Here is a 56,737-nt window from a genome sequence, read left to right as displayed (position 1 = left end):
CACCAACCACCAGCACACCGGCACGGCGAAAATCAGGCAGTGTAACTTTCATCCGATAACTCCAAACAAGTCATAAAAATAAATTCGGCAGATATTACCATAGCGGCCAGTAATACCCGTAATAACCCGGTTAACTTAACCATTTCTGCCAGCTGGCCCGCACCTGCTCGCGTTCCGTCATAAACAGCTGGTTGCTGACCTTGCTGGAATGTTCCTGCAAGGCCAGATGGTGAATTTCATCACGCATGGTGACGTAGGCCTGGGTCAGCGCCCGCGCTTCCTCTTCCGGCATAATGTCGTAGTTGGCCATCAGCTCGAAGATGCGCACGTTATCGGACCAACGCGTCAGGCGTGGTTCCGCACTCGCATAACGTAATACCAGATATTGGGCGATAAATTCGATGTCGGTGATGCCATCTTCGTCTGCTTTGATATCAAACAGATCGCGCTGTTTATTGCCCAGATGGTTGCGCATTTTCTCGCGCATTTCACGCACTTCCTGCTGCAGCTTTTCTGCTTCACGCGCTTTGCACAGGATCTCGTGGCGGATGGCGTCAAACTGCTGATGCAACGCCGGATCACCATATACAATACGCGCACGCACCAGAGCCTGATGCTCCCAGGTCCAGGCCTCGTTATGCTGATAATCGGCGAACGCCTCGACGGTGCTGACCAGCATCCCGGCGGCCCCGGAAGGGCGCAGGCGTGCATCCACTTCATAAAGAATGCCAGAAGAAGTACGGGTGCTGAACAGATGCATCACGCGCTGGGCCAGGCGCAGGTAGAACTGACGGCCATCGATACAGCGTGCGCCATCGGTCATCACCTCCGGCGGGCAGTCGAGCAGGAATACGAGATCGAGATCGGAACTGTAACCCAACTCCCAACCCCCCAGCTTGCCGTAGCCAATCACCGCAAAACCGCGCCCTTCCCGTTCATGCAGGTGAGTTGGCTGGCCGTAGCGCGCCACCATGTCTTTCCACGCCTGTTGCACCACCGCATCAATGATCGCTTCTGCCAGATAGGTTAAGTGATCGCTCACTTTCATTACCGGCAGCGCTTCGGCGATGTCCGCTGCGGCAATACGCAACTGCTGCGCCTGCTTGAACTGCCGCAGCGCTTCCAGTTGCTGTTCTTCGTCGTCTTCCGGCACGCGCAGGCGGTACTGGCGCAGTTCACTACGATAGGCATCCAGCGCCACCGGCTGGTATAGCGTGGCAGGATCCAGCAGTTCATCCAGCAACAGTGGATAGCGCGCCAGTTGGCTGGCCACCATCGGCGAGGCCGCACACAGGCGGATCAGATGGCTGAGAGCGGCCTGATACTCCACCAGCAGCTCCAGATAGGTGGTGCGGGTGACAATGCTCAGTAACAGTTGGGTCAAACGCACCAGCGCGGTGGGCGCGTCGCCGCGCGGGCAGACCTCCGCCAGCAGGCGCGGCATCAGTTGATCCAGCACATCGCGGCCACGCGGGCCGATGGTGCGTTTGTCCACGTCACGACGGAATTCAGCGATCGTACGCAACATCTGGCGGCGGGGTTCTTCGGTCAGATGCGGCGTCAGCGGCGTGAGTTCGTTTTCGTCCAGATCGTCCTGCCACAGGCTATGATAGTGCTGATAGTTGGGATCTTCGCCTACATCGGGGCTATCGTCGCCGATCAGGTCATCAAACACGGCGCGCACATTCTGCATCTGTGCCTCCAGTGCCGCCAGCAGTGCTGGCCAATCGGGCTGATCCATCCCCCAGGCGAGGCGCGCCTGATCCAGCGCATCCTGCGGCAATGTTTGCGTTTGCTGATCGGCAATCGCCTGGAGCAGGTTTTCCAACCGCCGTAGGAACAGATAACTGGCGCTCAACTCGGCCACCTGCTGCGGCGTCAGCAGCCCCAGTTCCCCCACCGCCTGCAAGGTGGGCAGTAGCGCACGCCCCTGCAGGCTGGGTTCGCGCCCGCCGCGGATCAGTTGGAATACCTGGGTGATAAATTCAATTTCGCGGATGCCACCGGCACCCAGTTTGATATTGTCCTTCAGCCCGCGCCGCCGCACTTCACGGGCAATCATGCCTTTCATATTGCGCAACGACTGGATCACGCTGAAATCGATATAGCGGCGGAACACGAATGGCCGCAGCGTGTTACGCAGTTCCTGGCTGTAGGGATCTTCAGAGCCGCCCATCAGGCGTGCTTTCACCATGGCATAACGTTCCCAATCGCGCCCCTGCTCCTGGTAGTAATCCTCCAGCGCGGCAAAGCTCATCACCAGCGGGCCACTGTCACCAAACGGCCGCAGGCGCATATCCACCCGGTAGACAAAGCCGTCGATAGTTTGCTGATCCAGCGCCTTGATCAGCCGCTGCCCCAAACGGGTGAAGAACTGGGCGTTGTCCAGCTCACGCCTGCCGCCTTGCGTCTGGCCATTTTCCGGGTAAACAAAGATCAGGTCGATATCCGAAGAGAAATTCAGCTCACCGCCCCCCAGCTTGCCCATCCCCAGGATCAGCAGCGGTTGCGGCACGCCTGCGGCATTGCAAGGGGTGCCCCACTCACGGCAACAGGTCTGGTAGAGCCAATCCCGGGCGCTGACGATCAGCGTTTCTGCTAACGCGCTCAACTGCTGCAAGGTTTGCTCTGTGGTGCAAAGCTGTTGGGCCTGCGCCCAGGCAATACGCACCAGGCTCTCGCGGCGAAACAGGCGCAGAACCTGCATCAACCGTGTTTCGTCGCGCACCTCTTCCAACTCGTCCTGCAACCAGGCCGCATAGTGCTGCCACTCTTCCGGAACCGGTGGCTGCTGGCGCAGCCTTTCCAGCCACTCGGGGTGGCCAAGCAACATGTCTCTGACAAAATCGCTCGACGCCAAAACAGCCTGTTCCGCAGCACTGAGCAGCACCTCAGCGCCTTGAGTTTCCTGAAATCGCTGCACGATATCCTGTGCCTGAACCTGTAACGCAGCAGAGAGTGGCAACATAAGTGAGTGACCTATTCTGCGGCCTGCAAGCGAGCAGGCCCGCGATGGTAGTTAACGAACGGCACCATTCAACCAAAATGGCGCATGGGATAAAGCCTGCTTGCGGCAGCCTTCATACCAACCCTGACGGCGCTCCGCGACCGCCAGTTGCAGCTCGCGCCAGCTGTCAATATAGGGCGCGGATTCGCTGTCCGGGTAGGCACCGGAAAGCAGCATGAAAGCCAGCACCTGACGCGTCAAACGCGGCAACTGCTCCTGATATTCATCTTCATTCAGAGTGCGCGTAAAGGCTTCTTTCAGATCGGCAGCGCAGCGCCCCAGCATGATATCGCTGAAACGCTTGAATGAGCCGTCCAGCTTAGCCTGTGACTTGGCATCAATAAATGGCCGCCATGCGCCGGTCATCAGCCATGATGTGAGCGCCAACTTACATTGCAGGTACTCTGCGCTGTAGCACAGCACCTGGGGCTCGGTGGTTTTATCCTCCAGCAACGGCTCCAGCGCCGTCAGGCGGGCGCGCAGATCGGCACTGGCCTTGCGCGGCACCAGGCCGCCAAAAATCACCAATGCCTGCCGAATCAAGGCGATCGCTTCCATGACCGCACGGCGTGCCTGTTTATCGCCGCGCAGCCACAGTTCTTCGTGATACTGCCAATGGCTCAGCGCCAGCTCAAAGGCCGCCACCATGCCCTGTTCAACCGTGGATTTGGCGGCCGGTTTCAGCACCGCCAACGGGCGACGCTCACGTTCGGCATTGCCCTGCGCCAGATGATAGCCCCGCGCGGCTTTACTTAGGCTGCCTTGGCGCAGCCCACCCTGTTCCGCTAAGGCCGTTGCCAAAGCCAGCAGATCGCGGGCTTCGCCCTGCTTCAGTTCCAGTTCAACTTCACACAGCGTTTCCCTCAGTTCCCCTGCGCTAACCTCACCCTGATCAAACGCAATCTCAATCTCGCTCTCACCGTAAGTGACCACCCACTTCTCACGCACAAAGTCGGTACGGAACAGCGGCTGCAGCGCCTTTTGCAATGGGGCCAGCTTGCAGCCTTCCGGCCAGATGTCTGCCGGGAACTTTTTCAAGGCCAACACCGGCTTGCTGATGGCAACGTTGTACTCTGGCCGCTGGTGCAGGCCACCCACCACCGAACCTGCAGTTTTGATGGTCATTTCATAGCTGTCGTCGAAACCACGGATACGCAGGCCCATATCATGGCTACGCAGGAAATTGTCGGCGGTTTCGAAGTAAATATTGGTCAACTTCTGCGGTGCAGAATGCTGATGCGGCCAAGCGGCCAGCCGTGCGGGAAGGCCAGCGATCGCTTCAGGGGAAACAATAAACTTCAGTTCTATTTCAACGCTCATCATTCTTTTACACCAATAGGTTAGGCACTACCGTGAGGCTTCACGGTGGCGGAGTCAGCCGGCCACGAACACACAATGGTGAGTATCTTACCGCGATTCCCACCGGCTTGACTCTGCCGACTGTAGAAAAAACCTGTTAGGCTATAAAATGCCACGCAACGCACGGAATCCGTGATACTAAGAGTGTTCTCATTCCGGTTTTGGCGTTGCGCCATCAGACTGAACGCTCTACTATCGTTCCATTAATTCACCTAGAAACGATTAACTCATGCAGAAATTACGCCTGATTTGCCTTGCCGTGCTGAGCTTCAGCATCACTTGGGGCGCACATGCCGAAGATAAGCGCTATATCTCCGATGAATTAAACACTTATGTCCACAGCGGCCCTGGTACGCAATATCGTATTGTAGGGACTTTGAACGCCGGTGAAGAAGTGACGCTGCTGAGCGTGAACGAAAACAACAGCTATGGTCAGATCCGTGACTCGAAAGGGCGCACCGTGTGGATCCAACTGGATCAGTTGAGCCAGACGCCAAGCCTGCGAACTCAGGTGCCGGAACTGGAGCAGCAGGTGAAAACCCTGACCGATAAATTAGCCAATATCGATAACAGCTGGAATCAGCGCACCGCCGAAATGCAGCAAAAAGTGGCCGCCAGCGACAGCACCATCAATGGTCTGCGGCAGGAAAACCAGGATCTGAAAAATCAGCTGGTTGTCGCCCAGAAGAAGGTGAACGCGGTTAATCTGCAACTCGACGACAAACAGCGCACGATTATTCTGCAATGGTTCCTGTACGGCGGCGGCGTTGCCGGTGCTGGCCTGTTGCTTGGTCTGCTGCTTCCGCGCCTGGTTCCGCGCCGTAAAAATAATCGCTGGATGAACTGATCTCATTCTCAGCCAGCTCAGGCGCCTGCGGGCGCCATTTTTATTGGCCTCAGCATCTGCCCGCCAATTGATGTAATCTGATAAAACCAGCCATCCAATATATTCAGGAGTTAAACCGTGAAGATTTACCTGGTCGGCGGTGCCGTCCGCGACAATCTGCTCAATATACCGGTGGTCGATCGCGACTGGGTGGTGGTCGGCGCAACGCCTGACGATCTACTGGCACGCGGCTACCAGCAGGTGGGTAAAGACTTCCCGGTATTTCTCAACCCAGAAACCCATGAAGAGTATGCATTGGCGCGCACAGAGCGCAAATCCGGCCAGGGCTATACCGGTTTTACCTGCTATGCCGCGCCGGACGTGACGCTGGAAGACGATCTGCTGCGACGCGATCTCACCATCAACGCCATAGCGCAGGCTGCCGATGGCGCATTGATCGACCCTTACCACGGCCAGGCCGATCTTACAGCACGGGTGTTACGCCACGTTTCCGCGGCCTTTGGCGAAGACCCTCTGCGCGTACTGCGCGTGGCGCGCTTCGCCGCCCGCTTTGCCCATTTGGGCTTTAGCGTGGCACCAGAAACCAGCGCACTGATGCGGCAGATGGCAGAGAGCGGCGAGTTGGCGGCACTGACGGCCGAGCGCGTGTGGAAAGAAACCGAGAAAGCGCTGCAAAGCCAAAGCCCACAGGTTTACTTCCAGGTACTGCGTGACTGTGGTGCACTGCAGGTGCTGTTCCCAGAAATCGACGCGCTGTTTGGCGTGCCTGCGCCTGAGAAATGGCACCCGGAGATCGATACCGGTGTGCATACGCTGATGACGCTGGCCATTGCCACGCAGCTCAGCCCTGAAGTGGATATCCGCTTTGCTGCCCTGTGCCACGATCTCGGTAAGGGCAAGACGCCGCCAGAACTGTGGCCTCATCACTATGGCCACGGGCCAGCCGGGGTGAAACTGGTCGAAGCACTGTGCAAGCGGCTGCGCGTGCCCAATCCCGTGCGCGAGTTGGCCAAGCTGGTGGCTGAATACCACGATCTGATCCACACGGTGAATAAACTGCGCCCAGAAACCCTGCTAAAGCTGTTTGATGCCATTGACGTGTGGCGCAAGCCGCAGCGGCTGGAACAGATGATCCTCTCCAGTGAGGCCGATGCCCGTGGCCGTGCCGGTTTTGAAAACAACCCTTATCCACAAGGGGATTATCTGCGCCAGGCGTATCAGATAGCCAACACTGTCTCGGTTAAAGAGGTGGTTGACAGCGGCCTGCAAGGCTTGGCGATCCGCGATGAGGTCAAACGCCGCCGCCAGCAGGCACTGGCAGAATGGAAAAAAACGCAGGAACCCCAGGCCTAAGCCGGTTAGTCCCTTCCTCTTTCCTATTTTCGGGCAAGAGGAAGGGGGTGACTCAGAAGCCTTCCTGCACCAATAAGTCACGGCTGATTTCCGCGATACTTTTCGCCCCGGTCAGCGTCATCGCTACACACATCTCTTTTCTGATCAGATCGAGCAGGTTTTCCACCCCCGCCTGGCCTGCGGTCGCCAACGCATAAAGATACGCGCGCCCTAACAGCACGCTGTCGGCCCCGAGCGCAATCATCCGCACCACGTCCAACCCGCTGCGCACCCCGCTGTCTGCCAGGATCGTGATATCCCCCTTTACCGCGTCGGCAATACTCGGCAGCGCACGGGCAGAAGAGAGCACGCCATCCAGTTGGCGGCCACCGTGGTTGGAAACCACGATGCCATCGGCACCAAAACGCACGGCATCCCGCGCATCATCAGCGTCGAGAATGCCCTTAATCACCATCGGCCCCTGCCAGAAGTCGCGGATCCACTCCAGATCGCTCCACGAAATCGAAGGATCAAAGTTGGCCCCCAGCCAGCCGATATAATCCTCCAAGCCGGTGGGTTTACCGAGATACGCTGAGATATTCCCCAAGTCGTGCGGGCGCCCGTTCAGGCCAACGTCCCATGCCCAGGCGGGATGGGTTACCGCTTGCCAATAGCGCCGCAGTGCGGCGTGCGGGCCGCTCATGCCGGAATGCGCATCGCGGTAGCGAGCGCCGGGTGTCGGCATATCCACGGTAAAGACCAACGTGGTACAGCCGGCGGCTTTCGCGCGCTCCAAGGCATTGCGCATGAATCCGCGATCTTTCAGCACATACAGTTGAAACCACATCGGGCGCTTGATCGCCGACGTCACTTCTTCGATGGGGCACACCGAGACGGTAGAAAGCGTAAAAGGAATGCCGTTTCGCTCTGCGGCCCGCGCGGCCTGCACCTCGCCACGGCGCGCATACATGCCGCACAACCCAACCGGGCCAAGGGCCACGGGCATCGATAGCGTTTCGTTAAACAGTTTGGTTTCCAGGCTGAGTGCCGACATGTTTTTCAACACCCGCTGCCTCAACGCGACCTGAGCCAGATCTTCCACGTTGCGCCGCAGAGTGTGCTCGGCGTAAGCGCCGCCATCAATATAGTGAAACAGAAAAGGTGGCAGTTTACGTTGTGCCGCAGCGCGGTAGTCGCTGGCTGCTGAGATAATCATGGAGCGATCTCCCTTATTTATTACAGTGAATTTTCGTCCGGCAGGCGGGTAATGCGCGCCAACCTTGCCTCATCTTCATGCAGGCCTTTAATGGTGGAATGCACAAACCCTAGGTGGGATTTTGCCGCTCTGCCAGCCCGTTCAGGATCCCCAGCCAGAATAGCCTGCAACATTTCCTCATGCTGTTGTGTAAGCCGCGCAAAGATGGTCGGCACGGTATACATGCGCTGGCGGCTATGCATGACGGAAGACTGCATTAAATCGAAAAAACCACGCATGGTTTGCAGCAACACCACGTTATGGGAAGCTTCGGCAATCGCCAGGTGGAAACGTACATCTGCCTGTGCCGCCAGATCAGGGTTATCGCTCTCTTTAAACTCTAACGTGGCGTCAAAACAAGCCTGCAGCTTCTCTTTATCTGCCGCGGTGGCACGCATCGCCGCGTGCCAGGCGGTGCTGGCCTCAATCGCGTGGCGGGCCTCCAGAATGTCGTAGCGATAATCAGGGTCGTCGGCGACCAAGGTTTTCAGTGGTTCTACGATGCATTGTTCCGACCAGGGGGAAAGTTCGTCGCAAACATAGGTGCCACCGCCGCGTCGGCTAATCAGCACCTTTTCGCTAATCAGTTTCTGGATCGCTTCACGCAACGAGGAGCGCGAAACGCCCAACTCGTTGGCCAACTGGCGTTCGGCGGGCAAACGCATGCCCGCTTGCAGTTTACGCTCGTGAATCATTGCCTTAACGTGCTCGACCAGACGATCGGCTAGGCGCGGTGACTGAGATGCGCTCATGGGATCATCCACGTCAGCCAGTAGGCCTGAAGCGTGGTGATCACCCCCACCATACAGGTGAAGATCAGGCTGTGTTTCACCGTAAAGCGGAACAAGTCTGACTCTTTCCCCACCAGGCCAACGGCTGCGCAGGCAATGGCAATAGACTGCGGCGAAATCATTTTCCCGGTGACGCCGCCGGTGGTGTTAGCCGCCACCAATAACACATCCGAAACGCCAATCTGCTGCGCGGTGGTCGCTTGCAGGGCGGCGAACAGTGCGTTGGACGAAGTATCGGAGCCGGTTAGAAAAACGCCCAGCCAGCCAAGGAACGGCGAGAAAAAGGTGAAGGCCTTGCCAGTATGCGCCAATGCCAACGCCAGCGTTGCCGACAGGCCGGAATAGTTAGAAATAAAAGCAAACGCCAGCACCATGCCAATGGAATAGATCGGCAGCATCAAGGCGGTTAACGTTTCGGCAAATGTGATGATTGCATCTTTGGGCTTCATCCGCAGATAAATCACCGAGGCAACTGCCGCAACCATAATCGCGGTACCGGTGGCCGAGAACCAGTCAAGCTTGAACACCGCGGCATAAGGCGTGATCTCTGCCACCACCGGCGGCATTTTCGCTACCAGCTTATCCAAGAATGGCACCGGGAAATTGAATACCCAGTCTTGCAATGCTCCGCCTTTAGCAAACAACGCTTTAAACGGCGGGATGCTCCACAGGGTGACGGTGGCGGTCAGGAAAATAAACGGCATCCAGGCGCGAACAATCTGCCCTAGCGTGTAGCTGTGCTGCGTCAGCGTTGGCTCAGTAACCGGACCTTCAGCGTTCTCAAAACGGAAGATGCGTTTAGGCTGCCAGACACGCAGAAACAGCGTCAGGCACACCAGTGAAACCAGCGAAGAGATGATGTCCGGCAGTTCCGGCCCCAGAAAGTTGGAGCTGAGATACTGCGCCATGGCAAAGCTGCCCCCAGCCACCACCACTGCTGGCCAGGTTTCCTTGATGCCACGCCAGCCGTCCATTATCGCCATGATCCAGAACAACACGATGATCGTCAAAAAGGGCAATTGACGCCCAACCATCTGGCCGATTTCGAAGCTGTCTAACCCGGTGACCTGACCCGCCACGATAATCGGGATCCCCATCGCGCCGAAAGCCACCGGCGCAGTGTTGACGATCAGGCAAAGCCCCGCCGCATACAGCGGGTTGAACCCCAACCCAACCAGCAGCGCAGCGGTGATCGCAACCGGCGCGCCAAACCCGGCCGCCCCTTCCAGAAAGGCGCCAAAGCAGAAACCCACGATCAGCATCTGTAAACGTTGATCGGGCGTGATCGAAAGAATCGAAGAACGAATGATGTCAAACTGCCCGGTCTTGACCGAGATTTTGTAGACAAACACCGCCGCAATAATGATCCAGGCAATCGGCCATAAACCATAGAAAAAGCCATACACCACTGCGGCGATCGCACGTTCTGCCGGCATCTGGTAAAGAAACAGCGCCACCAGCAGGGCAATCCCCACGGTGAATGTGGCAGCAATGTGCCCCTTAAGTTTGAGTTTTATCAGAGCAAAAAAGAAAAACAGAATAGGCAGCGCCGCGATCAGGCTCGACAGCCAGATATTACTCATAGGATCATAAACTTGTTGCCAGGCTTGCATGCAAATATCTCCAGCGATTGTTCGCATTTCTTCCCCACCGAATTGGTCCTACCAATAAGGTGGGGTAATCTATTTGATATGCGATAGTTAATTCACTGTTAAAAATATGCAATGACTCTGTTTTTATTTTTGGCTGTTCTGTGTGAGAGATTCACATTTTTTATCGATTGGTAGGACCAAATAGCGAGGGGAGGGAGAAATTTGTGAATAGTGGGCAAAGCCCACTATTGAAGAAGAGAATGAATTGCTGGTGTTTACATAAACACCATGTACACCACCGCCGCAACGATAAAACGATAAATGGCGAACGGCACAAACGAAATACGTTTGATAAGCTGCAGGAAGGTTTTAATCGCGATCAACGCAACAACGAAGGCGGTAATAAAACCGACGGCGAACATCGGCAGATCGCCCAGCGTCAGGAAATGCAGGCTCTTGTAGAGATCCAGCGCGCTGGCCCCCATCATCATCGGCACCGCCAGGATGAAGGAAAACTCGGACGCCGCATAACGGCTCACGCCCACCAGCATACCGCCGGAAATGGTGGCTCCCGAACGGGAGAAACCTGGCCACAGCGCCAGACACTGGAAGCAGCCGATGGCAAATGCCTGGCGGTAAGTGATGTCATCCAGCCCCACTGCCGGAGGATTCTTCGGTTTCAACCATTCAGCCACCAGCAGCAGCACGCCGCCGACGATCAACGCATACATCACGTTTTTCGGTGCAAACAGCGATTTAATCACGTCGTGGAACACCAGCCCCAGCACTACCGCCGGGATCATCGCCAACAGAATATGGCCCAGCTTCAAACGCCCGGCCGTTTTCCCCTCATGCTCCACCGGCTTACCGCCGAAATGAATGCCGATCAGGCCAAACAGGCGGCGCCAGAACACCACCACCACCGCCAGAATCGACCCCAGTTGAATGATCACTTCAAAAGTTTTGGCCGTGTCACCGGTAAACCCCAACCATTCACCGACGATGATCATATGCCCGGTGGAGGAAACCGGCAAAAATTCGGTTAACCCTTCAACCACCCCAAGAATAAACGCAACAAACAGTGAATGCATGTCAGCCATGATCCTGCCTTACCCCATGTCAAATTTAAGGCTATATCCCCCATCGCCTGCAAGCTGCACAGCCAGCCATTGCAAAATCAAGGGGATAAACGTAAAAAAGCGGCAATGCTCAAATACAGTGCCGCTCAAACCCATATTCATTATTGCCCAGAATAACCCTTCTGAGTTGCATCTGAATGACAATCAGGCACCGCGCGTGCCACGCTCGATGATCACGCCAACCCGGCTGGCCTGTGCAACCGCTCCCGGCTTGCTGACCTTAATACGGACCCACGGGGATTTAAAGCGTTGCAGTAAAATTTCGGATACCTCCTCTGCCACGCGCTCCACCAGCGCAAAACGCTGCGACTGCACGTGCTGAATGATCGCATCGCTGACATCGGCATAGCTCAGGCAGTGGTCCACATCGTCACTGGTTGCAGCCTGGCGGTTATCCCAGCCCATTTCGATATCGAACACCAGTTTCTGCTGAATGGTTTGTTCCCAGTCATAAACGCCAATGGTGGTGATTACGGTAAGCTCTTCGATAAATACGATATCCATCACGTCATTCTCAGTTTTTGGCCCTGCTGGATACCACTTCCAGCGGAATATGCGTATTATCCATGGATGTTGCGAGTAAAACGACCATTATTAAACGGAACCGCGTTATGAGTGCTACCGCGCTTGGCATGATTATCTTCGCGTATCTGTGTGGCTCAATTTCCAGCGCGATCCTGGTTTGCCGGATCGCCAGGCTACCGGATCCGCGTGAACATGGATCAGGGAATCCCGGGGCGACCAACGTCTTGCGCATTGGCGGCCGCTTGGCTGCCGCAACGGTACTGGTCTTTGATATTCTGAAAGGAATGTTACCCGTCTGGCTGGCTTATGCGCTCAATGTTCCGCCGCTGTACCTTGGCCTGACGGCGATCGCCGCCTGCCTCGGCCACATTTATCCGGTGTTCTTCCACTTCCGCGGCGGTAAAGGTGTTGCCACTGCGTTCGGGGCTATCGCCCCGATCGGCTGGGATCTCACCGGCCTGATGACCGGTACCTGGCTGTTGACGGTGCTGCTGAGCGGTTACTCCTCGCTGGGGGCAATTGTCAGCGCGCTAATCGCACCATTCTACGTCTGGTGGTTCAAACCGCAGTTTACCTTCCCGGTGGCGATGCTTTCATGCCTGATCCTGATGCGCCATCACGACAACATCCAGCGCCTGTGGCGCGGGCAGGAAGGCAAAATTTGGGGTAAATTCCGCAAGAAGAAACAAGATGCTGCAGAGCAGGAAGAGCATAAAGAAGAATAATTGGGGCCGGAGATTGCCGGCCCTCAGCGTTTATACCGCCGGCAATTCTGCCAACGGCCAACGCGGGCGCACAGAAACGCTCAGCTCTGGATTGGCACCGCTTTTCAGCCGTATCAGCCCCGCATAGGCGATCATCGCACCGTTATCGGTACAAAACTCTGGGCGAGCGTAGAACACCTCCCCAGCGCGTTTTTTCATCATTTCCGCCAATTTAGCGCGCAAGGTACGGTTGGCGCTAACGCCACCGGCCATCACCAGACGTTTAAACCCGGTCTGCTCCAGCGCACGCTTGCATTTAATCGCCAGCGTATCCACCACCGCATCCTCAAACGCGCGCGCGATGTCGGCACGCGTCTGATCGTCGTTACCGTTGGCGCGGATAGTATTGGCGGCAAAGGTCTTCAGCCCGGAGAAACTGAAATCCAGGCCAGGGCGATCGGTCATCGGGCGCGGGAAGGTAAAACGCCCTGCGCTGCCCTGCTGTGCCATGTTAGACAGCATCGGGCCACCGGGATAATCCAGCCCCAGCAGTTTGGCGGTTTTATCGAAAGCCTCACCGGCGGCATCATCAATAGATTCGCCCAATAATTCGTATTCGCCAATGCCGGTAACGCTGATGAGTTGGGTATGCCCACCGGATACCAGCAGCGCCACAAACGGGAACGCCGGAGGATTATCTTCCAGCATCGGGGCCAACAAGTGGCCTTCCATATGGTGCACCGGCACGGCGGGCACGTTCCAGGCAAACGCCAGCGCGCGGCCAATGGTTGCCCCCACCAGCAATGCGCCCACCAGGCCTGGGCCTGCGGTATAGGCCACACCGTCGATATCTGCAGCGCACAGGTTTGCTTCTTTCAGCGCCGCCTGAATCAGCGGCACGGTTTTACGCACGTGATCGCGGGACGCCAGCTCAGGCACCACACCGCCGTAATCGGCGTGCAGCTTCACCTGGCTGTACAGTTGGTTGGCTAATAAACCGGCTTGATCGTCATACACTGCAATTCCGGTTTCATCGCAGGAGGTTTCTATACCCAGTACTCGCATTACATTTCCCATCATTCACGTGCGGCCGCCAGTTTAGCATAATCACAGCCATTTACCGCCATTGTACGCTAGGTTGATGATTCGCCACGGGTGATTAAAAACGAGCAATTCTCCCCGATTCGTCTATAATCGGCGGCCGATGCATAATTGCGCGAGTTTGCCGGAACGCGGCGTGTTTCAATTTGCTATGGTGCTTTACAAAGCAGCATCCATTGAAGTAAAATTCCGCACCATTTTGAAAAGGCTGGCGCTTGGCCAGCAGCAAACCGAATTCTATTGAGGTGAGAGGCACATGCCGGTAATTAAAGTACGTGAAAACGAGCCATTTGACGTTGCTCTGCGTCGTTTCAAGCGTTCCTGCGAAAAAGCAGGTGTTTTAGCTGAAGTTCGTCGTCGTGAGTTCTATGAAAAACCGACTACCGAACGCAAACGCGCTAAAGCTTCTGCTGTAAAACGTCACGCCAAGAAACTGGCTCGCGAAAACGCACGCCGCACTCGTCTGTATTAATCCTTCGGGGGTAACCCCACCGCGTGATTTTTTCTTTTCCAAGAACACGCAGACTGAGTAGTTGCATACGAAGGCCGTGCTTTCCGTAAGGAATGCGCGGCTTGTTCTCGTTTATAAGCAATCGAACAGGGGCTTATGGCTGGACGAATTCCGCGTGTATTTATCAATGACTTGCTGGCGCGTACCGACATCGTCGATCTGATCGACGCCCGGGTCAAGCTCAAGAAGCAAGGTAAGAATTATCACGCGTGCTGTCCGTTCCACCACGAAAAAACGCCTTCATTCACCGTTAATGGCGATAAACAGTTTTATCACTGTTTTGGTTGTGGTGCGCACGGCAACGCCGTCGATTTCCTGATGAATTACGACAGGCTCGAGTTTGTCGAAACCATTGAGGAACTGGCCACCATGCACGGGCTGGAAGTGCCTTACGAAGCAGGCACCGGGCCGACGCAGATTGAACGCCATCAGCGCCAAAGTCTCTACCAACTGATGGAACAGCTTAGCGCGTTCTATCAACAATCACTGCAGCAATCCAGCGGTGCACAGGCGCGTAATTACCTGCAACAGCGCGGGTTGAGTGAGCAGGTTATCCAGCATTTTGCCATCGGTTTTGCACCAGCCGGTTGGGATAATGCGTTAAAACGCTTTGGCCGCGACGCCGACAGCCGCGCCGCATTGAACGATGCCGGAATGTTGGTGACTAACGATCAAGGGCGTACGTACGATCGTTTCCGTGAACGTGTCATGTTCCCAATCCGCGACAAACGCGGGCGGGTGATCGCCTTTGGCGGCCGCGTGTTGGGCGATGGTATGCCGAAATACCTGAACTCGCCGGAAACCGAAGTATTCCACAAGGGCCGCCAGCTGTACGGCCTGTATGAAGCACAGCAGAGCCACCCTACCCTGCAGCGTTTGCTGGTAGTTGAAGGCTATATGGATGTGGTGGCACTGGCGCAATACGGCATCGACTATGCCGTCGCCTCACTGGGAACTTCGACCACGGCTGAACATATTCAGCTTCTGTTCCGTGCCACCGATCACGTTGTCTGCTGTTATGACGGCGACAGAGCCGGTCGCGAAGCGGCCTGGCGTGCGCTGGAAACCGCACTGCCCTATCTCAACGACGGGCGTCAGTTGCGGTTTATGTTTTTGCCTGATGGCGAAGACCCGGACACATTAGTGCGTAAAGAGGGCAAAGAGGCATTCGAACAACGGATGGAGCTGGCACAGCCACTGTCCACTTTCCTGTTCGAAACTTTGATGCCACAGGTTGACCTGAGCAGCCCGGACGGCCGCGCCAAGCTGAGCACGCTGGCGCTACCGCTGATTACTCAAGTACCGGGCGAGACTTTGCGCCTGTATCTGCGCCAGCAGCTCGGCAGCAAGTTGGGCCTGTTGGACGACAGCCAGCTCGACAAATTGATGCCCAAACAGGCTGAAAATGCGAATAATTATCAGGTGCCCCAGCTAAAACGCACAACCATGCGTATACTGATAGGGTTACTGGTACAAAATCCGCGTTTGGCTACACTTATCCCTTCACTGGAAGGATTAGAGCAGACCAAGCAGGCGGGATTACCGCTGTTTATTGAACTGGTACAAACCTGCCTGGCGCAACCCGGCCTGACAACCGGCCAACTGCTTGAGCTGTATCGCGACAACAAATTCAGCCAGCAGCTTGAAACCTTGGCGACCTGGAACCATATGATCGTTGAGGATATGGTCGAGCAGACCTTTTTAGATACGTTGGCCAGCTTGTATGACTCGGTGCTAGAGCAACGGCTGGAAACACTGATCGCCCAAGCCAGAACACACGGCCTGAGCCCTGAAGAACGTGAAGAAGTTCGCTCACTGAATCAGGTGTTAGCGAAAAAAAACTGAATACCAACGGCTTAAGTGCCGATAAATGCGAGGGTTCAACCCTGCAATATGCCGCCATAGTGGGCCGCGGCAACAACTAAAACGCCCCAAATGCTATTGTTGGCGGTTTCGCCGACCGACACCAACCCAAATACTCTGAAGTGTGGATACCGTCTTATGGAGCAAAACCCGCAGTCACAGCTGAAGCTACTTGTCACCCGTGGTAAAGAGCAAGGCTACTTGACCTATGCTGAGGTCAATGACCATCTGCCGGAAGATATCGTCGACTCCGATCAGATCGAAGATATCATCCAGATGATTAATGACATGGGCATCCAGGTGATGGAAGAGGCACCGGACGCCGATGACCTGTTACTTGCTGAAAACTCAAACAACACAGACGAAGACGCCGAAGAAGCCGCTGCTCAGGTGCTCTCTAGCGTTGAATCCGAGATTGGCCGTACCACCGACCCGGTGCGCATGTACATGCGTGAAATGGGTACCGTTGAACTGCTGACGCGCGAAGGCGAAATCGACATCGCCAAACGTATCGAAGACGGTATTAACCAGGTGCAATGCTCCGTGGCCGAGTACCCGGAAGCCATTACCTATCTGCTGGAACAGTACGATCGCGTCGAAGCGGGTGAAGCGCGCCTGTCCGATCTGATCACCGGCTTCGTCGATCCCAACGCGGAAGAGGACATCGCCCCAACCGCGACGCATATCGGTTCCGAATTAACGACCGAAGAGCAGAATGACGACGATGAAGACGAAGACGAGGAAGACGATGCTGAAGACGATAACAGCATCGATCCGGAGCTTGCTCGTCAGAAGTTCGCCGATCTGCGCGATCAGTACGAAGCCACCCGTCTGATGATCAAAAAGAACGGTCGCAGCCACGCCAGCGCAGCAGAAGAGATCCTGAAGCTGTCTGAAGTGTTCAAGCAGTTCCGTCTGGTGCCAAAACAGTTCGACTTCCTGGTCAACAGCATGCGTGCCATGATGGATCGCGTTCGTACCCAAGAACGTCTCATCATGAAGCTGTGCGTTGAACAGTGCAAAATGCCGAAGAAAAACTTCGTCACTCTGTTTGCCGGTAACGAAACCAGCACCACTTGGTTCGAAGCGGCACTGGCAATGGCTAAGCCATGGTCAGAAAAGCTGAAAGATGTCGGTGACGACGTGCAGCGCAGCCTGCAGAAGCTGCGTCAGATCGAAGAAGAGACCGGCCTGACCATTGAGCAGGTGAAAGACATCAACCGCCGTATGTCGATCGGTGAAGCGAAAGCCCGCCGCGCGAAGAAAGAGATGGTTGAAGCTAACCTGCGTCTGGTTATCTCGATCGCCAAGAAGTACACCAACCGTGGTCTGCAGTTCCTGGATCTGATTCAGGAAGGCAACATCGGCCTGATGAAAGCGGTAGATAAATTCGAATACCGTCGTGGTTATAAGTTCTCGACTTATGCCACCTGGTGGATCCGTCAGGCGATCACCCGTTCTATCGCCGATCAGGCACGTACCATCCGTATTCCGGTGCATATGATTGAGACCATCAACAAACTCAACCGTATTTCGCGCCAGATGCTGCAAGAGATGGGCCGTGAACCAACGCCGGAAGAGCTGGCTGAACGTATGCTGATGCCTGAAGACAAAATCCGCAAAGTGCTGAAGATCGCCAAAGAGCCGATCTCCATGGAAACGCCGATCGGTGATGATGAAGATTCACATCTGGGCGATTTCATCGAGGATACCACCCTCGAGCTGCCACTGGATTCTGCCACCTCTGAAAGCCTGCGTTCTGCAACGCACGACGTTCTGGCTGGCCTGACCGCACGTGAAGCGAAAGTGCTGCGTATGCGTTTCGGTATCGATATGAACACTGACCACACGTTGGAAGAAGTGGGCAAACAGTTCGACGTTACCCGTGAACGTATCCGTCAGATCGAAGCCAAAGCGTTGCGTAAACTGCGCCACCCAAGCCGTTCAGAAGTGCTGCGCAGCTTCCTGGATGACTAAGGCTAGCTGACACACATTGAAACCCCGGCCTGCCCGGGGTTTTTTATTGCCTTTATTTCAGCGCCAGAAACAGTTCACGATAACTCACCACCAGTTGCTCCAGCGTGGCACGGTTCAGCCCGCTCGGATTAGGCAGCACCCACACCTGCGTTTTACCGATCATCATCTCCTGACGTCCCCAGGGCACCTGGCGGATACCCAGTGCGCTGCTGAATGCCTGCTTTCCGAGGATCGCCAGCGCCTGCGGCTGGCATTGCAGGATCTTTTCTTTTAATGCCTCCCCCCCGCACGCAACTCATTGCGCGCCAACTCGCTGGCCTCAACCGTTGGACGTTCAACCAGCATGGTTATGCCGCACCCCGTATCCAGAAGATGCCGCTCTTCTTCCGGAGCCAAGAGACGCTCAGTAAAGCCCGCCTGATGGATAACCTTCCAGAAGCGATTGTTGGCATTAGCAAAATGATAGCCATAATGCGCAGTAGAAAGGCCGGGATTGATGCCACAAAAGACAACCCGCAAAGCAGGAGCCAGAATATCCGTGATCATAATATGTTCCGTTAAAGCATTTGGAGTGGTTATCGCAAAATCTGCCTGCAATTACAACAGGCTATAACTGAACATAAAAGCGACATATGATTTGAAGGCAGTAGACCTTCATCATGCGATTACCGTATAATCACGCCGCTTGGCCCCTTAGCTCAGTGGTTAGAGCAGGCGACTCATAATCGCTTGGTCGCTGGTTCAAACCCAGCAGGGGCCACCAAATAAAACAAGGGGTTACGTTAACAGCGTAACCCCTTTAGTTTTTCTAGGATATTTATAGGATATTTTGCATAAGTATCTCTGGGTAACATTATGGCTAAAAAGTAAACCACCATGCCAGTTGATGGTGAGCCTTAGCTGTGAGAACTCACGAAGAACAAACGCTATGCCCCTGCTCATGCAAAAAGCCACCATTAGAAAACACGTCCATTTGCTACTTTGTTTACCGGTATCATGAGCGTAAGCAATCCACCCAAAACGAGTTACAATCTTCAGACCATAAACATTCTGGGGCCTTAAAATGTCAGAAAATGATGAAAAATGTGCACTGTGCCATGAAAGAAAAAAACTATGTTCTTCGCATATTATTCCTAATAGTTTTATAAAAAAGGTTCGAAGAGACTCACCGCAACTAATTGTTGTAACTGCTGATGAGACAACCAAGCCCAGAAGAGACAACGTTGGTGCTAAGGAAAAAATGCTTTGCCACGACTGCGAACAATTATTTAGCTCAAATTTTGAGCAATACGGAATAAGTCTATTAAGGAGAAGTAAAAATATCGTAAAAGGGAATAAAAATATAATCGTTTATAATTATCAACACGATCGTTTTTATTTATATTGCTTGAGTATATTTTGGAGGATGGCTCAATCCAAGCTAGATGAATTTAAAAATGTACTATTTCCTCCCAGGGTATCTGATATCATAAGGAATTGTTTACTCATGAATACACTAGCCATAAATGAAAGGATGGATATAAATGAAATCATGAGAATAAATATCATTAAAATTTATGATCCCTTCAGTGAAAAAAGAACATATTACATCCAAAACATACTATGTCCCTGCCATACAGATTATACAAACAATGAGTATAAAATTTCATTTCTCGCAGAGGGTCTCTTCTACACATTGCGTCTAGATTTAAATAAAAATAATTTCGAAAAAAACAAGAATAAAGGCCTACCGCTTGGAAAAGCACTAAAAATAAAAAAATATGATTACCGAGAGATTACTGAACTGCATTACTCCATAGACTGCGCACTCGATAAAACAAGGAAATACCCTTTCATATAATAGACTTCTAAGATATGCGAACTAACTAAAGTTGATACACTGTTCGATATGCGTATCACCACAAAAAAATACGAATAAATCAGAACAGGTGCTGATTGTACTCACATCAAGATCTGATTTTATCTGGCGTTAAAATATATGATATCAATGTAGTAAAGCTAATCATGAATCATTATAAAAAGGCCGCCTAAGCGACCAGTAATTAGCCAAATAATTAAGGGTTATTTTTATTATCGCCCTTTAGAAGCAGTATCAAATCTTGATTTAGCTGCCCCTTAAATTTAACTACAACCCTTCCACCAGAACCTATCCTGCCTGCTAAATCTCCAAGTTCTTTGGCATATTTATGCTCCCAACCATTTGTAATGGCCCAACTAGTGATTTCATCACCGTGTAGAGGAACTTTCTCTTTATGCAGAAATTTGAATAGTTCTTTTGCGAAACTTTCATCTTGTGGATGGAGTAGTCCTGTTGACAAGTTTATACGAGCGGTTAATTTTTTCAGTGCCACTTCAAGAACATGTTTCATCAGAATTTCCATATAGTTTGCACAAGGTGCTATTACAATCAAATTATCACCACAGTTGTTTGATTAAAATCACAAATAAGAATTAAGTTAAATACCCTTGAACTCTGCAAGGCGTTGTTGTTGTTCTTCGCTCAGGTCGAAGGCAAATTCTTCATGTTGTAGCTGATAGGTGCCAAAGCTCATCAGGAAGGCGACAGCCGGGTCTATCTTGTTGGCCGCCTTCTTCTTGTTCGGCTTGATGTTGGCGTTGGCATCGGTTTCCATCACCACGTTAGCCATTGCCCAGGTCAGCACCGGATCGCCGTTGTGCTCGATCACCTTGCGGTTAACGAACACCTCCGCCGATTTCGCCACCGGGCTGAATTTCACATAGGTTTGCGGGAACGGCTCCACATCGAGGCCAGCCCCTTGAAGCTGGGTGCGGATCTGCGTGGCGTTCCAGGTATCGAAGCCCACCAGCTCAATGTTGAAGCACTCAGCGTCGGCCAGCACATCATCACGGATGCGGTCATAGTCGATGCAATCCCCCGGCGTGGTGCGTAACCAGCCCTGTTTCACCCACTGGCGGTACAAAGTGCGGTTCTTATTGGCCGGGTTCTGCAATTGGGCTTCAGGGATATAGTGGCGCGTCAGCAGGCGCACGCGGCGTTCTAGCGGGAAGGTGTAGCAAACGCTGGTAATGTCACTGGTGGAAGAGAGATCCATACCGGCGTAACACGTCAGCCCTTCCAGGTCGGCTTCGGTATAGTCGGCGGCGCAGGCTTTCCAGGCTCCTTCCCCCATCCACGGTGTCGCACCCTGGCACCAGATATTGAAACGCTTGGTCAGCATTTCTACCCACTGCGAGGGAATGCCGCGGGCCTTCTGGATAGTATCGGCCAGTACGGCCACATCAACGGACACCGACAGGTTAGGATTGGCCTTCACCCACTGCGCCGGGTCGTCTACTTCGGTTTCGTCGTCCAGCTCGTAGATCAACGCGAACAGCGATTCATTCTCTTCTTCCCCGGCCAATATCTGGCAACAGTAGTCATAGTGTTGCTTGCAGGCCGATACGATGTTGCTGCCGGCTGTCGTGATGGCAAACAGAATGCCTTCGGGGCGTCCGCCCATTCCCAGCTCGAGAGCCGAATACACGCCGTTATCCGGGTGCAGGTGGTATTCATCGACCACCGCCAGGCTGGGGTTAGTCCCTTCAATGGTGGAGGCTCTGGCCGCCAGCGGCTTTAACAGGCTGTTGGATTTGGCGTAAATCAGCTTGTGCTGCTGGATAGCCACCCGCTTGCGCAGCGGTTTGGAGAGCAGACACATCTGCCGGGCATCATCAAACACGATACGGGCCTGATCCCGGCTCACGGCGGCGGTGTAAATGTCCTGCTGGCCGTGCTCCATCACCAGGAACCAGTTAGCCAGCATCGCAGCCACTGTCGATTTGGCGTTCTTGCGCGGTACCTGAATGTAGGCGCTGCGGTACTTGCGGCGACCGGTAGCCGCCAATTTGAAGCCCAGCAGGTTGGCAAAGGCGAACTGCTGCCACGGTTCAAGCTCTATAGGCTTGCCACGCAACGGGCCTTTGACGTGCGGACAGAGGCGAGAAAAAGCGACAAAACGCTCTACAGTGGCCGTATCGAACACGTAAAGGGGGTTGTTGAGGTCGGAAAAGTAGCGGTTTATGGCCTGTTTTAGCCGCTTACACGCCGGTATTTCACCGCTTTTTATCGCTTCTGCGTATTCATCCCAGGCGGTCAAGTTCGTCTTCCTCCTCAATATCTACTGGATTACGGCGGCGGGATACCGGATCAAAACCCAACAGGGAAGACATTTTGATCATGATTTTTTCGGCGTCCGATTTGGCCTTCAGCGCGGGGTTGGTGGTGGTGGCACCGCGTGAACCCTCAACCGAAAAACCACGGGCCGCAAGGTCTGCCACGGCACGGCGGTACATCGAGTAGTTGAGGCAATACAATTCCAGGTTGCGCCAATCGGCATCAATTAAATCGCCGCGCTCCATCATTTGCTTGGCTCTCGCTTTCCACTCTGCGGTGGCGATCTCGTCAAAATAAGCGGGAGGCTTGGGCGGTCTTGCCATAACGTTTCTGTTTCCTGTGCCTTACTGCTGTGAAAAAAAATGCCGCGCGTAAAAATTTGAGGGGGCGGGTGGTTCCAGCAGTGAGGGGCTTTGTCCTGAAAACGCCCCCCACCCGGTCAGAGCGGCCCGCTATCGGTTCCTGAATGCCTCGGCGAGCTCACGGTCACGCTGTGATAGGCGCTTGCCTGTGGCTTGTTCAGGCGTCTTGCCGTGGCGCTTCATAAACCCGTCACGGCTACGCTCCAAGCCTCTAACCAACTGATTAATCTCTTCTTCACGCATTGTTGTTGTACTCATGTATCCAGTCGTTGCGATGGCTGGCGGCTTCTTCCTGTTCGCGGAACTTACCGGCCTTGCGCTGCTGCTTGGTGATCGGGTCTTGTGTGGTGGTCTTGCGGCTGTGATGGCTGACGCATAACCCCTGATGATTGCTGGCGGGCCAGAACAGCACATCGCCTTCACCCTCGATCGGGATGATGTGATCAACTATCTTGGCCGGGGTATAACGCCCTTCCTTCTCGCACATTACGCAGAGCGGGTGAGCCTTGAGATAGAGCAGGCGATACTTACCCCAGCGGTTGGAGTAACCACGCTCGGTACGGGTACCACGGTTGGCAGTCAGTGTGGCGTTAGTCTGGCGCTTGTGCTCAGGGCAGCGGCCAGACTTTACGCGATTACGACAACCGGGATAGGTACAACGTTTCAATGGATGGACTGGCATCAGTACACCCCCGGATCACGGTACACACTCCACAGGTGCGAGATGGTCAGCGGGACTTCTTTGATAGTGAGAGCAGCAACCATCTCCCTATTTTCATAGAGCATACAGATATACATCAGGCACCCCACTTTAAGCGCCGGGTTAAACGCCAGATCATCACCGAAGCGCTTACCGATATGTTTCTGGCAGACCTCCAACGATGCGGCGATGTAATCGCGGAGAAGATCGTCCTCATCTTCATAATCATCATCAATGCGACAATGTGCCTTTACCTCTTTCAAGCTGATTAATTCAGTCATTTGCCCCACCGCCTTTTACCTCAACCGTTTGTTTCCATGCCTGGCTAAACTCTTCCCCACCTTCACGTGGCGACATTCCTTCACGTTCGCGGGCTTCGTTCGGACACATCACACCGGACTTGATCGCCGTCTCGTAGCTCTTGAAGCGATCCTGCGGATTGGCGCGCAACAGGTCGGTGGTGTCGAACTCCACCAGGTAACGGGAACCGGAAGACGGGGAAACCAACAGCAAGGCAGCTTTAAGTTGCTGTTCAAAGTTGGTTAACCAGGGGCGCATCGTCATGGCATGGAAAGCGCGGCTGGCTTCGCTGAAGTTGCTGTAGGTACTGTTGGAATACTCTTGCAGGAAGATCGGGCTGATATTGAAGATCCGGGCAACGTCTTCAATGGTGAAGCGGCGAGAGGCCAGCCATTCAGCATCCTGATTGCTCATGCCTAATTGCTGGTAATCCATACCCCCTTCAAGGATCGGCGTCTTACCGGCATTCTTGGCCCCTTTGTAACGTTCTAGCGCCTCCATCGCTTTTGCACCTTTGATGCTGTCGAACCATTCACCTGATTTGATGATACCTGCGGCCATCAGGCCATCGCGCATGATGCTGGCACCGTGGCGCTGTTGGGCCATACCCAGCCCCAGAGTTTCCCGGCAAATGCTGACCGGAGAACGGGACAGGAAGCCATCATCGGTGGAGTAGCGCAGGTGCAGGATTTCTTCCTGCAGGTAGGTACGCACGCGCCCGCTGAAGGGTTCGGTAATGGTGTAGGCATAGCGGTGCTCATCCAGGCGTTTCGGTACCACGGCACGCGGTGGGTAAGGGTGCAGGGATTGCGGCTGGCCGTCTTTGCCCCATTTGATCACCGCGTAGGCATTACCGTTCAGCAGGCAATGGCGCATCAGGGTGCGCTTGAACTGATAAGGGGTCTGGCAATCGTTCGGGCGCTCATTCAGCAACACATCAACGGGGTGATCGGCTAACCAGGTACGGGCCTCTACGCCATTAGTGCGGGTTACTCGGTACAAGTAGCAGGGCATGGAGGCCACCGCTTCACTGATCACCGCCACGGCGTTTAAGACGGCAGGCAGTGTTTCAGCATTGCCCGATGAGACATGTTCACCTGAACCGGTGTTAGGGATACCGGCCATAGCCAGAAACTCATCAATGGTCATGCTGCGGTTTTCGGTCTTGCGTTTCCATGGCCACATATCACAACCCCGCCAGATAAGCCCAATGGGAACGCAGATCCACCAGTTCCGGGTGCTGGGTCAGCAGTGAACGCTTGGCGATCTGAATATCGGTTTCACGGTAGGCCGGTAAGCTGGTCACGGTGATTTCGCGCAGCTCGGCGGCCAGCACGGTACGGACATACGGTTGTTGGGTGCTGTCCCACTGGTCTTTCAGCGCCCGGAACCCGAAGGACATGCCGGAAATGTCGCCCCGTTCAACCAGGATCAGCACATCGCGCCCCAGTTGGGTATCGGGCGGCGTCAGCTCAAAGCGCAAGCCGGTGGCGTCTTCACTCAATACCAGGGTGCCGGAGGTATTGCGGCCTAACAGCGCGGTATGGTCATGCTCGTACAGTGCGCGAACATCAGTACCGGCTGCCAGGCTGTCTTTAAAGGCATTAGGGGCAAATTGCTCTACAAACTCATCCCACAGCACTTCTGAACGGCTGTTCCACTTCACGGCATAGCCAACCAGCTTTTGATCGGCGGCGGTCAGTGTGGCGGTGCGGATTTCAAAATCGGTGTCTTTCATCGGTGGCTCCATAAGACAAAGGGGCCGTAGCCCCTTCTCGGATTACTTGGTCGCGTTGATTTCCAGTACCTTGATGGCGTTGGAGTCCACCAGCCCACCGCCCAGGTATTTATCGGTGTGTACCTTGTAGAAGCCCGGCTCGGTGATGTTGTCCGGGCGGGTGCGGGTGCCGGTTTCGTGATCCACGATGAAATAGCCGCGCTTGAAGTCACCGACAGCGATCACCGGCTTGCCTGCGGCAGCGTCCGGCATGTTCTCCAGGTAGTGAACCGGGTGGCCCAGCAACATATCGGGATCACCGGCTTGCAGACGATCGCGCCAGATGTAATCCCCGTTGCCGTTCTTCAGCTTTTGCAGCATGGCGGCAGTATTGGAGTTCATCACCCATACAGCATTACGGCGGTAACGGCGGCGCAGCTTGAAGACCAGATCGATCAGCTCGTCAGCGGTAGGGGTAGCACCAGCGGAAACCATCTTTTCCAGGGTACCGAATGGACGGGTGCGATCGCCTTTAGCCTCACGCGGATAGGACAGGAACCCTTTTGACTTCTTGGCCCCGTCACCGCTTACCAGGTCGGTTTCTTCGGTTTCGGCGAACGTGTCGCTAATCTCTTCAGTCAGCCAGCCCAGGATATCCACGTCGCTGAAGTCGAGAATTTCCTGGGTGGTTTTCGGGTAAGCGTAGATAGGATTCAGCTTGATGCTGATCTCTTCCAGCTTAGGCGTCGCGGTTTCGTCACGGGCTTCACCTTCAATGCCACGTCCTACCGCCGCGCCGCCTACGGACACGAGTTTTTTGTATTCGTTGGATTTGGTGGTCTTCACCGTGCAGATCTGACGCATCACGCTTTCATCGGCCAGCATGCGCATGATCTCGGTATCCAGCTCAGGGATAACGGAATAGCCGCCGCTTTCATTAACGGTGGTAGACAGCATCCGGGTTTCACCGGTCATGATGTAGTGGCGCAGTTCTTCATTGCTCAAAGTCTTGCCGTCTTTGGCTGGCTTGGCGTTGCCACCTTGGGCGCGTTCTTCATCGGCCAGGGATTCATAACGGACAATATCAGCCTGTAAGGTGTCGGCCTGGGTGCGGAGCTCGTCAAACTGTTTCGCTTCGTCTGGGTTAAGGCTGCGTTTCTCTTCTTCGGCCTTGGTCAGCAGGGAGCGCATTTGGGTGGCGAGTTCGGCTTTCTTCTGGCGGAGTTCAATCAATTTTTTCATGTACGGTTTCTCGTTGAAATAAATAACGTGACGTGAAACCAGCACTAAAGGAGGGGGCCGTTTACTCTTTTTCTGCATCTCGCAGGCTACTTCGCGCAGCTTGACTAAACGGCCAGTGGCGGCTCACGTCTGAGTGCCACTTATCAAGATATACATGGAAAATATAAAGAAAACCCCCATCAGAGACAGAGGTAAACACAGGTAAACATGAGTACAAAATATTTACAAAACTATTCTTACTTTGTGACTAAAAGAGTATTCTTAAACAGTGTTAATGGAAACTTACGAGAGGGATTATGACTGTATTTATCACGGTTTTTTCTGGGGTTTTAGTATACGTCATTGGGCAAATTATTATGAAATTAATAATAGAACCTGTTAATGATCTGAAAAGGGCGATTTCAAAAATAGTTTACGACCTAATATTTTACTCTAACAAATTGGCCAACCCCATGCCTCCTGGAAACGAAGAAATGGTTGAAGCATGTAAAGTAATGCGCCAACACTCATCAACGTTACACTCCGCAACTCACTTAATACCAGGGTATAAGCATATATATCGCATCTTTGGTTTGCCTAGCCCTGAGGGAATAAAAGAGGCAACACAAAAATTAATATATCTCTCCAACGGGTATAGCGGCGTACTAGATAACCAAGCCATACGTAATCTATATGCTATACAAGAGGTTCGGTTGAGCTTACGAGTTCCTATCCCTGAGGGGGAAATGTTAGACCCTGAAAACAAAAAAGCATTTATGGGAATAAAACCCAATTAATAATTTAAGCCCTGACGTTAATATCAGGGCTATTTCCTATTTTTCACTCATCCATCCAGGCGGTGAAGGCATCTTGTCCCGGTATTGCTGAAGATGCTCGATCATTGCATCCAACTGCTCACGATTGGTGGCAAAAATCTCCTCTGTAAATGTGCTGCGTACAAAATCATGATGGTCAATCCAGAAGAAAGCACCATCAGACAACGCCCGTCGATATTCGGTAGTGTGCATAGTATCAATGTCACCAAGATCGAACTGCTCTCTGTGTGCTTTGATATCACTTACTGTAATTGGCATGTATTTCTCTCCATAATGATAGAAAAAAGTTTTTTACCCTAAAAACTGTCCACACTGTCCACCGATAAAAATTAACCATGTAAATCATTAAGTTAAACGGTTGACACTTAAAACCAAACTGTCCACTACTCTCCACCAAACCCTCCACCAGTGGTGGACAGTGGACACTTAAACTCAAACTATCCACCAACTGTCCACCTCATTAACTACATGTATTAACTTATCTTTTTTCTATTTGGTGGACAGTTGATAGTTATTGGTCAAAAAAAACTATTCTTCCCCCATTGGCTCACCCCCTGTGGCCGCTGGTAGCCATTCGGCAGCAACATCGAGCAGCGTCACATTGCTTTGATAGTTCCCCTTGCTTGGGCCACGGGTTGCACGTTCCTTCTTGTACTCCTTGCTGTACTCCGCCATAGCGCCCGGCATATCCTTACCGAACCGGGTTAACGACACCGGCTTACCCAGGCCATGTGCTGACATGTAGGCCATATAGGCGTGGTATAGATAACGCCGTGGCGCAAAGGGGATAATCTCAGCATTGCCTATGAACATCCCTTCGCACTCCACCAGCGCCATCAGGTAGCCGCAAAAATCCACCAGCGAATCACCCTCACGCTTGATGGCTAATGCCTCCTCAGATTGCCGCTGTTCCAGTAGAAGCCCTTTGGCCTGCTGCTGATCGGCAAAGCGGGTTAACAGGTGCCGAATAATGACCGCCAGCTCTGCCTCAATCTTTTCAGGTAGGTGAATATCACGTTCCCCATCGGGCACCACATCAGCAAAGTTAAAGATCACCCTGCGCCGTGAAATACCCCCGCTGCGGTCGCTAAAAGTCATGGAGTTGTTATTCACCGCCAGCACTACAGCAGGGATCCGCATTGAGTAAGGCGCTTTGTATTTCGGGTCTACGGCTACCTTGTCGCCGCCTGTAATGGCTTTGATCCCTGCGCCGTCACCGGCATAACGGGCCATATCAGACAGCACTATCAGCGAGGCACCAACAATCAGCTCCCGCTCCTTGGGGTTCTCCAGTGAAGACATGCTGGCGGCCACCGTATTACCTTTACCGGCCAACATGGTGCAGACCTCGGCAAACACGCTTTTACCACTGCCGCCCGGCCCGGTCACTTCAAGGAATAGCTGCCAGTCATACCGGTTCGCCATCACCATATAGAGCGCAGCCAGTACCCGATCGGCCTTGCGGGTATTTCCCCCTGTGGAACGGCTTAACCATTTCCAGAAGTTTGGTGCATGGCTGGCCAGAGTTTCCCCTTCATGCGCCTGGCTGAATTCGACGCCGCTGGCGATCAGCAACCAATCCTCTCGGCGGTGTGGCCGGAACTCCCCTGCCTTGGTGTCAAATACCCCGTTGGTGAACCCGATAAGGTGCCGCTCTGTTGCCCCCATGCGGGGCAGGCTCAGTTTCATGGTATCCACGGCGGATTTGATGCCCGGCTGTGAGTAAGAGATTTCGGCCTCACGGTAGATCGCCGCCATTTCCCGCTGTAGCTCTTTATCGGCTATAGGCTTCCAGATCACGCCGTCATAATGATGAACGGTGTCAGAGTCGCCATTGATTGCCAGCGCCCCACTGTAGCGAGCCAGAAGCACATCACCACGCTGGCTGGCCCCCATCTGGTTAAGGGCCGGGGTTGCCGCTGGTTCTGGCGGTGCCGTATTGAACAAGCCATTAATCCGGTCAGAATCAGCCAGTACGGCCACCAGCTCTTTACGGTCGATAAACTCCAGCACTACCGCTTCGCGCTTCTCCCTGGCAGGCTCAGGGGAAAGGCTGGACGTAAAGCCATGCTGAACTAACCACTCAGGATTAATATTCCCGATCGCAAGCGCACTAAGCCTTTTTGCCAGATCGTTGAGTGGTGTTCCTGCTGTAGTACGCATAATGGCTTTTGTCGCTAACTCCCTCTCTACGATCGCCCCATGCACCCAGCGATAGACGCAGGAAAATAGCTCATTCGGCCATTGGCTGGTATTCACCTTCTGTGGCTTGCTCATAGCTGCGGCCTCACTGTCATGGTGAATTTGCCGATCAGTGGGTGGAACCAGTATTTACTGCCGTATTTGCGTTTGGCTCCCTTGATGATGATCAGCGCCGCTTCACGGAACTTCGCTTCATGCACGATGTGGCCGTGGCCCTGCTTCACAATCATTACGCCACAGTTACGCGCCAGTTCTTCCGCCTTGCTGGTGGAAAGGCCCATTTCAGCGGCCAGGGTGGTTAATGGGGCCATGCCTTCCGGCAGGGTGTCTTTGCGTTGGATTGCAGCTAAAGCCATCTCAAGCGCTTCCACACGCTTTACCAGTTCGTTGTATTTCAGTGGGCTGATCATTACTTTTTCTCCCGTAACCGGTAAGCGAGGTTTTCTTCTGCGTGCATGGCTCCTTGGGCCATTCTGGCTATGTTGTGCAGCATATCGCCTAGCTTGAACATGTCTGCTTTTGCCTGGTCAGCGTCATAGTTTTCGCTCTCAGCAGCCCAGAACATGAGGCTTCCGATTGCTGAAATACCCTCGACAATGCTGTCATGAATCCCTACTGCCACTTGCCTAAGCTCTTCAACATCTTCGAGGGGTGCGCTGCGGCCATCATTGATCAGCCAATAAGCATCTTTACGCATCTTTCACCTCCACAGCGCGGCGGGCCGTCTTCAAAACTATGTCCATTAACTCAAGCGCCAGATCTTCCTCTTTCTCACCTACGTGCAGATACAAAGCAGCACTGGCAAGCGCAGCTATTTTGTTCAGGGCGTCGATAGCATCTAAGTGACTTTGTTCACGCATGGTGTGCTCCTTCCCTCAGCGCCTGCTCTTCAATAAGCCATGTGGCTACATTGCCAATCAGACGCCTCAACAGGGCGGCAATATCAATGATCTCTCCATCTCCCATATGATCTGGGTAGCTCTCGATCAATCGGCAGATTATTTCAGCCTGCCGTGCGCGTTCCGCTGCCTGCTCCAGGGTTATTTCATGAGACATGGCGCACCTCCGTAGAGGTTTGGTAACGCTGGTGTATGAACTCGATACGGTTAGCGTCCAGATCAGCCCGGAACAGTTGCAACGGGCTTTCGGTGCGGATTTGTGCAGCAAAAATAAGAGTGAAATCAGCGCCCTCAAAATTGAGGCGAGCGCTTTCTTCTGTGTCAGCTTCAGTGCGTAACACGGTTGGCCTGCCACCATCGGAGTGGATAGCCAGGAACAGGAATGTAAATTTAGGGCGAGTTTGGGTAGACTTGATATCAGCCATAGCGTTAGTCCTTCTAACGTGGTGGTGAGACGCCTCGGTAGTGTTCCCGCACTCCGGGGCGTTGCCTTTTCATTCATGTGCATGTAATGTGTCATTACACATAAACACACTACATCGGGTGTACTTAACGTGTCAACACACAAAAATGAAAGACGTGGTAATCCACCATTCCAATTTCGGCTAGATCCTGAACTGCGCGATTTGATGGAAGAAGCACAGCGGCAAGATGGTGATGAATCCCTGGCAGCTTGGATAAAGCGCGTTATCCGCAAAGAGCTACAGCAGCGCAGTATTGAACCAAAGAGCTGACCAACCAAAGAAGAATAAAAGAGGTAACCCTCTGATTTCTTCGAAATCCCCCAATGGGGGAAACCGGAACTACTGCTTTGGGTAGATGTGTCCAGATTTGGACGTACCCAGATCAACTGCGCCAGCGGCGCGGTTAACGCCAAAACCTGTCTGATATCGAACTCAGCCACCGGCTGGGTTCCACCAGCGATGCGAACATAATCGCACCGGTTGACCTGATCGATCAGTGTGATAAGCTGACTTTGTTTTGTGTAGTGACATTGGCGGCCCGGCAAGGCCGCTTTTGTTTTATGTGCCATGCCCCACCTCACACCGTTTGAGTTTGACGAACTGATGCAAGGTAAGCGTCTAGATCTGACTTGTGGTAAATGACCTTCTTTTTCCCCACCTTGTAGAACGGGATCGACACTCGGCCAGAACTGGCCCAATTAGCCAGGGTTTGAGGGCTAACTCCTAATTCGGCGGCAGCTTCTTTGCGAGTAAGTTTAATTTCTGTTGGTTTAATAAATTGCATAAGTATCACCGTATATTGTTGGTTATCTTCGGTGATCATCCTATTTAATGCAGGATTATTAGGTAAGCTGGTGCAACCCGTTAGAAAATGGGTTAACTGGTTAATACCACGGCAGACAAGTTAGGCTAGGAATCATCGCGTTAGCCAGTGTGCTAACGCGTTTTAGGAGATCTTACTCATTGATAACCAATGTAAATTTTCTATTCTTTGGTTTCACTTTTGGATTCAGCCCTGATTCAGAAAGCCAACCTTTTATTGCGCCTGAAGAAGGGTTGTCATTCCATTTCTTTCTAAAGTAAAGGAAGATTTCGTCTACCAATCCTTCTTGGCTAGCGTTTGGATACTTTTCCCATGTATCTGCCGCTATTTTTACAGCCATGAATTTATGAGGACTTATATTTCCCTTTCCTGCTTTTCTTCTATCCTCACTTATTATCTCTTTCTTTTTCATGTTCTCAATTGGCTTGGTTAAAATTAAGTTAATAGTTGTCTTATTAATAATATCATCTAATTCCGATGAGATGTAATCACAACCTGCTGATTCAAGTATCATTTTAGCCTTCAGCATTACATTGATTTCTTCGTTAAACAAAGTCTTCATGTAATGATTGGCGGACTCCTTATTATTGATGCGCTTATCCAACTCTCTTAGCTCTGAGATTGAGTCAACTTGGTTAACACTTTTCTCTTTTGAAAACTTACGCTCTTCTTTTACTCTTTTGGCTGCATTAGAAAAAGAACTCATCAATGCAGGTATAATAATGTCCTCTCTACCTCCAAATAAATCATCAACATTATGCTCAGAAATAATATTTGAAATTGGCTTTACAAACATATAGCCGTATTTCTTTACGATTGAGTTAATTCCATCAGAGTCCTGATTGTGAATGTAAGAAATATATTCATTAGCCTCTTCCTCACTCATTTTAGAAACTAAATCATTAATAATGTCTATTTCTGTCATTTTGTTATCATTCATGATATATTCCTTTTTTCTTCTACTAATGAAAATAGTAATTTTCGCTTCTCTTCATCACTCATATTCGCCAATGCAGCCAATAAGTGAGCATTAATACCGTCAGCTTTTTCCACCAACCCTGCATGCTCCAGAATAGCCCGCTCTACCTTCTTAGCTGGTTCTTGTAACTCATCAGCACCAAAATGCAGATACCCTTGGGTAACGTCCGCACTGCGAACAGTACGGTGATTCATTAATCGCTTGAGGATATAGGAGCCAACCCCGGCCAATTCGGCCACGGTGCCATATGTGCGCCTGGCATCGTGACACTTGAACTCAATAGGCACCAATCCATCCGGGTTAGGCTCCGGCACTGTAGCGGCCACAATACGGGCTATGACCCGGCGAGGTTCTTTAACAATGCCTTTTCTGCCGTTAAATACGATGGTTTGTGTATCGTTTTTCAATCTCAGGCGGCGGCGGAATATCGCCAGCAAGGTATCAGTGATCGGCAACTCCAGTGGATCGCCGTTCTTGGTGGTATCGATCCAGAAATAGCGGCCACCAATATTTACCCTATCCCATTCCAGGCCAAACACCTCGGCGCGGCGCAAACCGGTAAATAGGGCCATGTCCAGGGCATCACATATCGATACTGAAACATCATCCCTTACAGCGGCGGATTCCTGCCTTACCTGTTCAACAGCTTTCAACCACCGGCCAAGGTCATTTGTCCTGATACGTTCAGTCTTCCTGGTGGTACCGTGCCACTGGCGTTTTGTGCTGAGTACCATGGTCGGTGGATCAGGTAATAGCACTTTGCCCTCTTCATCGCGGTAATGGTCATAGGCAAACCGGTAAACAGCCCGGAGGGCACGCGCCCACAAATCAGCTTGGGCTTTGCTTCCTGTCCCCACCCCGGCGCGGAGCTGTGACTTATCCTGACCAAACCAGACGGTACCTTCAGTTACCGCTTTGTGGCGTGCTTCTACGCGATCCCGACTGATGTTAGCCATCGGCTGATTCATCCAGTCGCCGGAGAAGTTACCCAGGACAGAACGGTATTGTTTTGCAGTGACAGGTTTCAACCGGTGAGCGCGGTTATCGATGTACGTTTGCAAGGCTTCTTTCAGGGTTACCAGGCTCATTGCGTTTATGCGGCGTACATCGTTGGGATTCTTGCCAGTTGTAGCAACATCCCCCAGCAGTTCCAGCGCTTTAGCCCTAGCACTATCCACTGAAAGATCGGGGAATCGTCCCAGCGTTGCCCTGATGAATTTCTTATTGCGGAATCTTGATATACAAAAGGCTTTAACACCGGTAGCGCCAACACGGACACGCAGGCCATTAACAACGGTGTCGGCGTATTCTACCTGTTTACCTGGTGGAGCCTTCGGCAAAGCTGTTATCTCAGCCTTGGTGAACCTGAATTTCTGTATGGCCATTCATACCCCCATGAACAAGCGATCTGCATATCCTGGAGGTCGCTTGTAAGCTCTAGGATATTTATAGGATATCTTAGAACGGTATTATGGGGTATTTCTGGGTATTTATACAGTGGTTTTGTTTTGTCTAATTATATGAAATATAACAATAAGTATTTTTAGGTAACTCCTTTACCTGACACTCATAATCGCTTGGTCGCTGGTTCAAACCCAGCAGGGGCCACCATACAAAACAAGGAGTTAGATGAGAAATCGTCTGACTCCTTTTTCTTTATTTTGATTTCGGGTCAGGTAAGGAAAACCCCTTCGGCTATGTAAAAACCAGATACAGCCTGGATTATCTTGCCGCCAGCATCCCTACTTACTCACAGCAGCCACACGCAGTAGAATTTATGTAACGGCTGGCGTGAGTAAATTTGGTCAACGCAGATCTACTTTCCTAACTTCACTTAATCTTTCAAAACCTCATCATCAAGCTGTTTCTCCGTCACGGCAAAGTGTTAAAAAAAGTCAGTCGCCACTCTCTTTTGTACGCTGTAATCCTGAGCTTCAATTCTATTATTTAGCTATTTCCGCTAGGAGTAGCGGAAATAGCAATGTTTTAAGGCACCAATTTTTTAAAATTACACCAACTTATTAAATTATTGTTAATCTGCTTGTGGCTTGGAATGGTAGGTTTCCCCCCTTTGGCTTGAGCTTGGTTATCGTTTTCTCCTCAGGTTTTAAATGAACGACTATCTTGCCGCAAGCATCCCTGGATAGGGTTTGGCGATAATGTCATTCATTTTGTCCATCAGTTCCGGCTTTCGGAATGTCAGATGTGCTGAACCCTTCATGAAGTCCATACAGACAGAGGCGGGTAGTACTGCTCGGCGGATTACGAGGCCTTACTGAAACGCCATAAACTCTGCGTGACAGTATGAGCGCCAGAGGCTGTTGTTACGACAGTGCATGCGTGGAAAGCTTCTTTCACTCGCTGAAAGTGGAATGTATCCACGGCGAGCACTTTGCCAGCCGGGAAATAATGCGAACGGCCGTGTTTAATTATATCGAGTGCGATGATAATCGGCTTCGTCGCCACAGTGCCTGTGGTGGCCTCAGCCCAGAACAGTTTGAAAACCAGAACCTCGCTTAGCCGTGTCTCCATTGTTCGTGGGTAAGATCAAAATACCGACCGGATTGGTGGCATGTCACGCAGTCATCGTTAGCAGTGTGGCAGCGGTTTTTGTGGGTAGCAACCCCCATTATTGGGGGGACTCTCATTTTCATGGCTTTATATTCTGTTATTTTATTATAAATTAGGATTATATTTTATAAAAATGCTTAAAAAACATATTATGTTGTGATGGATGTTTTTCTGGGTAAGAATTAGTCACATCACTAACGGGGAATGACCGCTGAGTTCACGACAACTTACGCCTAAGTCGTCAAGGTTATCTGTCTAGCCCCTTGGTTGAGTAGAGATGCGGTTAGGGAGGGCAAATTGATTACGCCATCTGCTGACCCACTCGGAAAGGGAAATATCTTTGATGATAAGGTTATATCCAGGATATTGGCGATTAATTAATAGCAGACACCTGAGTTAATTAAATTTCCACAGGTTTAATGTCATACGTGTTTTTTTAAAATACGTTCATCTATTTGCATGAAGGCATGTCCATAGCCGAATTACGGTGATGGAATGATTTCATTTAACTTAATATGAATATCAGTAAGGAATTTGTCATGCGTAAATCTATTTTCACCGTTGCTCCTGTTGTTGCTCTGTTGGCTGGCATGGGCATTGCCCAGGCGGCTTCCAACGCCCAGATCACTATTACTGCCAACGTGGTGGCGTCAACCTGCGATGTGTCGCTCTCTACGCCGAATCTGGATCTGGGTAACTATGCAGCGGCTGATTTCGCTGCGGCAGCCACGCCGGTAGCAGGCAGCGTAAAAGCCTTCACCGTGGGCTTAAGCAACTGTGAAACCCCAATGGCTGCTGGCGATACGGCTAACCTGATTGTCTCAGGCCAGACGCTTGCCGCTAACCCGAACATCTTTAACAGCACCGGCACCAACACCGGCATCATGTTAAGCCAGGTGGCAACCCCGACGGCCTATATCTCTGCGGGTGATCGATTGAACGTGGCGACAGCGGGTGTGGCACCTGCGGCAGGGGATTTCAACGGCAAAACCTTGAGCCTGCAGGCCGCCCTGGCTTCGACCTCCACCACGCCAGACCTGGGTATGGTCAGCGCCCCGATCCTGTTCAGCTTCTCGTATAACTGATGGGGCTCAGGTGGGCTGGCAGGCCCGCGTGTTGAGAGAAACTTAAACGTTAAGACGATTATTTTATTCAATTTTATATCAATATCAGTAAGGAATTTTTCATGCATAAATCTATTTTCACCGTTGCTCCTGTTGTTGCTCTGTTGGCTGGCATGGGCATTGCCCAGGCGGCTTCCAACGCCCAGATCACTATTACTGCCAACGTGGTGGCGTCAACCTGCGATGTGTCGCTCTCTACGCCGAATCTGGATCTGGGTAACTATGCAGCGGCTGACTTCGCTGCGGCAGCCACGCCGGTAGCAGGCAGCGTAAAAGCCTTCACCGTGGGCTTAAGCAACTGTGAAACCCCAATGGCTGCTGGCGATACGGCTAACCTGATTGTCTCAGGCCAGACGCTTGCCGCTAACCCGAACATCTTTAACAGCACCGGCACCAACACCGGCATCATGTTAAGCCAGGTGGCAACCCCGACGGCCTATATCTCTGCGGGTGATCGATTGAACGTGGCGACAGCGGGTGCGGCCCCCGCGGCAGGGGATTTCAACGGCAAAACCTTGAGCCTGCAGGCCGCCCTGGCCTCGACCTCCACCACGCCAGATCTGGGTATGGTCAGCGCCCCGATCCTGTTCAGTTTCTCGTATAACTGATGGGGTTTAGGCGGGCCAGCCGGCCCGCGTGTTGGATTTTGATTTAAACTCATGAATTGTCTTTACAGAGTCGATGGAGATATCGGTGTTTTGCTGTAAAAAACTATACCCAATGATTTTTTTGGTGTTTTATTTTTAGTTTTTAATTTGTATTTCTATTGTTCTCCATTGGTTTTTTGTGGTTTTTCGGTTCTTTTAATATTGATAACTTGGTTTTTTATTCTAAATAAATTGTTTTTTTATTTATTTAATTCTGATTTGCTGTTGTTTTTATTATCAAATTACTTTGGTAGCCGTATCTATACAATGGCTGAGGGATGCGAATGAATTTATGGTAATGCGAGATCACCATGTTTTTTATGGAATTAAGTGTCCTTTCGTTTACTTCCGCCACGCTTTGATGGCAAGACACCCGAGCATGGGTTAAGTCTCGGTGTGTTTTTGAAATCATGGCAATAGTAGTTATGTTTTAAATAATCACTTTCATCTGTTCGTATTAAGGAATATTCGAAGCCGAATTACGACAGTGGACGATTTTTTCAATTTTATATTAATGTAAGTAAGGAATGTGTAATGCGTAAGTCTGTTTTTATGGTTGCTCCAGTTGTTGCTCTGTTGGCTGGCATGGGCATTGCCCAGGCTGCGACCAACGCCCAAATCACCATTACTGCCAACGTTGTTGCGTCAACGTGTGATGTGTCGATCTCTACGGGTAACATGGATCTGGGCAACTTTGCGCTGGCTGACTTCACCGCGGTAGCCACCCCGGTTGCTGACAGCGTGAAAAAATTCACCGTGGGTTTGAACAACTGTGAGACCCCAATGGCTGAGGGTGACACCGCGAACCTGATTGTTTCTGGCCAGACGTTGGCTGCTAACCCGAACATCTTTAACACCACTGGCACCAACACTGGCGTCATGTTAAGTGAAGTGGCAACACCGACGGCCTATATTTCTGCCGGTGACAAATTGACCGTAGCAACGGCGGGCGCAACGCCAGCAGCAGGGGATTTCAACGGTAAAACCTTGAGCCTGCAAGCTGCCTTGGCATCGACCTCCACCACGCCAGATCTGGGTATGGTCAGCGCACCAATTCTGTTCAGTTTCTCCTACAACTGATTGGTTTATGGCGGGCCTTTGGCCCGTCTTTTCAGGAGTCGAAGTATGACGCGTTTCATTTCACTGTTTTCTCTGGTTGTCACCCTGCTTTGTACCCCTTTGTTGGGCAAGGCAGAAGGGTTTGGTATTAATGCGACTCGCCTGATTTACCCTGAAGGTGCCACCAGCATTAGCGTTGCAGTACGCAATACGTTGAGCCAGCAGCCTTATTTGGTGCAGGTGGCTATCAGCGGCAAGCAGGATATGCAGACATCGACCCCGTTCGTTGTGACACCACCGCTGTTCCGCCTCGAGCCTAATAGCGTTAACCAATTACGCGTTGCTTTCACCGGAACACCACTTCCTGGCGATCGAGAATCGGTTTTTTACTTCCATGCCACTGCAATACCTTCCAGTGCCAAAACCGATGCCAGCCAGTTAAGTAAAGATGTACAGGCCCAAGTGCGTTTTGGCGTGGGCAGCATTATCAAGTTGTTCTACCGACCGGCCAGCCTTAGCGGCTCATCGGCTCCCGCTCAGAAAGGGCTGGTATTTACGCGTGAGGCTGCAGGCGTGAAGGTGAGCAATCCATCCCCCTATTTTATCAATCTGGCCGGGCTTACGGTCGGGGGACAAAAACTGGCATTGGACACGCCTGCTGCACTGATGCTTGCACCGTTTGGCAGCCATACCTGGTCGGTTAAATCACCGTTAGCGAAAGGTAGCCAGGTGCAGTGGCGAACGATTAACGATACCGGAGGCATTGATGCGTTTAATGCAGTGTTACCGTAAGGCCGCCTCGGTTCTGGCGTTGACGTGGAGTGTTGTGTTGGCCGCACCAGCACAGGCTGAAACGATCAATTTCTCTGCGATGCTGACCAACGGTACTTGTGCGCTTAGCTTGGACAGAAGCATTCTGCCATTGGGGACTGTCTCCCCGTTACAGTTTACACCTGGTCGGCTTCTTGCCCCGAAACCTTTTACCCTGTTTATCCGGAATTGTACCGGCAGCGGTTTGTTTACCCCGCAGGTGAGCGTGTTCGGCAATGGTGTAACCCAAGACAATAAATGGTTGTTTCGTAATGCTGGCTCGGCGGCAGGGATAGGGATTATGGTGATACAGAGCGATACAGTGCCGGATTACAGCCAGAGCGAAATCAAAGATGGAACCATTATTCAAGTGGCTAACACCGGCCAAATACCGGCAGATCAGGAACTGACCTTCTATGCGGGGGCAAGTTGCGGGGGGACTACGGGGTGTGCCGAGATCGGTTCTGGTGAGGTGACGGCAACCCTGATGTTCGACTTTGCGTATCAGTGAGGTTGCAATGACACAGAGTTCGGTTGTATTGATTTGCGGTTTGCTGACCGTCAGCTCAGTGGCGCTGGCGCAAAATAATGGTGGCGGCGTCAGCCTTGAGCAAACCAGGGTGATCTTTTCTGCGGGCGATAAAGGCCAAACCGTTGCAGCCAAAAATACCGACAGCCGTAGCTATCTGTTGCAAGCTCAAGTGCAAAATAGTCTTGAGGATATAACCCCAGCACCGTTTATCGTTACGCCGCCGTTGTCTTTGCTCAAGGGTAATAGCCGCCAACTGCTGCGCATATTACCGCCGGATGCCAAGCTGCCCAACGACCGAGAGTCACTGTTTTATCTCTCTGTCGCCGTGGTCCCATCACAGAGTGAACCGATGGTCGGATCCGACCGATTATCCGTTGGGGTGCGCTTTTTGGTGAAGCTGTTTTATCGCCCGGAAGGGTTGTCGCCATCTGCCGATAGCGTGCCCTGCCAGCTGATTTTTAATCGTGTGGCACAGGGAGTTCGGGTTTCAAACCCCACACCCTACTTCCAAACCCTGGGGGAACTGACGTTTAACGGACGTAATGCTGTGCTAGAGCCAACACAGTCAATGGTAGCCCCGCAGGATAGCCACATTATTACCGTGAAAGGGTTAGGAGATCAGCTCAGTTGGAAGACCATAACCGACTATGGCGTGTTATCTCAATCGTGCCAACAGACACTTAGCGTTCCACAGGAGACGACCAGATGAAACGCCTGATTTACCCCCTGATTGCCCTGTGCCTGCTGCTCACCGGTATCGGTCAGACCTATGCCGAAAGCAATAGGTCTTCAGGGATTGCCTTTTATGTCTTGCGGGTTATTTACACTGAAAACGACAAACAGGGCGTGACGCTGACGGCGTATAACAAAAGCCCGGCTCCCTATCTTATGCAGGCGTGGCTACGCCCTGTTGATCCGACTAGCGGGGATGTGGATCTTGCCTGGCAAGGAACGCCAGAGATGCCGTTTATTGTCACTCCGCCACTGGCGCGTCTGGAAGCGAATGGTGAATTAACCCTGCGTATCCGCCGTGATGACACGCCATTGCCCACCGATCGCGAGTCGGTATTCTTTATCTCCATGAAGGCCTTGCCTACACAGCAAGACACAGGTGAGCAAGTAGTCATGACCGTGGTCAGTAACATGAAGCTGTTTTACCGCCCGCAAGGATTGGCCAAAAGAGCCGTGGCGGATGTGGCACCGAAACTGACCTTTAGCCGTCAGGGGAACCAACTAACCGCCAGCAACCCGACGCCTTACTGGCTCACCTTTTCCCGCCTTGCGGTAGGCGGCGTAGCCTTGGGCAAACCGGCTTTGCGCTTGATGGTGCCACCTTTTGGCAAGCAGGCTTACACACTCCCGCAGACAACAGCCGGCAAAGTCACCTGGCAGTTGATTGATGAAGATGGCTGGCATACCCCGGTTGCCGAGCAGAATTTATGAGTCTCTCCTTGCAATCCGTTCCAATAACGATCAAGGGAGAAGGAATGGCGAGTGTTTTCGAATGGATAAGAAAATGATGAATATTCACCGCATTGTAATGGTGCTTTCCCCAATATTTATGGGAAGTCTGTTAATTACTGGCGTTACACCGGCGTGGGGACGCGATTACTTTGACCCGGCGCTGCTGTCGCTGACAGGGAACCGTGCCACAGTGATGGATCTGAGTGCTTTTGAAACCTCAGGGCAAATCCCCCCAGGCACCTACCTAGTGACCCTGTTGGTGAACCTGGGCGATCGCGGGCAGCACAACATCGTTTTCGCTCAGGGTGAGAATGGCAAGGTCTATCCACAGCTAACCCCTGCTTTTTTGGCGGAGGTAGGGGTAAATACTGCTGCCCTGTCTGCTTTTTCCGGGTTGCCGACAGACCAGCCGGTTAGCGATCTGGCCGCGCTGATCCCTGAAGCACAAGTGAAGATGGATTTTCAGCAGCAGCGCCTTGAGCTCAGCATCCCCCAGGCTGCCATGAAGCCAGACGCTAACGGTGCGGTGGACCCTGCGCTGTGGGAGCAGGGGATAAGCGCTTTTTTACTTAATTATACTCTCAATGGTGGCCGCAGCCGCCAACAAGGGCAAGCGGGGCTCCCTGCCAGTGAACAAACCAATTTGTTCTTGCGGCTAAATAGCGGCTTGAACTGGCAGGCCTGGCGTTTGCGCAGCGATATGGTCTACACCCGTAATGAGAACAGCGGTGGATATGGTGACCAGCAGCGATATCATGATACCCGGTTCTCTAACACCTATCTGCAGCGTGATATCCAGGCTTGGCGTTCTGATATTTTGGCCGGGGAAAGCAATACCGGCAGTGACGTCTTTGACAGTATTCCGTTTCGCGGCGTAAAGCTGAGTTCCAGCGAGGATATGCTACCGATTAGCTTACGTGGGTTTGCGCCGGTCATCACCGGGATTGCGCAGAGTAATGCCCGGGTGACCATCAGCCAAAACGGCAATGTGGTGTACCAAACTTTTGTTGCACCAGGGCCGTTTCGCATTAACGACCTGTACCAGACAGGGCAAGGGGGGCAACTGACGGTGACCATTACCGAAGCCGATGGCAGCGTGCGCACGTCGACTCAGGCTTTCTCCTCTCTGCCGGTAATGCTGCGCCCAGGTGGTTTGAAGTATGAGATCACCACCGGGCGTTATAACGGTGGAGTGACCGTAGGGTCTAAAGAGGCCAATTTTGCGCTAGGAACTTTGATTTACGGTCTACCGCACGATATTACGTTATATGGGGGAGCGCTGATCGCGGAGCAATATAACTCTGCGGTAGCAGGGAGCGGGATTTCTCTGGGGGACTTCGGGGCGCTATCGGCAGATGTGACGTTTGCGTCTGCCAACGTCTACAACCAGACGCAGAACGGCCAGTCGTTCCGGGTGCGCTATGCCAAAAGCCTGCTCAGTACCGGTACCTCGATGGATCTCACCGCTTATCGCTACTCTACGCGTAATTATTACAGCTTTGCCAACTTCAACAATACGGGTTACCAGTTGAGTGAAGGGCAGGTGCCTTGGGCAATGGCACGACAGCGCTCGGATTTCCAGGTGCGTCTTAACCAGCAACTGGGTAATTTTGGCACCCTCTACCTGTCGGGGGCGCGTAGTGATTACTGGGACGAAGAAGAGGCGAATAACACGCTGTCAGTAGGTTATAACTCCAGCCTGCGTGGTGTGAGCTTCGGTTTGGCCTATAGTGTTGACCGAGTAAAATCCGGTGGTGACTGGCCGCAGAACCGCCAGCTTTCGTTCAATATGCAGGTGCCGTTCAGCCTGTTTAGCGCCAAGCCAGCGTTGAGTCATAGCTACGCCAGTTACCAGGTATCTCACAGCAGCGATGGTCTTGTGCAACAACGTGCAGGGGTAAGTGGGACGGCATCCGAAGATCGCTTGTCTTACAGCGTGATGCAGGGCTGGACCAACGGTAATAGTGAAAGCGGCGGGGGCGATACCAGTACCCTGAATCTGGGGTGGCAGGGGAGTCGTGGCATGCTTAACGCCGGTTACAGCTACAGCAGTAGCAATAGTGCGGTGAATATGGGCGCTAATGGTGGCCTGGTGGTGCACCCGCATGGGGTGACGTTTAGCCAGGCCTTGGGCAACTCGGTTGCTCTGGTCAGTGCGCCAGGCGCCGCTGGAGTGAAGGTGATGAGTGGCGGCGTTCGTACCGACAGCCGGGGATATGCGGTAGTCCCGTACCTGTCGCTGTACCAGAATAATACCATCAGTTTGGATCCCTCGACGTTACCCGATGAAGTCGATCTGACGCAGAGTAGCGCGAATGTGTATCCGACCAAAGGAGCCGTCGTGGCGGCGGAGTTTGCCACCCGTAGGGGTTATCAGGCGTTGATTACGTTGACGAATAATGGCAAGCCGGTGCCCTTTGGCACGATGGTATCGCTGGAGCAGGTAGGGAAGGAAAGCCTCAGCAGCATCGTCGGTGATGCGGGTAAGTTGTACCTGAGCGGGTTGCCGGAACAGGGGAAACTGCTGGCGGTATGGGGCAGAGGGGACGCGCAGCAATGCCATGCGCCATTTAATATGGAGGAGGCAGTGGTGGCGGTGAACAACCCGGTACGGATGTTGAACGTGCGTTGTGAGGACAAACAGTGATGAAACAGTTTTTGTTAACGGTAACCAAGTGCGCCCTGGTTGCAGTAATGTCAATGTTGGCGATTGTGGCTCCGACTCAGGCTGAGGTCATTACCATCGGTAAGGGGAAAGGGATAGTGTGGGAAGGATTACCGTTTAACAATAGATTATCTGGCGGGATGGTATCTGAGGTTTTACAGCTTCAATACGGGCTGTTAGCTGTCTCAAACAGTCAACGTGTATGCATGCAGAGCAGTCAGTTACAGACAATCGGTGGCTATTTGGCGTTTCCGCTGCCCGGTGTGCCTGGTGTGGGATTGGTCCCCCGGGCTGTCGGTTCGGCCACATATCCCCGAGCTAATAATAATCCGCCTGGACAGATGAATGGTAGTATTGGCCTTCCGCAAACGTCGGGTACCGGGACATTTGGAGATATTACGTCATCGCCTGGTTATGGGTGGTGCCTACCGCCTTCGATGACGGAGCAAGACCCATTTTACTTAGGAGCCGGCAGCCGCATCGCTACCCTATCAGGGACCTGGGTGATGGTAGCTGATGGTACTCAGCAAAGCGGTCAGTCGCAGATACCGCCAATGTATTTTGCCAGTTTTTCCGCTATTTCTATCGGCGATCGGTCAGTCGTTATACTCCCCTCGAATATAACCCTGCGTGTTAGCACGCTGGAATGTACCATTAATACGCCATTGACGATTAACTTTGGTGGAGTATTGCGTAATACACAGGTGAATGCGGAACTCGCCAGCAGGTCCGTTCCGTTCATTGTCAACTGTGGCCAGAGTTCCAACTTTATAGATGCCAATATCAACGTCCAGTTGCGCGCTCTCACCGGCCTGTTTGGCGGAGCGCCTACCCGGCTGGCATTAAGCCAGGGAGGGGGTTATATCACCGGGGAGATTGACAACGGGGTAACGGGCAGTGGAGCTTGCACTGAGACCAACGGCCTACGCTTTGATAACACTCCCGTGAAAATAGGCAGTATCAACAGAGCACAAAGCAGCGTCACTACCAGCAATCAGTTAACGTGGCGGTTGTGTTCTGGGGGGAGCAGCCTGCCTAGCGGTGCGGTCACAGCCTCAACGGAAATGCTGGTGACGTTTAACTGAGTGGTTCCAGCAGTGAATACGGGCAGTGGGCGTAGCCGATACGGCCCAGGCATTGCCTGCCCGTTGTCCGTTGTTTTTTTGCTCAAGATAATCGCTGTTCATAGCAGCCATCTTCTGTTTACCTCTGAGGCTGGCCTTTTTACTTCTCTCTGAGCGCAGCATGTTGAGTGCTATATGACGTACTGTCGCCAAATTTACCCCCCTGATTGTCACGATAAATCGAGCTGTTATCTTCCTTCATCGTGACATCCAACACCCAATGCTGTTGATTTTCAATACACTAATGACTCCTTGCCGCAGTGGTAAATTGTGCCTTGCCAAGCTCTGCTGAACTGATGTAGTAACGGTATTCCAATGACGCTTTACCCTGTGGATCGTAGCGGTAACCTATCGCCACGCCCAGCGTGGTCAATTCCCATTCTTTATCTGCTTAAATCCGAACCGTTACTGGCAATCACCCTCTTATACCCATAAAACGATTTTTTCCCGGGTTCGGGCTAACGAGCCATTGCCTTGGTCATCGCGATCGACATAGACAAAACCATAGCGTTTGCTCATTTCCCCGGTAGAGGCAGAGACCAGATCAATACAGCCCCAATAGTACAACCCATCACCGGAGTAGCGTCTTTGATCGCCTCCGCCATCGCTTTAATATGTTCGCGCAAATAGCTGATGCGGTAGTCGTCGTCGATTTCACCTTGTGGATTGATTTCGTCTTTCGCCCTCAGGCTGTTTTCTACCAGGAACAGCGGTTTCTGGTAACGGTCATACAACCGCAACCACGGCGCTGGAGCAATTAGGATAAAAATAAATTAATTGACTAATATTAAGAGATAAAACAACAAAAAAAATTGAAGCGTGACGAATATAGCCCAGTCATGACGCTGAATAAAGTGCAGTAAACCGTATTAGCTCAATACTTACAAAATCCAGTTCGAACTTGCCGCATGGTTTTATATACTGTTTTTTTTATAAAAAAGACACTTTCATCTACCAATATGTGAGGGCTTGGTAAGCTCGTAAATTGGAGTTATATGCTTTTATTTTTATCTTTATTGGTTTTTTTAACTGTTTTTATTTTCTTGTTAAATATTTAATTCTGCTTTAAAGGCATGTGTAGCCTTAATCGTTTTTGAATTGTTTAAGTTATGTTTAATTATATACTGCACTCCAGCAAGTAGTTATCTCCTTCATTCATTTTTCCCCTAACAGGGAGTAGTGAAAATAAAGAGCTAACTAATGCTAAAAATAAATATTAATTCCTTGGTGACAGTGATAATAACCATTAGGAGACTATGTGTGTTATTCGCACTTGGACTTGTATTATTAAAATCAAGGAAAATGTTACGGACAACGAGCACTGTAAACATCGATTTATAGGCTTGATTTAACCCCCCCCCTAATAAGGAAATACTAGGAATGAACTTCAATAAAGTAATGCTGGCTTCTGTAATTGCGCTGTCTTCAGTATCTTTTGCTCAGGCTGCACCAGGTAATCAGGGTAGCGGTACCGTAAAATTCTTCGGTGAAATCATCGATGCACCATGCAGTATTGAACCACAATCTGTTGATCAGTCTTATGACATGGGGCAGGTAAATACCCGTGTTCTGGCGAGCGAAGGCGTGGGTGCTTCTCAAGACTTCACTATCGAATTGAAAGATTGTGATGTTGCTACCCTGAAAACAGTGAAAATTGCTTTCACTGGTCAGACTGACATCAACAATACCGACCTGCTGGGTCTGGCAGGCACTGCATCAGGTGCGGGTATTCAGTTGGTTGATAGCAACAACGTTAAAGTTAAGCTGGATGGTACTCCAAGTGCTTCAACCACACTGATGAACGGTGACAACGCTTTGAACTTTGCTGCATACCTGAAAGGTAGCAAAACTGGTGTTGCAGTGGTTCCTGGTGACTTTACTGCTGTAACTAACTTTACTCTGGCTTACCAGTAAGTTAATTAACAATCGGAGGGATTTATTAATCACCGCCTCCGATTGCTTTAAGCCAATGAATAACTCACCTGGGTCTTGGATGTTTTAAAAAATTATCAAAGCATACTTAGGTGAGTTATGTCACTCAGTCATTTAGTGTAAATTCTTTATAATTATACCAATCAATATCCTATATCACACATTCAGGTCAATAAACTGGCCTGCGGTTAGGCGCGGAACTGCCTTCAGTGAGAATTTTATGACGTCATTAATGACACGGAAGAAAACAAGTACAATCGTCATTTTGTCTTTGCTTTATGGCACCCCTGTTTCTGCCGAGATTCAATTCAATGCTGGTGCTCTGGATATAGGCGACATTACCAAGGTAGATTTATCACGTTTTAGCAACGCCGGTTACATCATGCCCGGCACTTATTTACTTGATATCAAATTTAACAAGAGAATGCTGCCTCAACGCAGTATCGAATACTTACGCGTTGCCGATAAAGAAGAGAGTACCCTGTGTTTGCCACCCGATTTGATCCCACAAATGGCCTTAAAAGAAGAAATAGCGAAAAAGGTCGTTTTATGGCAGGACAATAAGTGCGCGGACATTAGCGCCATTCCTGGCGCAGAAATATCTGCTCACATTGGAAACGGTGTTCTGATGATCACTATCCCACAATCCTCGTTGAAATATAACGACCCGAACTGGACACCACCAGAGCAGTGGGACAAAGGGATTCCAGGATTATTACTGGACTACAGCATCAGTGGCCAGATCAATAAAGCGAGTAACTCCCAGGATACTACCCGCAGGATCAGCGCAGTTGGTACCACAGGTGCTAACGTAAACTCATGGCGTTTACGTGCTGATTTTCAGAGTACTATGAATCAGCGGGAAGACGAGCGCGACAGTAATTTTGCCTGGAGTAATATCTACGCTTACCTGCCATTACCGATGCATGCGGCAAAACTCAAAGTTGGGGAACAATTCCTCGATTCAAATATATTCGACAGCTTCCGTTTCGCGGGTGCCAACCTTGCCAGTGACGAGCGTATGTTGCCACCAGACTTGCAGGGTTATGCCCCACAGGTCCGCGGTATCGCCAGAAGTAATGCCAAGGTGAGCGTATCGCAGGGCGGTATAGTTCTGTTTGAGACCACGGTACCCGCAGGGCCGTTTTCTATAGATAACCTCAGCAGCGGTGTTCGTGGTCAGTTGGATGTCAAGGTTGAAGAACAGGATGGCAGCATCTCTACTTTCCAGGTAGATACGGCGACAATCCCGTATCTGACCCGCCCTGGTTATATTCGTTACAATATCGCAACGGGCAGACCTTCTGTTGTTGGTCGTAAGTTAGAGGGGCCGTTCTTCACCACCTCTGATTTTTCCTGGGGGATCGCGAATTCCTGGTCATTATACGGCGGGGCACTGATTGGCGGTGATTATAATGCCTGGTCTGTAGGGCTTGGTCGCGATCTCAGCATTCTTGGGGCTTTATCTGTCGATATGACGCAGTCTTACGCCAGGCTGCCTGACGAAACCAATTCGGGTATGTCTTTCCGGGTGAACTACGCCAAACGCTTCGAAGAGTATGACAGCCAGATCACCTTCGCAGGTTACCGGTTCTCTCAGCGTAAGTTTATGACGATGAACCAGTTTTTGCAGAAAACTGAGAGTGATAACAATAACGAATTGGAGCTATATATTGGGCGTGAAAAAGAGCAGTACACCATCGCGGCCAGTAAAACCTTTATGGCGCAAGATAAAGGCAAGGCGATTACCGTCTATCTGAACTACTCGCACCAAACGTATTGGGATAGCCGCTCGCAGGATCGTTACGGTTTTTCTGCCAGTAAAATTTTCGATATCGGTCAGATGCGCGACGTCACCGTCTCTGTCTCGGCGTTCCGTACCGAGCTCAACGGGCTAAGTGACGATAGCATCTCGCTGAACTTTACGATGCCTATTGGTGACCGCCGCCGCCTAGGCTACACATTACAGACAAATAATAACGATATCACCAATGTAGCCTCCTATAACGATTATACCGACCCGAGTAATACTTGGCAGGTGAGCAGCGGCGTTAACCAGAATAGCAAGGCTCTCTTACGTGGTTTCTATTCACGCAACGACTCCTTTGGTGATCTCAACGCCAGCGCCTCTTATCAACAGGACAGCTTCTCCTCGATAGGTGGAACGTTCCGTAGTGGTATTACCGCAACCCAACACGGTGTGGCGGCGCACAGCAACAACGGCGATGGCAGCACACGTTTCATGATCGATACCGACGGTGTGTCTGGAGTACATATAAACAATGGCCGCACCAAATCCAACCTATTTGGCATCGCGGTGATTTCTGACGTCGTCAGCTACTCCAATACCGATACACGTATCGATGTTAACAAGCTGGCAGATGACGTGGAAGTCATCACCCCGGTGGTACAGGGTACGTTGACTGAGGGCGCTATCGGTTATCGCCACTTTGAGGTAGCAAAAGGCAGTAAGTTGATGGCGATCATCAAACTGGCCGATGGCAGCACGCCACCGTTTGGAGCCAGCGTATTGAATGGCAAAGGTCGTGAAATGGCGATGGTGGGCGATGAAGGGTTGACGTACCTGACCGGTGTAGAGGCAGAAGAGCCTCTAGACGTTGCCTGGGATGGTAAACATCAGTGCAAGGTGGTTGTTCCAAAGGCAGCCAAGTCACTTGAGCAGATACTGTTGCCCTGCAAGCTTTAATTTATCAGACAAACTGCCGATAGGCGGTTTGTCGCAAACAATAGCCATGGGCTGTGAATTCTCGTGACGTGTTAAATCTGATCACGACGAGAAAGCCTATCAGCCGTTTTTAGTGAGAGTTGAGAAACATGAATAAATATACGTTAGTCAAAATGGCGGTGGCGGGGCTGACCTTGCTCAGCGCCACCCCAACGGTGAATGCAGCGATAGCGCTGGATCGTACCCGGGCAATTTATGTCAGCGATGCAGGCTCCATCAGCCTGAACATTGAAAATCAGAATAAAAGATTACCTTATCTGGCCCAGTCCTGGATTGAGGACGATAAGCACCAGAAAATAACCGGGCCGCTGGTTGCTTTGCCCCCATTGCAGCGGGTAGAGCCGGGTGAACGCAGCGTGGTACGTATCACTAAAACCCCTGCAGCCGACTCTCTGCCACAGGATCGGGAGTCGTTGTTCTATTTCAATCTGCGTGAAATACCGCCGCAAAGCGAAAAGTCCAACGTGATCCAACTTGCGCTGCAAAGCCAGATTAAGCTGTTCTATCGTCCGAAAGCGATTGTATTAACCAAGGGCGAGAACTGGCAGGAAAAGCTGGTATTCAACAAAACCGCCACGGGGTTTACCGTTGAAAACCCAACGCCGTTTTACGTGACGCTGACCTCGATTGCACCTAAAACGCTAAAAGAGGGGGGGGTTATGCTCAAGGGCTTCGAACCTTTCATGCTGGCCCCCAAGTCAAGCCAAACGCTGGCACTGAGTGCGGCTAATCTGAACAGTTTTTATGTGACCTATATTAATGATTACGGCGGTCATACAGAGTTGAACTTCGTTTGTAAAGGTAGCGTCTGTCATTCGGCGCCAGACAAAAAGAAGTAATGAATATATACCCAAAATAATTCGAGTGGTTTGTAGGCGGCCAGCACCAGGGCAACTTGAAGTATGGCGGGCATAGCGTAAAAATAAATATCTGCAGCTTTGGGTCAATTGGCTGACAGGTCTGTTTTTACCTTTATCGTTGCTGGGGAGTAGCAATACGCGCATAAGCTGAAGGATCAGCACATCTTTCCCTATGCGATCTGGCCGTGGGCAGCCCAAGCCAGATAGCCCTCCTGGCAATATCCTCATGGTGGTTCAGTTTGCAGTTCGGAACCAGCAAAAGACGAATCAGATGAAATCGTTTGGAGACGTCACTGATGTCCAGATCGCTTATTTATAAATTTATTCTCTTGCTCCTGATGAGTATCGGGGCGTCTTTCAGCGCCCAGGCACTGGAGTGCCACTTGAATACTTGGTCGGGTAAAACAAGAGACTTTCAGCCTATTGGCCAACTGAAAATCCCAACTACTACCGCCATAGGGACTCGGTTATGGACATCGCCCCCCATGCAAATCATGGCATTTTGCTGGGCAGACCCCGCGATGCCTAACGGCGAGTTCGTTTACTTTTATCCGAACGCATTCCTGGACGAAGACCCGTTTCCGCCAGGTATCAGCGTTGGTCTGATCTATGATGGTAAAGACTTGGGCATCATACGAAATAGAGAGAAGACCGACAACTATGTTTACCTTTACCCAGACAATCCGAAAAATCGCGCGTATCCTGTTAATTTTCAGGTCTATCTGCAAAAAACCGGAGATATCGCCGTAGGCCCCATCACTATCGATCAGCTTTCAGCTTTTCAGTTGGATGGGGAACAGGGTATTAATACTACTGCGATAGATCAAAACTATCGGTACATTTTAACTGGGTTGAATAACATCGAGATTATTCCCTGTTCTGCGTCGATTCAAATCGATCCCCCCTCTGGTGTGGCTTTTGGCGAGATTCGTGGGTGGTCTGCTAACGATGGTAAGGTAGCTGAAAAGGAATTTAATATCGTTGCCACTAAAAACGACAGTTGTGATTTAAGTTTTCAACTTAACGCAAGCTATGAGTTGAAAGCAAATGGCCAAGCCAAGCTGGTGGATGCAACTGGCATCGATATAGGCAACGGCGCAACCCTGCGTCTTAGAGATAATACCTATCCTAAAGATATAAGATTCAACCAGATAGAATTCTTTGCCGATATGAGTGGTAAGCGTACGCTCAATAAGAGTTATACGGCCTCTTTGTGGGCTAACGGTGACCCTGTGGAAGGGCCATTTAGCACAACCCTGATCCTACGTGTTAACTATCTTTGAGGGGCAAGATAATGACAAGGATGACAAAATTACTGCTGCTGGCTGCCTTCAGCACCATAACCATGGGGGTTGGCATGCCTGTTACCGCCAATTCTACGGTCACCATTCCTGACCCGGAAATTACGTTTCATGGCACTGTTCTTGCTCGGGCCTGTGATATCGCTCCCGAATCGCTCGCTCAATCTGTAGATATGGGTACGGTGGTGATTAAATCGCTGTATCGTTACGAGCATGATGTTGCTAAGCTATTTCATATTAATTTAACCAATTGCAAAACAGACGTCTATAAAACGGCGACGGTGACGTTTACTGGTACTGAAGACCGTGAGTTAACAGGCTGTTTAGCGGTTAATAATGGTGCGAATGGTGTTGGTATTTGCATAATGCACGAAGGCCCCGGTGCTCATATCGATTTAGGTAAGCCTAGCAGAGCATCAATCCTGAGTAATGGTACCAATACGCTGAAGTTTCTTGCCCTCATGGTAGCGCATCCGTCGGCATTAAAAAACCGCAGCATCACCGAAGGCGAATTTAGCTCAATTGCCAACTTTGTTATCAGTTACCAATAGCTGTACTTATCTATACCCATCATACTTCAAGTTGTTTGGGTGGCTCGCTTCTATCGACCTCGTCACCTAGTGGTCTATGCTCCTGGTATCTCGAGTGCTGTTCAAAAACGCATTATTTTTTGAACAGCACTCGAATGATTTTAGGATTGCGACATCTGTAACCATTCACCGCCATAGTAACAAGCAATAGAGAGCTGTTTCCGATATTCCTTCCACCTGTGCACTGCCGCGACGGCCATGCTACACGGGCAACCATTCTGCAACTTGAGTATGACGGGTATAAATGCATCCCGTCACTACCCCCCCTTTTGAATCAGCGCTAAAGCAAAGCGCAACATTGCGAGCACCAAACGGCCCCACTGAAAAGGGTATTTTGATTGCTGTCAATCCCCCCTAAAAATCATCACGCATCTTTCATTGAAACAATGATATTATATTTCAGAAAAAAAAGAATAATATATTGATGCTTTTTTTATTTTTATTGGGCCTTTTTTTGTTACCAAAAGTGATAAATGTCACATTTTTGATATTTATTTTAATTTAATCAAAAAAAATCAATCAAAAAAAGAATTTTAATCCACAAAAGTTAAATTTTTAAGAATATTGCATTGATTGGTTGATGTCCACCCTCTATTTGAATACTATTTGCCATAGACAAAATGAGCTGTCTCTCCATTGGGAAATAGATCGTCTTAACCTCTTATTCTAGGTTGCAGCGTATACCCACAATAATTCAAGCTGCTCGCAAGGCGAGCTCAATTTATTGAGGTTTATAATCGACAGGAGCTTACTTAAGTAAGTTCCTGTCGATTGGTTAGGCTGCCGCTTATAAACAACTCGAATTATATTGGGTATATTCTTCCAGTCGTCGCTTTGTTAACTCGATGACTTGTTTAATATATAGCATCACATTTAATTTTTTAATGGTTTTAATGATATAAATTAATATTTATGCCGTGCGTTTTCCCCAGCGAGATTGAGCCACATCAGCAATGACGATGAGGATAGCCACTCGGTAAATTGCTGAGCCGAATCAGAGGTAGAAGTTAACCCTTACCCGCTATGGATTAAGAATAAGTGATGTAATTTTCTGACTATTTAATTAGCCAAAATAATTCGAGCTTCTTGTAGGAGGCAACTGAACGCAGACCCAGTCACCTACACTTAAGTAGGTGACTGGGGTAACCAAGGGAAGCCAACACCCAAGTAATTTGAAGTATGACGGATTCTCAGTATCTGCATATAAACAAAGGGCCTTGAGGGGCAGTTATTAATGTCAAATGGTTGTTAATATCTTCCATTCTGAAAAAAGTAGAGCTGCCAGGCAGCAGGTAAGAAATATATTGTGATGCCAAAGCGTCAGGAAGGTTGTCTTGTCCTGCTTTACTCACATTTGTGATTTCAGAGCTATAGTTATGGTTGTTGTCTACGGCTCGATAGCTGAAGTTCACCGTTCTGGCAATAACGTATTGTTCATCATTTAGTGCCGCTACACCACGAATATTAATATATCCTTTATCATTTAATGTGTAACGAATGCGTTGAGTTATCCTGTAGTTAAATTCATGCTCATTTTCTTTCAGAGAGTAATTAATAGTGGCTATACATAACTTATTGTCGAGTTGATTTTTAGACGGCATAAGCACATATAATGCCAGAAGCAGTAACGAAACAATTAAGATGCAGGCAAAGTAAAGGTTTTGCTTATTTTTCATAGTATCACCGACTTACTCTGGTTGTGAGACATTCATCACTGGAAGCACCAGCCTGTACACATTTTGTCAAGATGCTATAACTACCTTTCTGTTTATTGATGCCATTTTCATTAATGTAAAAATAAAAAGTGGTATTTGCCGCACAAGTAAGGTTATAGGTGCTCGCATGGTAGTTAGCTATTTTTATTGCTTCTTTTTTCCACGCTTCGTTTTTATTATCTGAAAAGGTAAGTACAGGGCATTCACCTATCATACCTAAAGGGAAAACGTTTATCTTTGGCAATGAGTAAGTATCTGCTCGTAGCCATAAGCCTACTGTAACAGCGAGAGACATAATAGCCACATAAAGGATAGAGTATTTTAATAAGCTATTGAGTTTAAATTTTTTGGTTGTCGGCCATTCTGTTTCTATGGGTATAGATTTTTCAACTGATATGGGTGTTTGCTCATCTTCTGACACGTGAGTTGTCTGTAAAGGGACGTCAATTTTAGTGATCACAATATCGGGGGATAACATATACCCTTGTTTGGAAACTGTGATAATTGCTTTTTCATTCAGATGTTTATAGAAGATTTTTCGCAATGTGCTTAGATACTGATTTAGTGTATGTGACGAACCCAACCTACCATAGTCATCCCATACTTTGACCAGGAACTCGTCCTTAGTTATCAGTTGCCCTTGCTTGTCGATTAGCAATTGTAGAATGCGGCTTAATACTGGTGTCAACGTTACAATATCTTCCGTCGTATCCTCCAGAAAATGGAGGGTGCCGTCGTCGGAGTTGTAGAGCATTTTTTGTTCAATAAGATAGTCCATTAGGAACCCTTCATAAAGCATGACAAAAGATTTCTAAGCCTTGATTTGACTATAAACCATGACCAGTAAATATCAATTGATTGTTAAATTGTTTTTTTATGCTTTAATTTTAATAAAAATCAGTTTTTTATTTTATAAAATAACATAAAAAACGTATAAAGTTGCAATAAATCGTTAAGGAGGGGAGAATTAGTCACATAGCCTCAAGGGGCAAACAATCAAGGCACTATTTTTAGTTAAGTGTTATCTATCTGTATTTAACCTAAAAATAGAGGAAAAAATTTAGGAATATAAAAAGGAAGAGTTTGGGAGTAGTGGCAAAAAATTAATTTTTAGTGGCTTTAAAATATCAGTGAATATCAATTTTTAGTAAAAAATTCTATTTTTAGTAAAAAAATAGAATTATGCATTGAGGGTTTGATCTTTATTAGCCATGAGTTGTAAAAAAATTCACGACTACTTAGGATTAATCTCGGCTTTGAGAGGGGGAGGTAATCCATGATTCGTAACGGAAAATCAGATTTAAAACTGTGTGGTTATACTCTGGGTGGAGAGGTTTTATTTTATTTAGAGGATAGGGTTTTAATTAACTTTAGCAAAAATAACCTGAATAGAACCCAACTGAGGACCACGATGGCAAACCTATTGATATATTTATTAAATAACTCAAGAAAAGACTACATCGTAGATGATGAGATCATGTCTAACGTATGGGAGTTAAACAATCTACAAGCCTCTTCGCATCGCTTGTGGCAAGTGTCAAAGGATCTGAAATTAAAGTTACTTGAGGTGGGTTTAAGCACAGAGTTGTTTTATCGAACTGAGCGTAGAGGTTTTTCAGTCAACCGTGAATTAGTAACACCCATCTACTGTGATCATACCACTGTAGCATCAAGAATACAGTCAGATAGTAATACAGTAATGAGTTGAGCCACGCTTTATCTTACTGAAAGTAAAACCCACCTCACTCAGTAGTTTAAATACATTGCAGTGGTGATTTTTTTATAAAAACAGTTTTTAACTGTTGTTAAGCATAGGTTTATTAGTATGATTAAAAATAATAGTGTGTTTTTCATTGAGAAAGAGAGCGTTTTATTTGAAAAACAAAAGACAATGTCACTCAGAACAAACACAAGAGTAGTGCTTATTGATGGCTGCTCATTAGTAATGCAAGGAATTGAGAAACTTTTAAATACGCTCCCATTTTCGTTGAATATTGATAATCACTCACAAAACAACAATGAATTAAAACCTGTCTTCACAGGTAGAAAAATAGATGTTGTAATATCTGGGCTATTTGGCACCCAGAACGACATTCTCAATGGCCTGGATTTGCTAAATAAAGTTAAAGAACTACATCCAAATGTCAAGATTATTGTCATCACTCAAATAAAGAACACGAGAATATTAAATTTCTTGGCTAACATGGGCGTTGATGGACTTATTTCTTGTGATGAAAGCCTAGATGAGATGAAAGATATCCTGACACGTGTACTGCAACGTAAGGAAAAGCGCATATTCAGTAGTACGATCAAGTCACAGATACCCTGTTTAGAATACAATACAGCAATTAATGTTTCACGCCTGAGCTGTCATGAGATAAGGGTTGTAGGTGCCTTTCTGAAAGGAAGGAGTCTCCATGAAATTAGCACGTTTACTTCTCGAAGTTTGAAAACGGTGAGTCACTATAAGCGTAGTGCAATGCGTAAACTTGGAGTGCAAAGTGATGCAATGCTATTACAGTATATAGAAATTATTGTTGGGCAACGCGTAGGTTAGAGTTTACTCCGTAACTGTTTTTCAATTGAAGATAGGTAAACAAACTGGTCGTGACGCAGATTTATTGATAGTGATGAATAGTAAAATACTAACCGATGATCTTATCGCGCATTTCCTCTGACTTCGAAAAGCAAATTGTTCTGCGGGTCAGTCGTTTGATATTTGTGCGAAGATTAAGATTATGCCGTTCTATTCTTTGGGTATATTTCTTGCTCACCACGTGGCTGGTTGCGCTTAACAGGACCTTATAAACCGGCTAAATAGCTGTTCCAAATAGTAGATCACCAAGAGGGAACTCAGTCCGATTTAAGCGATCTGATCAATCGCTGAATATCCCAAACCACCAACCGGACTGAGTTATGCCGATCATAGCACCAATATCCGATGCCGAAAGGTCTC

Annotated in this window: 55 protein-coding genes, 1 tRNA gene and 6 pseudogenes (2 of these 62 cut by a window edge); 28 read left to right on the top strand and 34 right to left on the bottom strand. The window is 50.4% G+C overall.

What is annotated here, in order from left to right:
- The 3 genes from hldE to BMI79_RS09715 form a co-directional block, all read right to left on the bottom strand.
- Positions 1-52, bottom strand: the 5' end (the start) of a protein-coding gene (gene hldE / locus BMI79_RS09725) for a bifunctional D-glycero-beta-D-manno-heptose-7-phosphate kinase/D-glycero-beta-D-manno-heptose 1-phosphate adenylyltransferase HldE (RefSeq protein WP_076941932.1). It extends 1,379 nt beyond the left edge of the window; only the first 52 of its 1,431 coding nucleotides appear in the window; its start codon is at positions 50-52; the stop codon falls past the left edge of the window.
- A 78-nt stretch (positions 53-130) separates the two neighbouring features.
- A complete protein-coding gene (gene glnE, locus BMI79_RS09720) occupies positions 131-2,968 on the bottom strand; it encodes a bifunctional [glutamate--ammonia ligase]-adenylyl-L-tyrosine phosphorylase/[glutamate--ammonia-ligase] adenylyltransferase (RefSeq protein ID WP_076941931.1) in 2,838 nt (945 codons plus the stop codon).
- Positions 2,969-3,019: 51 nt separating this feature from the next.
- The gene (locus BMI79_RS09715) at positions 3,020-4,327 is read right to left on the bottom strand and encodes a CYTH domain-containing protein (RefSeq protein WP_076942068.1); all 1,308 of its coding nucleotides are present in this window, start codon (positions 4,325-4,327) and stop codon (positions 3,020-3,022) included.
- Between the two features lie 268 nt (positions 4,328-4,595).
- Between BMI79_RS09715 and BMI79_RS09710 the strand changes: the two genes are divergently transcribed.
- Together BMI79_RS09710 and BMI79_RS09705 are read left to right on the top strand one after the other, a co-directional pair.
- On the top strand, positions 4,596-5,213 hold the full coding sequence (locus BMI79_RS09710) for a TIGR04211 family SH3 domain-containing protein (RefSeq protein WP_076941930.1): 618 nt from the start codon (positions 4,596-4,598) through the stop codon (positions 5,211-5,213).
- A 117-nt stretch (positions 5,214-5,330) separates the two neighbouring features.
- Positions 5,331-6,566, top strand: coding sequence for a multifunctional CCA addition/repair protein (locus BMI79_RS09705; protein WP_076941929.1), 1,236 nt, complete (start codon positions 5,331-5,333; stop codon positions 6,564-6,566).
- 52 nt (positions 6,567-6,618) lie between these two features.
- Here BMI79_RS09705 and lldD read toward each other — a convergent pair whose 3' ends face one another.
- The 5 genes from lldD to folB form a co-directional block, all read right to left on the bottom strand.
- Complete coding sequence (lldD, locus tag BMI79_RS09700) at positions 6,619-7,761, bottom strand: FMN-dependent L-lactate dehydrogenase LldD (RefSeq protein ID WP_076941928.1); 1,143 nt, start codon at positions 7,759-7,761, stop codon at positions 6,619-6,621.
- 20 nt (positions 7,762-7,781) lie between these two features.
- A complete protein-coding gene (gene lldR / locus BMI79_RS09695; protein ID WP_076941927.1) occupies positions 7,782-8,552 on the bottom strand; it encodes a transcriptional regulator LldR in 771 nt (256 codons plus the stop codon).
- A complete protein-coding gene (gene lldP / locus BMI79_RS09690; protein WP_076941926.1) occupies positions 8,549-10,204 on the bottom strand; it encodes an L-lactate permease in 1,656 nt (551 codons plus the stop codon). Before lldP ends, lldR begins: the two co-directional genes overlap by 4 nt.
- 254 nt (positions 10,205-10,458) lie before the next feature.
- Positions 10,459-11,283, bottom strand: a complete 825-nt coding sequence (bacA, locus tag BMI79_RS09685) for an undecaprenyl-diphosphate phosphatase (protein ID WP_076941925.1) — start codon at positions 11,281-11,283, stop codon at positions 10,459-10,461.
- Between the two features lie 183 nt (positions 11,284-11,466).
- Positions 11,467-11,826, bottom strand: a complete 360-nt coding sequence (folB, locus tag BMI79_RS09680; RefSeq protein WP_076941924.1) for a bifunctional dihydroneopterin aldolase/7,8-dihydroneopterin epimerase — start codon at positions 11,824-11,826, stop codon at positions 11,467-11,469.
- 107 nt (positions 11,827-11,933) lie between these two features.
- Here folB and plsY point away from each other — a divergent pair, with 107 nt between their 5' ends.
- Entirely contained in the window at positions 11,934-12,572 is a 639-nt protein-coding gene (plsY, locus tag BMI79_RS09675; protein ID WP_143555410.1) for a glycerol-3-phosphate 1-O-acyltransferase PlsY, read from the top strand.
- A gap of 30 nt (positions 12,573-12,602) precedes the next feature.
- Here plsY and tsaD read toward each other — a convergent pair whose 3' ends face one another.
- Positions 12,603-13,616: a tRNA (adenosine(37)-N6)-threonylcarbamoyltransferase complex transferase subunit TsaD gene (gene tsaD, locus BMI79_RS09670; RefSeq protein ID WP_076941922.1), complete on the bottom strand. Its 1,014-nt coding sequence runs from the start codon at positions 13,614-13,616 to the stop codon at positions 12,603-12,605.
- Positions 13,617-13,908: 292 nt separating this feature from the next.
- Between tsaD and rpsU the strand changes: the two genes are divergently transcribed.
- The 3 genes from rpsU to rpoD all read left to right on the top strand — a co-directional run bounded on the left by rpsU (position 13,909) and on the right by rpoD (position 18,003).
- Positions 13,909-14,124: a 30S ribosomal protein S21 gene (gene rpsU / locus BMI79_RS09665; RefSeq protein ID WP_001144069.1), complete on the top strand. Its 216-nt coding sequence runs from the start codon at positions 13,909-13,911 to the stop codon at positions 14,122-14,124.
- A gap of 135 nt (positions 14,125-14,259) precedes the next feature.
- Entirely contained in the window at positions 14,260-16,008 is a 1,749-nt protein-coding gene (gene dnaG / locus BMI79_RS09660) for a DNA primase (RefSeq protein WP_076941921.1), read from the top strand.
- Between the two features lie 156 nt (positions 16,009-16,164).
- Complete coding sequence (gene rpoD, locus BMI79_RS09655) at positions 16,165-18,003, top strand: RNA polymerase sigma factor RpoD (RefSeq protein ID WP_076941920.1); 1,839 nt, start codon at positions 16,165-16,167, stop codon at positions 18,001-18,003.
- Positions 18,004-18,055: 52 nt separating this feature from the next.
- On the opposite strand, the pseudogene mug reads toward rpoD, so the two are convergent.
- A pseudogene (gene mug / locus BMI79_RS09650) lies at positions 18,056-18,549 on the bottom strand (G/U mismatch-specific DNA glycosylase).
- A gap of 141 nt (positions 18,550-18,690) precedes the next feature.
- On the opposite strand from mug, the gene BMI79_RS09645 reads away from it, so the two are divergent.
- Together BMI79_RS09645 and BMI79_RS09640 are read left to right on the top strand one after the other, a co-directional pair.
- Positions 18,691-18,766, top strand: a tRNA-Ile gene (locus tag BMI79_RS09645).
- A 300-nt stretch (positions 18,767-19,066) separates the two neighbouring features.
- Positions 19,067-19,843, top strand: coding sequence for a hypothetical protein (locus BMI79_RS09640; protein ID WP_125828765.1), 777 nt, complete (start codon positions 19,067-19,069; stop codon positions 19,841-19,843).
- Between the two features lie 214 nt (positions 19,844-20,057).
- On the opposite strand, the gene BMI79_RS09635 is transcribed toward BMI79_RS09640, so the two are convergent.
- From BMI79_RS09635 to BMI79_RS09600, 8 genes are all read right to left on the bottom strand, one after another.
- Complete coding sequence (locus BMI79_RS09635) at positions 20,058-20,372, bottom strand: DUF1889 family protein (RefSeq protein ID WP_076941918.1); 315 nt, start codon at positions 20,370-20,372, stop codon at positions 20,058-20,060.
- An 87-nt stretch (positions 20,373-20,459) separates the two neighbouring features.
- A complete protein-coding gene (locus BMI79_RS09630) occupies positions 20,460-22,121 on the bottom strand; it encodes a terminase large subunit (protein ID WP_076941917.1) in 1,662 nt (553 codons plus the stop codon).
- Positions 22,105-22,461: a phage terminase small subunit P27 family gene (locus tag BMI79_RS09625; RefSeq protein ID WP_076941916.1), complete on the bottom strand. Its 357-nt coding sequence runs from the start codon at positions 22,459-22,461 to the stop codon at positions 22,105-22,107. The genes BMI79_RS09630 and BMI79_RS09625 overlap by 17 nt, the downstream gene beginning before the upstream one ends.
- A 274-nt stretch (positions 22,462-22,735) precedes the next feature.
- The gene (locus BMI79_RS09620) at positions 22,736-23,182 is read right to left on the bottom strand and encodes an HNH endonuclease signature motif containing protein (RefSeq protein ID WP_076941915.1); all 447 of its coding nucleotides are present in this window, start codon (positions 23,180-23,182) and stop codon (positions 22,736-22,738) included.
- Positions 23,182-23,481, bottom strand: a complete 300-nt coding sequence (locus BMI79_RS09615) for a head-tail connector protein (RefSeq protein WP_076941914.1) — start codon at positions 23,479-23,481, stop codon at positions 23,182-23,184. The genes BMI79_RS09620 and BMI79_RS09615 overlap by 1 nt, the downstream gene beginning before the upstream one ends.
- Entirely contained in the window at positions 23,474-24,685 is a 1,212-nt protein-coding gene (locus BMI79_RS09610) for a phage portal protein (RefSeq protein WP_095996116.1), read from the bottom strand. Before BMI79_RS09610 ends, BMI79_RS09615 begins: the two co-directional genes overlap by 8 nt.
- Before the next feature lies 1 nt (position 24,686).
- Complete coding sequence (locus BMI79_RS09605; RefSeq protein ID WP_076941912.1) at positions 24,687-25,238, bottom strand: HK97 family phage prohead protease; 552 nt, start codon at positions 25,236-25,238, stop codon at positions 24,687-24,689.
- Positions 25,239-25,280: 42 nt separating this feature from the next.
- Complete coding sequence (locus BMI79_RS09600) at positions 25,281-26,459, bottom strand: phage major capsid protein (protein ID WP_076941911.1); 1,179 nt, start codon at positions 26,457-26,459, stop codon at positions 25,281-25,283.
- 296 nt (positions 26,460-26,755) lie between these two features.
- On the opposite strand from BMI79_RS09600, the gene BMI79_RS09595 reads away from it, so the two are divergent.
- Positions 26,756-27,235, top strand: a complete 480-nt coding sequence (locus BMI79_RS09595) for a hypothetical protein (protein WP_076941910.1) — start codon at positions 26,756-26,758, stop codon at positions 27,233-27,235.
- Positions 27,236-27,271: 36 nt separating this feature from the next.
- Here BMI79_RS09595 and BMI79_RS09590 read toward each other — a convergent pair whose 3' ends face one another.
- The 7 genes from BMI79_RS09590 to BMI79_RS24020 form a co-directional block, all read right to left on the bottom strand.
- Complete coding sequence (locus tag BMI79_RS09590) at positions 27,272-27,532, bottom strand: hypothetical protein (RefSeq protein ID WP_076941909.1); 261 nt, start codon at positions 27,530-27,532, stop codon at positions 27,272-27,274.
- 270 nt (positions 27,533-27,802) lie between these two features.
- Positions 27,803-29,551 carry a DNA primase family protein gene (locus BMI79_RS09585; RefSeq protein WP_076941908.1) on the bottom strand — a complete coding sequence of 583 codons (1,749 nt, stop codon included), beginning with the start codon at positions 29,549-29,551 and terminating at the stop codon, positions 27,803-27,805.
- Positions 29,548-29,886 (bottom strand): hypothetical protein, encoded by a 339-nt coding sequence (locus BMI79_RS09580; protein WP_076941907.1) that lies wholly within the window; start codon positions 29,884-29,886, stop codon positions 29,548-29,550. The genes BMI79_RS09585 and BMI79_RS09580 overlap by 4 nt, the downstream gene beginning before the upstream one ends.
- A complete protein-coding gene (locus BMI79_RS09575; RefSeq protein WP_076941906.1) occupies positions 29,886-30,173 on the bottom strand; it encodes a hypothetical protein in 288 nt (95 codons plus the stop codon). The genes BMI79_RS09580 and BMI79_RS09575 overlap by 1 nt, the downstream gene beginning before the upstream one ends.
- Complete coding sequence (locus BMI79_RS23790) at positions 30,166-30,336, bottom strand: hypothetical protein (RefSeq protein ID WP_158069111.1); 171 nt, start codon at positions 30,334-30,336, stop codon at positions 30,166-30,168. Before BMI79_RS23790 ends, BMI79_RS09575 begins: the two co-directional genes overlap by 8 nt.
- Complete coding sequence (locus BMI79_RS09570) at positions 30,329-30,532, bottom strand: hypothetical protein (protein ID WP_076941905.1); 204 nt, start codon at positions 30,530-30,532, stop codon at positions 30,329-30,331. Before BMI79_RS09570 ends, BMI79_RS23790 begins: the two co-directional genes overlap by 8 nt.
- On the bottom strand, positions 30,522-30,800 hold the full coding sequence (locus BMI79_RS24020) for a host cell division inhibitor Icd-like protein (RefSeq protein WP_076941904.1): 279 nt from the start codon (positions 30,798-30,800) through the stop codon (positions 30,522-30,524). Before BMI79_RS24020 ends, BMI79_RS09570 begins: the two co-directional genes overlap by 11 nt.
- A gap of 129 nt (positions 30,801-30,929) precedes the next feature.
- Between BMI79_RS24020 and BMI79_RS24015 the strand changes: the two genes are divergently transcribed.
- Complete coding sequence (locus tag BMI79_RS24015) at positions 30,930-31,109, top strand: YlcI/YnfO family protein (RefSeq protein ID WP_076941903.1); 180 nt, start codon at positions 30,930-30,932, stop codon at positions 31,107-31,109.
- 307 nt (positions 31,110-31,416) lie between these two features.
- Here the strand turns inward: BMI79_RS24015 and BMI79_RS09555 are convergent, their stop codons facing one another.
- The 4 genes and pseudogenes from BMI79_RS09555 to BMI79_RS09540 form a co-directional block, all read right to left on the bottom strand.
- Complete coding sequence (locus BMI79_RS09555; protein ID WP_076942067.1) at positions 31,417-31,623, bottom strand: helix-turn-helix domain-containing protein; 207 nt, start codon at positions 31,621-31,623, stop codon at positions 31,417-31,419.
- 172 nt (positions 31,624-31,795) lie between these two features.
- Complete coding sequence (locus BMI79_RS09550; protein ID WP_076941902.1) at positions 31,796-32,602, bottom strand: hypothetical protein; 807 nt, start codon at positions 32,600-32,602, stop codon at positions 31,796-31,798.
- Entirely contained in the window at positions 32,599-34,020 is a 1,422-nt protein-coding gene (locus tag BMI79_RS09545; RefSeq protein WP_095996117.1) for an integrase family protein, read from the bottom strand. The genes BMI79_RS09550 and BMI79_RS09545 overlap by 4 nt, the downstream gene beginning before the upstream one ends.
- 740 nt (positions 34,021-34,760) lie before the next feature.
- Positions 34,761-34,865, bottom strand: a pseudogene (locus BMI79_RS09540) (DUF4942 domain-containing protein); the annotation flags it as partial.
- On the opposite strand from BMI79_RS09540, the pseudogene BMI79_RS09535 reads away from it, so the two are divergent.
- The 10 genes and pseudogenes from BMI79_RS09535 to BMI79_RS09490 all read left to right on the top strand — a co-directional run.
- Positions 34,866-35,161: pseudogene (locus BMI79_RS09535) on the top strand (IS3 family transposase); the annotation flags it as partial. It abuts the pseudogene before it with no gap.
- 590 nt (positions 35,162-35,751) lie between these two features.
- Positions 35,752-36,297 (top strand): fimbrial protein, encoded by a 546-nt coding sequence (locus tag BMI79_RS09530; RefSeq protein ID WP_076941900.1) that lies wholly within the window; start codon positions 35,752-35,754, stop codon positions 36,295-36,297.
- 101 nt (positions 36,298-36,398) lie between these two features.
- The gene (locus BMI79_RS09525) at positions 36,399-36,944 is read left to right on the top strand and encodes a fimbrial protein (protein ID WP_076941899.1); all 546 of its coding nucleotides are present in this window, start codon (positions 36,399-36,401) and stop codon (positions 36,942-36,944) included.
- Between the two features lie 573 nt (positions 36,945-37,517).
- The gene (locus tag BMI79_RS09520; protein ID WP_076941898.1) at positions 37,518-38,063 is read left to right on the top strand and encodes a fimbrial protein; all 546 of its coding nucleotides are present in this window, start codon (positions 37,518-37,520) and stop codon (positions 38,061-38,063) included.
- A gap of 45 nt (positions 38,064-38,108) precedes the next feature.
- Complete coding sequence (locus BMI79_RS09515; protein WP_076941897.1) at positions 38,109-38,834, top strand: fimbrial biogenesis chaperone; 726 nt, start codon at positions 38,109-38,111, stop codon at positions 38,832-38,834.
- Entirely contained in the window at positions 38,809-39,363 is a 555-nt protein-coding gene (locus BMI79_RS09510; protein WP_076941896.1) for a fimbrial protein, read from the top strand. The genes BMI79_RS09515 and BMI79_RS09510 overlap by 26 nt, the downstream gene beginning before the upstream one ends.
- A gap of 7 nt (positions 39,364-39,370) precedes the next feature.
- On the top strand, positions 39,371-40,093 hold the full coding sequence (locus tag BMI79_RS09505) for a fimbrial biogenesis chaperone (RefSeq protein WP_076941895.1): 723 nt from the start codon (positions 39,371-39,373) through the stop codon (positions 40,091-40,093).
- On the top strand, positions 40,090-40,827 hold the full coding sequence (locus BMI79_RS09500) for a fimbrial biogenesis chaperone (protein ID WP_076941894.1): 738 nt from the start codon (positions 40,090-40,092) through the stop codon (positions 40,825-40,827). The genes BMI79_RS09505 and BMI79_RS09500 overlap by 4 nt, the downstream gene beginning before the upstream one ends.
- A gap of 73 nt (positions 40,828-40,900) precedes the next feature.
- Positions 40,901-43,495 (top strand): fimbria/pilus outer membrane usher protein, encoded by a 2,595-nt coding sequence (locus BMI79_RS09495; RefSeq protein WP_244157325.1) that lies wholly within the window; start codon positions 40,901-40,903, stop codon positions 43,493-43,495.
- A gap of 521 nt (positions 43,496-44,016) precedes the next feature.
- Positions 44,017-44,598 carry an adhesin gene (locus BMI79_RS09490; protein WP_244157324.1) on the top strand — a complete coding sequence of 194 codons (582 nt, stop codon included), beginning with the start codon at positions 44,017-44,019 and terminating at the stop codon, positions 44,596-44,598.
- 280 nt (positions 44,599-44,878) lie between these two features.
- Here the strand turns inward: BMI79_RS09490 and BMI79_RS24385 are convergent, their stop codons facing one another.
- Positions 44,879-45,010, bottom strand: a complete 132-nt coding sequence (locus tag BMI79_RS24385; protein WP_279626661.1) for a hypothetical protein — start codon at positions 45,008-45,010, stop codon at positions 44,879-44,881.
- A gap of 10 nt (positions 45,011-45,020) precedes the next feature.
- Positions 45,021-45,371, bottom strand: a pseudogene (locus BMI79_RS23075) (family 1 glycosylhydrolase); the annotation flags it as partial.
- 646 nt (positions 45,372-46,017) lie between these two features.
- On the opposite strand from BMI79_RS23075, the gene BMI79_RS09475 reads away from it, so the two are divergent.
- The 5 genes from BMI79_RS09475 (at position 46,018) to BMI79_RS09455 (ending at position 52,027) form a co-directional block, all read left to right on the top strand.
- Positions 46,018-46,551: a fimbrial protein gene (locus BMI79_RS09475; RefSeq protein WP_076941893.1), complete on the top strand. Its 534-nt coding sequence runs from the start codon at positions 46,018-46,020 to the stop codon at positions 46,549-46,551.
- A gap of 238 nt (positions 46,552-46,789) precedes the next feature.
- Entirely contained in the window at positions 46,790-49,276 is a 2,487-nt protein-coding gene (locus tag BMI79_RS09470) for a fimbria/pilus outer membrane usher protein (RefSeq protein WP_076941892.1), read from the top strand.
- 128 nt (positions 49,277-49,404) lie between these two features.
- Positions 49,405-50,154, top strand: coding sequence for a fimbrial biogenesis chaperone (locus tag BMI79_RS09465; RefSeq protein WP_076941891.1), 750 nt, complete (start codon positions 49,405-49,407; stop codon positions 50,152-50,154).
- A gap of 317 nt (positions 50,155-50,471) precedes the next feature.
- The gene (locus BMI79_RS09460) at positions 50,472-51,458 is read left to right on the top strand and encodes a hypothetical protein (protein ID WP_076941890.1); all 987 of its coding nucleotides are present in this window, start codon (positions 50,472-50,474) and stop codon (positions 51,456-51,458) included.
- Between the two features lie 11 nt (positions 51,459-51,469).
- Complete coding sequence (locus BMI79_RS09455; protein ID WP_095996115.1) at positions 51,470-52,027, top strand: fimbrial protein; 558 nt, start codon at positions 51,470-51,472, stop codon at positions 52,025-52,027.
- A 1,229-nt stretch (positions 52,028-53,256) separates the two neighbouring features.
- Here the strand turns inward: BMI79_RS09455 and BMI79_RS09450 are convergent.
- The gene (locus tag BMI79_RS09450; RefSeq protein ID WP_076941888.1) at positions 53,257-53,742 is read right to left on the bottom strand and encodes a FidL-like protein; all 486 of its coding nucleotides are present in this window, start codon (positions 53,740-53,742) and stop codon (positions 53,257-53,259) included.
- 4 nt (positions 53,743-53,746) lie between these two features.
- The gene (locus tag BMI79_RS09445; protein WP_076941887.1) at positions 53,747-54,559 is read right to left on the bottom strand and encodes a winged helix-turn-helix domain-containing protein; all 813 of its coding nucleotides are present in this window, start codon (positions 54,557-54,559) and stop codon (positions 53,747-53,749) included.
- A 498-nt stretch (positions 54,560-55,057) separates the two neighbouring features.
- Between BMI79_RS09445 and BMI79_RS23515 the strand changes: the two genes are divergently transcribed.
- Positions 55,058-55,489: a CadC family transcriptional regulator gene (locus BMI79_RS23515; RefSeq protein ID WP_125828761.1), complete on the top strand. Its 432-nt coding sequence runs from the start codon at positions 55,058-55,060 to the stop codon at positions 55,487-55,489.
- A gap of 117 nt (positions 55,490-55,606) precedes the next feature.
- Entirely contained in the window at positions 55,607-56,338 is a 732-nt protein-coding gene (locus BMI79_RS09440) for a LuxR C-terminal-related transcriptional regulator (RefSeq protein WP_076941886.1), read from the top strand.
- Positions 56,339-56,426: 88 nt separating this feature from the next.
- Here the strand turns inward: BMI79_RS09440 and BMI79_RS09435 are convergent.
- Positions 56,427-56,594 (bottom strand): annotated as a pseudogene (locus tag BMI79_RS09435) (IS1 family transposase); the annotation flags it as partial.
- A 103-nt stretch (positions 56,595-56,697) separates the two neighbouring features.
- Here BMI79_RS09435 and BMI79_RS23070 point away from each other — a divergent pair.
- Positions 56,698-56,737, top strand: a pseudogene (locus BMI79_RS23070) (helix-turn-helix domain-containing protein) (its annotated part continues 521 nt past the right edge of the window); the annotation flags it as partial.

This window comes from Serratia oryzae (genome assembly GCF_001976145.1).
Classification (GTDB): domain Bacteria; phylum Pseudomonadota; class Gammaproteobacteria; order Enterobacterales; family Enterobacteriaceae; genus Chania; species Chania oryzae.
This window is presented reverse-complemented; position numbering and strand designations above follow the sequence as displayed.

What these genes read in the sequence shown, in the direction of transcription:
- BMI79_RS09475 (WP_076941893.1), top strand. Translation starts at nt 46,018, where the DNA reads ATGAACTTCAATAAAGTAATGCTGGCTTCTGTAATTGCGCTGTCTTCA.
- BMI79_RS09605 (WP_076941912.1), bottom strand. Translation starts at nt 25,238, where the DNA reads ATGAAAGACACCGATTTTGAAATCCGCACCGCCACACTGACCGCCGCC.
- rpoD (WP_076941920.1), top strand. Translation starts at nt 16,165, where the DNA reads ATGGAGCAAAACCCGCAGTCACAGCTGAAGCTACTTGTCACCCGTGGT.
- BMI79_RS09450 (WP_076941888.1), bottom strand. Translation starts at nt 53,742, where the DNA reads ATGAAAAATAAGCAAAACCTTTACTTTGCCTGCATCTTAATTGTTTCG.
- BMI79_RS09575 (WP_076941906.1), bottom strand. Translation starts at nt 30,173, where the DNA reads ATGCGTAAAGATGCTTATTGGCTGATCAATGATGGCCGCAGCGCACCC.
- BMI79_RS09625 (WP_076941916.1), bottom strand. Translation starts at nt 22,461, where the DNA reads ATGGCAAGACCGCCCAAGCCTCCCGCTTATTTTGACGAGATCGCCACC.
- lldR (WP_076941927.1), bottom strand. Translation starts at nt 8,552, where the DNA reads ATGAGCGCATCTCAGTCACCGCGCCTAGCCGATCGTCTGGTCGAGCAC.
- tsaD (WP_076941922.1), bottom strand. Translation starts at nt 13,616, where the DNA reads ATGCGAGTACTGGGTATAGAAACCTCCTGCGATGAAACCGGAATTGCA.
- BMI79_RS09550 (WP_076941902.1), bottom strand. Translation starts at nt 32,602, where the DNA reads ATGAATGATAACAAAATGACAGAAATAGACATTATTAATGATTTAGTT.
- lldD (WP_076941928.1), bottom strand. Translation starts at nt 7,761, where the DNA reads ATGATTATCTCAGCAGCCAGCGACTACCGCGCTGCGGCACAACGTAAA.
- BMI79_RS09530 (WP_076941900.1), top strand. Translation starts at nt 35,752, where the DNA reads ATGCGTAAATCTATTTTCACCGTTGCTCCTGTTGTTGCTCTGTTGGCT.
- BMI79_RS09590 (WP_076941909.1), bottom strand. Translation starts at nt 27,532, where the DNA reads ATGCCAATTACAGTAAGTGATATCAAAGCACACAGAGAGCAGTTCGAT.
- BMI79_RS09460 (WP_076941890.1), top strand. Translation starts at nt 50,472, where the DNA reads ATGTCCAGATCGCTTATTTATAAATTTATTCTCTTGCTCCTGATGAGT.
- lldP (WP_076941926.1), bottom strand. Translation starts at nt 10,204, where the DNA reads ATGCAAGCCTGGCAACAAGTTTATGATCCTATGAGTAATATCTGGCTG.
- BMI79_RS09505 (WP_076941895.1), top strand. Translation starts at nt 39,371, where the DNA reads ATGACACAGAGTTCGGTTGTATTGATTTGCGGTTTGCTGACCGTCAGC.
- BMI79_RS09610 (WP_095996116.1), bottom strand. Translation starts at nt 24,685, where the DNA reads ATGTGGCCATGGAAACGCAAGACCGAAAACCGCAGCATGACCATTGAT.
- BMI79_RS09515 (WP_076941897.1), top strand. Translation starts at nt 38,109, where the DNA reads ATGACGCGTTTCATTTCACTGTTTTCTCTGGTTGTCACCCTGCTTTGT.
- BMI79_RS09570 (WP_076941905.1), bottom strand. Translation starts at nt 30,532, where the DNA reads ATGTCTCATGAAATAACCCTGGAGCAGGCAGCGGAACGCGCACGGCAG.
- BMI79_RS09525 (WP_076941899.1), top strand. Translation starts at nt 36,399, where the DNA reads ATGCATAAATCTATTTTCACCGTTGCTCCTGTTGTTGCTCTGTTGGCT.
- BMI79_RS09600 (WP_076941911.1), bottom strand. Translation starts at nt 26,459, where the DNA reads ATGAAAAAATTGATTGAACTCCGCCAGAAGAAAGCCGAACTCGCCACC.
- BMI79_RS09510 (WP_076941896.1), top strand. Translation starts at nt 38,809, where the DNA reads ATGCGTTTAATGCAGTGTTACCGTAAGGCCGCCTCGGTTCTGGCGTTG.
- BMI79_RS09440 (WP_076941886.1), top strand. Translation starts at nt 55,607, where the DNA reads ATGATTAAAAATAATAGTGTGTTTTTCATTGAGAAAGAGAGCGTTTTA.
- BMI79_RS09495 (WP_244157325.1), top strand. Translation starts at nt 40,901, where the DNA reads ATGATGAATATTCACCGCATTGTAATGGTGCTTTCCCCAATATTTATG.
- BMI79_RS23515 (WP_125828761.1), top strand. Translation starts at nt 55,058, where the DNA reads ATGATTCGTAACGGAAAATCAGATTTAAAACTGTGTGGTTATACTCTG.
- BMI79_RS09445 (WP_076941887.1), bottom strand. Translation starts at nt 54,559, where the DNA reads ATGGACTATCTTATTGAACAAAAAATGCTCTACAACTCCGACGACGGC.
- BMI79_RS09620 (WP_076941915.1), bottom strand. Translation starts at nt 23,182, where the DNA reads ATGCCAGTCCATCCATTGAAACGTTGTACCTATCCCGGTTGTCGTAAT.
- dnaG (WP_076941921.1), top strand. Translation starts at nt 14,260, where the DNA reads ATGGCTGGACGAATTCCGCGTGTATTTATCAATGACTTGCTGGCGCGT.
- bacA (WP_076941925.1), bottom strand. Translation starts at nt 11,283, where the DNA reads ATGGCTGACATGCATTCACTGTTTGTTGCGTTTATTCTTGGGGTGGTT.
- BMI79_RS09455 (WP_095996115.1), top strand. Translation starts at nt 51,470, where the DNA reads ATGACAAGGATGACAAAATTACTGCTGCTGGCTGCCTTCAGCACCATA.
- folB (WP_076941924.1), bottom strand. Translation starts at nt 11,826, where the DNA reads ATGGATATCGTATTTATCGAAGAGCTTACCGTAATCACCACCATTGGC.
- BMI79_RS09585 (WP_076941908.1), bottom strand. Translation starts at nt 29,551, where the DNA reads ATGAGCAAGCCACAGAAGGTGAATACCAGCCAATGGCCGAATGAGCTA.
- BMI79_RS09615 (WP_076941914.1), bottom strand. Translation starts at nt 23,481, where the DNA reads ATGACTGAATTAATCAGCTTGAAAGAGGTAAAGGCACATTGTCGCATT.
- BMI79_RS09715 (WP_076942068.1), bottom strand. Translation starts at nt 4,327, where the DNA reads ATGAGCGTTGAAATAGAACTGAAGTTTATTGTTTCCCCTGAAGCGATC.
- BMI79_RS24020 (WP_076941904.1), bottom strand. Translation starts at nt 30,800, where the DNA reads ATGGCTGATATCAAGTCTACCCAAACTCGCCCTAAATTTACATTCCTG.
- BMI79_RS09555 (WP_076942067.1), bottom strand. Translation starts at nt 31,623, where the DNA reads ATGCAATTTATTAAACCAACAGAAATTAAACTTACTCGCAAAGAAGCT.
- BMI79_RS23790 (WP_158069111.1), bottom strand. Translation starts at nt 30,336, where the DNA reads ATGCGTGAACAAAGTCACTTAGATGCTATCGACGCCCTGAACAAAATA.
- BMI79_RS09710 (WP_076941930.1), top strand. Translation starts at nt 4,596, where the DNA reads ATGCAGAAATTACGCCTGATTTGCCTTGCCGTGCTGAGCTTCAGCATC.
- BMI79_RS09640 (WP_125828765.1), top strand. Translation starts at nt 19,067, where the DNA reads ATGTCAGAAAATGATGAAAAATGTGCACTGTGCCATGAAAGAAAAAAA.
- BMI79_RS09470 (WP_076941892.1), top strand. Translation starts at nt 46,790, where the DNA reads ATGACGTCATTAATGACACGGAAGAAAACAAGTACAATCGTCATTTTG.
- BMI79_RS09595 (WP_076941910.1), top strand. Translation starts at nt 26,756, where the DNA reads ATGACTGTATTTATCACGGTTTTTTCTGGGGTTTTAGTATACGTCATT.
- plsY (WP_143555410.1), top strand. Translation starts at nt 11,934, where the DNA reads ATGAGTGCTACCGCGCTTGGCATGATTATCTTCGCGTATCTGTGTGGC.
- BMI79_RS09520 (WP_076941898.1), top strand. Translation starts at nt 37,518, where the DNA reads ATGCGTAAGTCTGTTTTTATGGTTGCTCCAGTTGTTGCTCTGTTGGCT.
- glnE (WP_076941931.1), bottom strand. Translation starts at nt 2,968, where the DNA reads ATGTTGCCACTCTCTGCTGCGTTACAGGTTCAGGCACAGGATATCGTG.
- BMI79_RS09580 (WP_076941907.1), bottom strand. Translation starts at nt 29,886, where the DNA reads ATGATCAGCCCACTGAAATACAACGAACTGGTAAAGCGTGTGGAAGCG.
- BMI79_RS09465 (WP_076941891.1), top strand. Translation starts at nt 49,405, where the DNA reads ATGAATAAATATACGTTAGTCAAAATGGCGGTGGCGGGGCTGACCTTG.
- BMI79_RS09500 (WP_076941894.1), top strand. Translation starts at nt 40,090, where the DNA reads ATGAAACGCCTGATTTACCCCCTGATTGCCCTGTGCCTGCTGCTCACC.
- rpsU (WP_001144069.1), top strand. Translation starts at nt 13,909, where the DNA reads ATGCCGGTAATTAAAGTACGTGAAAACGAGCCATTTGACGTTGCTCTG.
- BMI79_RS09635 (WP_076941918.1), bottom strand. Translation starts at nt 20,372, where the DNA reads ATGAAACATGTTCTTGAAGTGGCACTGAAAAAATTAACCGCTCGTATA.